This is a genomic window from Natrialba taiwanensis DSM 12281 (assembly GCF_000337595.1).
GTDB classification, from domain to species: Archaea; Halobacteriota; Halobacteria; order Halobacteriales; family Natrialbaceae; genus Natrialba; species Natrialba taiwanensis.
This window is the reverse complement of the sequence record NZ_AOIL01000030.1, coordinates 1-52,855: the sequence shown is the minus strand read 5'-3', so window position 1 is coordinate 52,855 and position 52,855 is coordinate 1. Positions and strand designations below refer to the sequence as shown.

The 52,855-nt window shown below is 63.0% G+C and carries 50 protein-coding genes, 1 tRNA gene and 1 pseudogene; 21 read left to right on the top strand and 31 right to left on the bottom strand.

The annotated features are described in order from the left end of the window. Together C484_RS22225 and C484_RS22925 are read left to right on the top strand one after the other, a co-directional pair. Positions 1-179, top strand: a pseudogene (locus tag C484_RS22225) (transposase); the annotation flags it as partial. Between the two features lie 614 nt (positions 180-793). Continuing rightward, positions 794-1,276 (top strand): hypothetical protein, encoded by a 483-nt coding sequence (locus C484_RS22925; protein WP_152422676.1) that lies wholly within the window; start codon positions 794-796, stop codon positions 1,274-1,276. A gap of 853 nt (positions 1,277-2,129) precedes the next feature. On the opposite strand, the gene C484_RS08895 is transcribed toward C484_RS22925, so the two are convergent. From C484_RS08895 to C484_RS08880, 4 genes are read right to left on the bottom strand one after another with little or no spacing between them, the layout of a single operon-like run. Next, positions 2,130-2,558 carry a VOC family protein gene (locus tag C484_RS08895; protein ID WP_006825601.1) on the bottom strand — a complete coding sequence of 143 codons (429 nt, stop codon included), beginning with the start codon at positions 2,556-2,558 and terminating at the stop codon, positions 2,130-2,132. 8 nt (positions 2,559-2,566) lie between these two features. Continuing rightward, positions 2,567-3,568 (bottom strand): ABC transporter substrate-binding protein, encoded by a 1,002-nt coding sequence (locus C484_RS08890; protein WP_006825600.1) that lies wholly within the window; start codon positions 3,566-3,568, stop codon positions 2,567-2,569. After that, complete coding sequence (locus C484_RS08885) at positions 3,565-4,587, bottom strand: ABC transporter substrate-binding protein (RefSeq protein WP_006825599.1); 1,023 nt, start codon at positions 4,585-4,587, stop codon at positions 3,565-3,567. Before C484_RS08885 ends, C484_RS08890 begins: the two co-directional genes overlap by 4 nt. Continuing rightward, a complete protein-coding gene (locus tag C484_RS08880) occupies positions 4,584-5,492 on the bottom strand; it encodes an ABC transporter substrate-binding protein (protein WP_049915193.1) in 909 nt (302 codons plus the stop codon). Before C484_RS08880 ends, C484_RS08885 begins: the two co-directional genes overlap by 4 nt. A 142-nt stretch (positions 5,493-5,634) precedes the next feature. Here C484_RS08880 and C484_RS08875 point away from each other — a divergent pair, with 142 nt between their 5' ends. Beyond that, a complete protein-coding gene (locus tag C484_RS08875; RefSeq protein WP_006825597.1) occupies positions 5,635-5,982 on the top strand; it encodes a cupin domain-containing protein in 348 nt (115 codons plus the stop codon). 156 nt (positions 5,983-6,138) lie between these two features. Here the strand turns inward: C484_RS08875 and C484_RS08870 are convergent, their stop codons facing one another. Both C484_RS08870 and C484_RS08865 read right to left on the bottom strand, forming a co-directional pair. Beyond that, entirely contained in the window at positions 6,139-6,333 is a 195-nt protein-coding gene (locus C484_RS08870; RefSeq protein ID WP_006825596.1) for a hypothetical protein, read from the bottom strand. A 150-nt stretch (positions 6,334-6,483) separates the two neighbouring features. After that, on the bottom strand, positions 6,484-7,350 hold the full coding sequence (locus C484_RS08865; protein ID WP_006825595.1) for a hypothetical protein: 867 nt from the start codon (positions 7,348-7,350) through the stop codon (positions 6,484-6,486). A 174-nt stretch (positions 7,351-7,524) separates the two neighbouring features. Between C484_RS08865 and C484_RS08860 the strand changes: the two genes are divergently transcribed. From C484_RS08860 to C484_RS08850, 3 genes are read left to right on the top strand one after another with little or no spacing between them, the layout of a single operon-like run. Beyond that, positions 7,525-8,442, top strand: a complete 918-nt coding sequence (locus C484_RS08860; RefSeq protein WP_006825594.1) for a hypothetical protein — start codon at positions 7,525-7,527, stop codon at positions 8,440-8,442. A gap of 6 nt (positions 8,443-8,448) precedes the next feature. Continuing rightward, positions 8,449-10,158, top strand: coding sequence for a pyrroloquinoline quinone-dependent dehydrogenase (locus tag C484_RS08855; RefSeq protein ID WP_006825593.1), 1,710 nt, complete (start codon positions 8,449-8,451; stop codon positions 10,156-10,158). Positions 10,159-10,211: 53 nt separating this feature from the next. Then, positions 10,212-11,333: a cupredoxin domain-containing protein gene (locus C484_RS08850; RefSeq protein WP_006825592.1), complete on the top strand. Its 1,122-nt coding sequence runs from the start codon at positions 10,212-10,214 to the stop codon at positions 11,331-11,333. A gap of 55 nt (positions 11,334-11,388) precedes the next feature. On the opposite strand, the gene C484_RS08845 is transcribed toward C484_RS08850, so the two are convergent. Next, the gene (locus tag C484_RS08845) at positions 11,389-12,297 is read right to left on the bottom strand and encodes a DMT family transporter (protein WP_006825591.1); all 909 of its coding nucleotides are present in this window, start codon (positions 12,295-12,297) and stop codon (positions 11,389-11,391) included. Positions 12,298-12,402: 105 nt separating this feature from the next. Next, complete coding sequence (locus C484_RS08840; RefSeq protein ID WP_049915189.1) at positions 12,403-13,014, bottom strand: nitrous oxide reductase accessory protein NosL; 612 nt, start codon at positions 13,012-13,014, stop codon at positions 12,403-12,405. Positions 13,015-13,206: 192 nt separating this feature from the next. On the opposite strand from C484_RS08840, the gene C484_RS08835 reads away from it, so the two are divergent. After that, positions 13,207-13,425, top strand: a complete 219-nt coding sequence (locus C484_RS08835; protein ID WP_006825589.1) for a hypothetical protein — start codon at positions 13,207-13,209, stop codon at positions 13,423-13,425. Positions 13,426-13,674: 249 nt separating this feature from the next. On the opposite strand, the gene lrpA1 is transcribed toward C484_RS08835, so the two are convergent. Further along, positions 13,675-14,103 carry an HTH-type transcriptional regulator LrpA1 gene (gene lrpA1 / locus C484_RS08830; protein WP_006825588.1) on the bottom strand — a complete coding sequence of 143 codons (429 nt, stop codon included), beginning with the start codon at positions 14,101-14,103 and terminating at the stop codon, positions 13,675-13,677. Positions 14,104-14,276: 173 nt separating this feature from the next. Here lrpA1 and C484_RS08825 point away from each other — a divergent pair, with 173 nt between their 5' ends. After that, a complete protein-coding gene (locus C484_RS08825; protein ID WP_006825587.1) occupies positions 14,277-15,674 on the top strand; it encodes a LolA family protein in 1,398 nt (465 codons plus the stop codon). A gap of 135 nt (positions 15,675-15,809) precedes the next feature. On the opposite strand, the gene C484_RS08820 is transcribed toward C484_RS08825, so the two are convergent. From C484_RS08820 to C484_RS08810, 3 genes are all read right to left on the bottom strand, one after another. After that, positions 15,810-16,745: a thiamine pyrophosphate-dependent enzyme gene (locus C484_RS08820; RefSeq protein ID WP_006825586.1), complete on the bottom strand. Its 936-nt coding sequence runs from the start codon at positions 16,743-16,745 to the stop codon at positions 15,810-15,812. A 3-nt stretch (positions 16,746-16,748) separates the two neighbouring features. Continuing rightward, positions 16,749-18,653 (bottom strand): 2-oxoacid:acceptor oxidoreductase subunit alpha, encoded by a 1,905-nt coding sequence (locus tag C484_RS08815; protein ID WP_006825585.1) that lies wholly within the window; start codon positions 18,651-18,653, stop codon positions 16,749-16,751. 383 nt (positions 18,654-19,036) lie between these two features. After that, a complete protein-coding gene (locus C484_RS08810; protein ID WP_049915186.1) occupies positions 19,037-19,816 on the bottom strand; it encodes a PHP domain-containing protein in 780 nt (259 codons plus the stop codon). Positions 19,817-19,977: 161 nt separating this feature from the next. On the opposite strand from C484_RS08810, the gene C484_RS08805 reads away from it, so the two are divergent. Further along, a complete protein-coding gene (locus C484_RS08805) occupies positions 19,978-20,553 on the top strand; it encodes a hypothetical protein (RefSeq protein ID WP_006825583.1) in 576 nt (191 codons plus the stop codon). 41 nt (positions 20,554-20,594) lie between these two features. On the opposite strand, the gene aroC is transcribed toward C484_RS08805, so the two are convergent. From aroC to C484_RS08790, 3 genes are all read right to left on the bottom strand, one after another. Next, positions 20,595-21,746: a chorismate synthase gene (aroC, locus tag C484_RS08800; protein WP_006825582.1), complete on the bottom strand. Its 1,152-nt coding sequence runs from the start codon at positions 21,744-21,746 to the stop codon at positions 20,595-20,597. A 228-nt stretch (positions 21,747-21,974) separates the two neighbouring features. Next, a complete protein-coding gene (gene aroA, locus C484_RS08795; protein WP_006825581.1) occupies positions 21,975-23,264 on the bottom strand; it encodes a 3-phosphoshikimate 1-carboxyvinyltransferase in 1,290 nt (429 codons plus the stop codon). 90 nt (positions 23,265-23,354) lie between these two features. Beyond that, the gene (locus C484_RS08790) at positions 23,355-24,584 is read right to left on the bottom strand and encodes a LolA family protein (protein WP_006825580.1); all 1,230 of its coding nucleotides are present in this window, start codon (positions 24,582-24,584) and stop codon (positions 23,355-23,357) included. Between the two features lie 199 nt (positions 24,585-24,783). On the opposite strand from C484_RS08790, the gene C484_RS08785 reads away from it, so the two are divergent. From C484_RS08785 to C484_RS24610, 10 genes are all read left to right on the top strand, one after another. Then, positions 24,784-25,971, top strand: a complete 1,188-nt coding sequence (locus C484_RS08785; RefSeq protein WP_006825579.1) for a M24 family metallopeptidase — start codon at positions 24,784-24,786, stop codon at positions 25,969-25,971. A gap of 121 nt (positions 25,972-26,092) precedes the next feature. Beyond that, complete coding sequence (locus C484_RS08780) at positions 26,093-26,968, top strand: prephenate dehydrogenase/arogenate dehydrogenase family protein (RefSeq protein ID WP_006825578.1); 876 nt, start codon at positions 26,093-26,095, stop codon at positions 26,966-26,968. Further along, a complete protein-coding gene (locus C484_RS08775; protein WP_006825577.1) occupies positions 26,965-28,545 on the top strand; it encodes a small ribosomal subunit Rsm22 family protein in 1,581 nt (526 codons plus the stop codon). Before C484_RS08780 ends, C484_RS08775 begins: the two co-directional genes overlap by 4 nt. 88 nt (positions 28,546-28,633) lie before the next feature. Then, positions 28,634-29,452: a 5'/3'-nucleotidase SurE gene (gene surE, locus C484_RS08770; RefSeq protein WP_049915198.1), complete on the top strand. Its 819-nt coding sequence runs from the start codon at positions 28,634-28,636 to the stop codon at positions 29,450-29,452. A 253-nt stretch (positions 29,453-29,705) separates the two neighbouring features. Next, positions 29,706-30,104, top strand: a complete 399-nt coding sequence (locus C484_RS08765) for a helix-turn-helix transcriptional regulator (RefSeq protein WP_006825575.1) — start codon at positions 29,706-29,708, stop codon at positions 30,102-30,104. Positions 30,105-30,347: 243 nt separating this feature from the next. Then, positions 30,348-30,494: a DUF1328 domain-containing protein gene (locus tag C484_RS22220; RefSeq protein ID WP_006825574.1), complete on the top strand. Its 147-nt coding sequence runs from the start codon at positions 30,348-30,350 to the stop codon at positions 30,492-30,494. Between the two features lie 235 nt (positions 30,495-30,729). Further along, positions 30,730-33,081 carry a hypothetical protein gene (locus tag C484_RS08760; RefSeq protein WP_006825573.1) on the top strand — a complete coding sequence of 784 codons (2,352 nt, stop codon included), beginning with the start codon at positions 30,730-30,732 and terminating at the stop codon, positions 33,079-33,081. Next, entirely contained in the window at positions 33,074-34,141 is a 1,068-nt protein-coding gene (locus C484_RS08755; RefSeq protein WP_006825572.1) for a hypothetical protein, read from the top strand. The genes C484_RS08760 and C484_RS08755 overlap by 8 nt, the downstream gene beginning before the upstream one ends. After that, positions 34,141-37,659, top strand: coding sequence for an ATP-dependent helicase (locus C484_RS08750; RefSeq protein ID WP_006825571.1), 3,519 nt, complete (start codon positions 34,141-34,143; stop codon positions 37,657-37,659). Before C484_RS08755 ends, C484_RS08750 begins: the two co-directional genes overlap by 1 nt. A gap of 351 nt (positions 37,660-38,010) precedes the next feature. After that, the gene (locus C484_RS24610) at positions 38,011-38,142 is read left to right on the top strand and encodes a hypothetical protein (RefSeq protein WP_275040120.1); all 132 of its coding nucleotides are present in this window, start codon (positions 38,011-38,013) and stop codon (positions 38,140-38,142) included. 168 nt (positions 38,143-38,310) lie between these two features. Here the strand turns inward: C484_RS24610 and C484_RS08745 are convergent, their stop codons facing one another. The 11 genes from C484_RS08745 to C484_RS08695 form a co-directional block, all read right to left on the bottom strand. Next, positions 38,311-38,637 carry a DUF5789 family protein gene (locus C484_RS08745; RefSeq protein ID WP_049915196.1) on the bottom strand — a complete coding sequence of 109 codons (327 nt, stop codon included), beginning with the start codon at positions 38,635-38,637 and terminating at the stop codon, positions 38,311-38,313. A 303-nt stretch (positions 38,638-38,940) separates the two neighbouring features. After that, positions 38,941-39,012: transfer RNA gene (locus C484_RS08740), tRNA-Ala, on the bottom strand. Positions 39,013-39,106: 94 nt separating this feature from the next. After that, positions 39,107-39,835, bottom strand: a complete 729-nt coding sequence (locus C484_RS08735) for a rhomboid family intramembrane serine protease (RefSeq protein WP_049915184.1) — start codon at positions 39,833-39,835, stop codon at positions 39,107-39,109. A gap of 279 nt (positions 39,836-40,114) precedes the next feature. After that, positions 40,115-40,423: a 30S ribosomal protein S10 gene (rpsJ, locus tag C484_RS08730; RefSeq protein WP_004215311.1), complete on the bottom strand. Its 309-nt coding sequence runs from the start codon at positions 40,421-40,423 to the stop codon at positions 40,115-40,117. Next, positions 40,424-41,779, bottom strand: coding sequence for a translation elongation factor EF-1 subunit alpha (gene tuf / locus C484_RS08725; RefSeq protein WP_006825568.1), 1,356 nt, complete (start codon positions 41,777-41,779; stop codon positions 40,424-40,426). It abuts the gene before it with no gap. A 171-nt stretch (positions 41,780-41,950) separates the two neighbouring features. After that, positions 41,951-42,904: a homoserine dehydrogenase gene (locus C484_RS08720; RefSeq protein ID WP_006825567.1), complete on the bottom strand. Its 954-nt coding sequence runs from the start codon at positions 42,902-42,904 to the stop codon at positions 41,951-41,953. Next, positions 42,904-43,626, bottom strand: coding sequence for a hypothetical protein (locus tag C484_RS08715; protein ID WP_006825566.1), 723 nt, complete (start codon positions 43,624-43,626; stop codon positions 42,904-42,906). Before C484_RS08715 ends, C484_RS08720 begins: the two co-directional genes overlap by 1 nt. A 156-nt stretch (positions 43,627-43,782) precedes the next feature. Further along, positions 43,783-44,148, bottom strand: coding sequence for a NifU family protein (locus C484_RS08710; protein WP_006109826.1), 366 nt, complete (start codon positions 44,146-44,148; stop codon positions 43,783-43,785). 74 nt (positions 44,149-44,222) lie between these two features. After that, positions 44,223-45,650, bottom strand: a complete 1,428-nt coding sequence (locus tag C484_RS08705) for an LVIVD repeat-containing protein (protein WP_006825565.1) — start codon at positions 45,648-45,650, stop codon at positions 44,223-44,225. 58 nt (positions 45,651-45,708) lie between these two features. Then, complete coding sequence (locus tag C484_RS08700) at positions 45,709-46,686, bottom strand: ROK family protein (RefSeq protein WP_006664349.1); 978 nt, start codon at positions 46,684-46,686, stop codon at positions 45,709-45,711. Between the two features lie 124 nt (positions 46,687-46,810). Continuing rightward, positions 46,811-47,269 (bottom strand): universal stress protein, encoded by a 459-nt coding sequence (locus C484_RS08695; protein WP_006825564.1) that lies wholly within the window; start codon positions 47,267-47,269, stop codon positions 46,811-46,813. A 139-nt stretch (positions 47,270-47,408) separates the two neighbouring features. Between C484_RS08695 and C484_RS08690 the strand changes: the two genes are divergently transcribed. Continuing rightward, entirely contained in the window at positions 47,409-48,167 is a 759-nt protein-coding gene (locus tag C484_RS08690; RefSeq protein ID WP_006825563.1) for an SDR family NAD(P)-dependent oxidoreductase, read from the top strand. A gap of 36 nt (positions 48,168-48,203) precedes the next feature. Here the strand turns inward: C484_RS08690 and C484_RS08685 are convergent, their stop codons facing one another. Continuing rightward, complete coding sequence (locus tag C484_RS08685; RefSeq protein ID WP_006825562.1) at positions 48,204-49,436, bottom strand: digeranylgeranylglycerophospholipid reductase; 1,233 nt, start codon at positions 49,434-49,436, stop codon at positions 48,204-48,206. Positions 49,437-49,680: 244 nt separating this feature from the next. Here C484_RS08685 and C484_RS08680 point away from each other — a divergent pair, with 244 nt between their 5' ends. Beyond that, positions 49,681-50,460, top strand: coding sequence for a DUF7839 domain-containing protein (locus C484_RS08680; protein ID WP_006825561.1), 780 nt, complete (start codon positions 49,681-49,683; stop codon positions 50,458-50,460). Between the two features lie 29 nt (positions 50,461-50,489). Here C484_RS08680 and C484_RS08675 read toward each other — a convergent pair whose 3' ends face one another. The 4 genes from C484_RS08675 to C484_RS08665 all read right to left on the bottom strand — a co-directional run bounded on the left by C484_RS08675 (position 50,490) and on the right by C484_RS08665 (position 52,819). After that, positions 50,490-50,735: a hypothetical protein gene (locus C484_RS08675; RefSeq protein WP_006825560.1), complete on the bottom strand. Its 246-nt coding sequence runs from the start codon at positions 50,733-50,735 to the stop codon at positions 50,490-50,492. A gap of 213 nt (positions 50,736-50,948) precedes the next feature. Further along, a complete protein-coding gene (locus C484_RS08670) occupies positions 50,949-51,716 on the bottom strand; it encodes a proteasome assembly chaperone family protein (protein WP_006825559.1) in 768 nt (255 codons plus the stop codon). 6 nt (positions 51,717-51,722) lie between these two features. After that, positions 51,723-51,902, bottom strand: a complete 180-nt coding sequence (locus C484_RS22215; protein ID WP_006825558.1) for an RNA-protein complex protein Nop10 — start codon at positions 51,900-51,902, stop codon at positions 51,723-51,725. A gap of 116 nt (positions 51,903-52,018) precedes the next feature. Beyond that, the gene (locus C484_RS08665) at positions 52,019-52,819 is read right to left on the bottom strand and encodes a translation initiation factor IF-2 subunit alpha (protein WP_049915195.1); all 801 of its coding nucleotides are present in this window, start codon (positions 52,817-52,819) and stop codon (positions 52,019-52,021) included. Positions 52,820-52,855: the final 36 nt, after the last annotated feature.

Below are 52,855 nucleotides of genomic sequence, written 5' to 3'. Positions count from 1 at the left end.
CACCCTACGATCACGCGCACAACGTGCGGATCGACGACGATCTCTACAACCAGCGGTCGATCTGTGAGACCGTGAACTCGGTGATCAAGCACTCGTACGGCTCCGCCGTCCGAGCGCGAGCATGGTACCGTCAGTTTCGTGAAATCGCTCTCACTGCTGCCGTTTACAACGTCGAACAAGGCCATCAAACAGTGAAACCCGCTGCCCTCTGCGGATTCAATGAAGCCGCCTGTAGGGAAACAACCACCGTATTATGGGTGGCTCATTATAGATCGCTACCATGGTGCCGTCTGGACTTGAACGATTGGCTGCCTGATTGCCAAGCCAGACCCCGCCGACGGCGATTGATCTCAACAGTTAGTGGCGGTAGCTGTACGCCGCAATCGATATCGGCTATAGTAGCCACTGAAAGTCAACGCACACCTGATCGTACGAGAGTTATGTGATCAGCATGTAAATCATTTCAGACACGGTCTCTCTAAACTCGTTTTTCTCGTTAACGGCTTTGACTACCTAACTGTCCTTTCTCTCCTTTAGATATCGGTAGTCGATTCGATCAAAACTCCTGAATCCCATCAAAAGTAGTTTCAGACGCTGAAGATGCGAACCAATTGCTTCCATATGTGTGGCAGACGTGCTAACTCCAGACGTTAGAGCGATTAATTCGTTCACATTCAATCCGGTATCAATCAAATAAGAAATTGGAATATATAAAATTACAGACGAGTGATTAATTATATTATATATGAATAGTAAACAAAAGTTTTAATATTCACTAGTAATAGTTGGAATTATGAACCGTAGAAAGGTTCTACAGGCGATTGGTATTGGCGCATCAGGAGTTGGTGTGACTAGCTCTGTGACGGCTAACGAGCAATCTAATCCATATGGTGAAAATATTGACCGTATTTCAGTCACAAAATTAGAACGTAGTAAAAGAAATGAGGTAATAGAACAAATAAACACAGATAGAGATTCAAGATTTGTGCGTGAGAAAATACGAGAAAAGGGGTGGAAGATAGACTGGGATGATGTGGTAGTTCGTCGAGCGGTGGATAGAGCGGAAGATTACGTTTATGACTATGTGATAGCTAACGCCTCAAAGAAAGGTGATGGAGAATTGGACGAGGAGGAGATGGTATTCTGGTGGTTCGGCAATGCAAATACCGATCTTGGTTTAGAACAACATACCTTCGCACAGCACGTATGGAAGCAAGATAGTCTTAGTTCTAAATCAAATACAGCCTTGCTAAGAAAAATAGAGGTAAAGCTCTAATACCTATAGAAGGTGATGTTGTCGAAAGGCAGCTTGAATTGGAATCAAGCGATGAAATAGGCAGTAATGAATATCTTCCTGCCCCTGGCGGCGGCAGTGGTAGTGAAGGATGCGAAGTTGATATTGAGTTAGTTCCGGGGATAGATTGGAGTTGTTTTGCGCAGGTAATCGGCGGTTTGGTTACTACTGTTATTTCTTGTGGCTCATGTTACATAACTTTAAATCCAATTGCGTGCCTTACTTGTGCTATAGGTAGCGGTGCGACGTTGAGTACCTTCTTGGGGTGCAGGGATGATTGGAGTGATGGTGTACATATAACTGAGTGTATTGATGATAGTTTCTTTGACAAAGACGATTGGATAGTGAATTGCTCAGATTATTGACTATTAATGATGACAAGATGTTGATGACTTTTGACTTTTATGAAGAGGAAATAGAACCCATCTTGTGTTGACGGGATCCGATTTAGATCACAATGATTGTTCATGTCTACCCCCAATAGATTTAATATAATACCTGATAGTACATATACTATGCTGGAGATATCAGCCCCAAATTTTGGTACGCAGGAATTTTTAATCATAGGATTAGCCACAATTGTTATTTACAGCTATTGGAAGAATAGGACCGATTCGATTACAATGATGGTCCTTTGTATGGCTCTCTTCTGGATCATAATTAAGGTTATTGACTATTTGACACTATCAGATAATATTACAATTCTGCTATTTTTGTTCGCATTTATATGTGTGGTTGGTAATGTTTACTATGGATTAAGTCATATTGAACAACACCTTTCGAAATGATATAAACAACTATGTGTTTTATACATTATAATGCGTGAGAGTTCGCCTTACTCGACATCATCGTGCGTCAGCAGCGGTCGCTCGCGCTCGCCCGCCGGCGACTCGTAGGTGATCACCTCGAGCAGGTTCCCGTCCGGATCGAGGAAGTAGAACCCCTCGAACTCGTCCCAATCGTACGGCCCCTGCTTCGGAAACTGGCCGCCGAGTTCAGCCGTCAGCCGCTCGTACTCCTGCCGATCAGTCTCGAAGGCGACGTGGGCCTTGTCGAGCGGGTGATCGAGGCCGCGCTCGTCCCAGCCGTCGGCGCGGCCGGTTTCGGCCAGCGTGACGACGGTGTCGCCGATCTGGAACATGGCGTGTTCGCCTTTGAAATCGGACGGCTCGCGGCGGACGTTGAGCCCGAGTTCATCGCGGTAGAACTCGTAGCAGGCGGTGAGGTCGTCGACGTCGATGTTGATGTGGTCGACTGCGTGCATGGGTATCGTCAGGCCCGCGGTTCCGTTTCCGACTCGGCGACGCGCTCCGCGTAGTTCCCGATCACCTCGTCGTCCGCGTCGATGAACTCGTTCGTCCAGACCGCGTCGGGATCGATCTCACCCTCGAGCAGGTCCGTCTCGGCGAGCGTCCGGCCGAGCGTCCGCCAGCGCTCGCCCTCGTGCACGCCCCACCCCTCCGCTCGCGTCCGGTCGGTGAACTGGAGGTCGGTCGCCGCCGTCTCGAACTTGCGCTGCTCGACGGGTCGATTCCGCTCGAGCGTCGCGTTGCGTTCGACGAGCACGTCGATCGCCGCACCTGGGTCGGTCGTCGCGGCTGCCCAGCCACGGGCCGTCGCCCGGAGGAAGGAGCGGACCGTCTCCGGTTTCGCGCTTGCGAACTCGGGGTCGGTCACGATGGTCATCCCGTAGACGCCGAGGTGGTCCCCGATAGGGAGTTCGTCCGCCGTGCGGTCATGTTCGCGCTCGAGTTCGTAGCCGTTCGTGACGACGCCGACGGCGGCGTCGACCCGGCCGTCGAGGAGCTTATGCTGTACGCGATGGTGCGTGTGGTCGTCGACGCCGAGGAGGTCGACCGCTTCTGCGATTCCGGCGTCCGCGAGCAACTGGGCCGTCAAAATGCGCGTTTTGGTCGCCGACGGCGCGACAGTCCGGCCCGCGAGTTGCGCGGGTTCGGTCAGCGCCTCGCCGAACTCGTCCCGGAGGGTGTAGATCGCGGCGGGCGTCTTGCCGGTGACGGCGGCGACGGCGAGCGGGTCAAGCCCGCGACTCTGCACCGAGAGGACGGCGCTTGCGCCCGCCAGCGCGAACTCGGCCCGACCGCGGGCGGCTTGCTCGGCGGCGAAGGGCGAGCCGTGGCCCTCGACGAACCGCACGTCCAGCCCCTCGTCGTCGTAGAAGCCGCGATCGCGCGCGAGGAAGTAGGGGGCCTGAAAGCCGTTCGGCTCCCAGTTGAGTTGGAAGTCGACGGTCGTTGTCGTGTCCGGCGTCATTGCGACGGCACCTCCAGTCGGAACAGGTCGTCCGGAACGTGATCGACGCCGAGTGCCTCCGGGCCGGCGACTGCGAGCAGGTGATCGAACAACTGTTCCATCGCATCGACCGTCTCCGCGTTCCACTCGGTGACGACCATCTCCCGCCAGTGATCGCGAACGCCGCGAACGACGGCGGGATCGTTTTCGTACATGAGTTTCTCGCCCAACTCCTCCCAGAGTTCGTCGTCGGTTTGCAGGCGCTCGACGGCATCGGCGTATGCGCGCTTGAACCCCCGGATTGCTTCGGGTTGGTTTGCCAGGTAGTCCTCGCTCGTGAGGAACGTCGAGATGGGCAACGTTTGCTCGACGCCCGAAAGCCGCTGGACGAGTTCAGCCATCGGGATCGCTTCGCGGTAGGGGCCGGGTTCGACGAGTTCGGGGATGAGCTGCCAGAACTGGAGGGCGGCGTCGACCTCCCCCTCGCGCAGCAGTCGGGTGAGTTCGACTTTCGAGCCCGCCTCGACCGACGTGGCTTCGGTTTCGGGATCGAACTCGTGGAACTCGCGGCAGGCGGCCCGCGTGAGAATCCAGTTCTTGTCGAGGCGGCGGACGACGCCGATGCGGTGGCCGGGGAGGTCGGCCAGGCCGTCGATCGGCGAGTTCTCGGGGACGACGAGGCCGCCGACGGTTCGACCGTAGGGATGGACGGCGACGATGGGTGCGCCGCCGGCCCGCTCGCGCGCCGTCGAGATGTAGTCGATGTCGATCAGATCCGCGTCGCCCTGGTGCAGTTTGGCCTCGACCGTTTCGAGGCCGTCCTCGAGTTCGTCCGAGACGAGTTCGACGTCGAGGTGGAAGCCGTGGTCGTGGTCGAAGCCGTACCGCTTGATGGTGTACAGCATGTAGCGGGGGCTGCCGTTGTGTTCGAATCGGGCGCGCAGTTCCGGAAGCCTGGTCGCGTCGTCGCTCTCTGACCGAGCGGGAGCATCGTGGAGTTCGTCCAGTGCCGCTTGTTGGGTTTCGATGTCGCTAGTCATTGGCTCGAGGGGGAAACGATCGTCCTGATGTCGGCTCGGTCGTCGATCAGTTCTCGGTCTTTCATCCACTCGAGGTGGCCGTCGAGTTCGTCGGGATCGGCGAGTTCGGGGACCTCGTACTGGGGAACGGTCACCGATTCGCGAACGGTTTCGAGGTCAACGCCGTCGAAGAGAGCCGGTGCGATCTCGGCGTCCGACTCGAGCATCGCGAGGTACTGCTCGCGGAAGGCTTGCGGGTCGTCGTTGATCGCCTCGACGGCGCGGCCGTAGGCTCGCATGAAGGCGTCGAGTTCGTCGCCGGCGAGTGAGTCGGTGCCGACGATACCGATGTGGTTCTCGAAGGCGAGGACCTGCTCGAAGCCGAGGTGGTCGGCGAGGGTGCTGTGGGGATCGAGGAGCGTGACGGCGTCGGTGTCGCCGTCACGGAGCGCCTGCAGCCGCTCGGTCGGCATGCCGAAGTGTTCGAGTTCGATCTCGTCGGGGTCGACGTACTCCTCGAGCGCTTTGATGGCGGTGTACTCCTGGCCGGTCCGACGATTGACGCCGACGGGGACGCCGGCGAGGTCGGCGGGCGAGTTGATCGGCGTTTCCGGCCGCGTGTAGAGGCTATACGGGAGGTCTGCGAACGTTCCGTGGGCGACGATTTTGCCGTCATCGAGCGACCAGGTGCGCCGGAGGCTCTCCCACTTGCAGACCGGGTAGAGGTCGACGTTGTCGTCGCCGGTCAGCGTCCAGTCGGCCGGGACGTACTTCCAGTCGACCTGTTGCCGGTCTCGTTCGACCAGTTCGATGTCGAGTCCCTCGTCCTCGAAGTAGCCGCGCTCGGCTGCGACTCGTTGTGGCAGCATGAACGAGAACGGGAGGTGAAAGACGCGCAGTGCACTCTGCATGTCACTCGATGCCATACAATATGTGACGGCAACGGGCGGCATAAAACGTTTCTAGGGATCGTTTATATGCCTGTTAGCGGCGAATACAGTCATCGCTGGCTGAAGTAAGATTCACGTATCGCACCCGCTGAGCATACAGGTAACGGTAACTGATATCATGGACCACATACAGACGGCCGATGTCACCGCCGAGGAGGTTGCGGATGGCGTCTATCTCGGCGATCTCTCGATGGGCGACCGGGCGAGCATGAAATACTGGCGGATCGAACCGGGTGCAACGTTACCCGCCCACGAGCACGACAACGAGCAGATCGGCTACGTACTGTCGGGAACGCTGATAGCGATCGTCGAGGGGGACGAGGTCGTCCTCGAAGAAGGTGACGCCTACCGGTTTCCGAGCAACGAGTATCACGGGGCTGAAAATCGACACGACGAACCGGCGATCGGACTCGGCGTCCTCGCACCGCCGCGACAGCAGCCGGACTGGCGGACGAACGTCGACTGAGGACAGGGTCTCACGGCGGTCGGTTACCCCACGTTTGATCACGGCTCACCGATCCATCGAAGCGATCGACACACTGTTTTTACACCGTCCGACCGAGATGATGAACTCGTTCACGACCGCGAGCCGACACCGTAAGCGGGTGAGACAGCGGAGAACTCACTCGACTATCGCCAGTAACACGACATCCCCACCGATGGCCGAGAGACACCCGCTGAGTAGTTTCGTCAATGTGACGTTCCACTCAGCCGGTTCGACGGTTCCGGCCGACCGCGTACTCCCGATGGCGTCGAGTTGCTCTTGAAACCGAGTGATCCCGTAGGCGTGTCGTACGCCAAGGAAACCGAGTCCCACTAGAATAGTACAGCCACGATTCCGCCAATCGCGACGATAGCCTACGCTTATGTTGCTAGTTTAAAACCTCTCGTTCTCCAACCACTCTCTCCGCAGTTCCGAACCGAGGTCTCAGCCGCCCAAGCGCCACGAGTATCGCGTCAAAGGATATCAACGGTTCCCACTCCCCGGACCCGGAATCCACGCGAGAACTGAACTCGTCTCGGAGACCGCCGTAGAGACGAGCACCCGATCACAGTCCCGGCAAATCCGTTCGATACCGACTTGCGGCCGACGACAGCAGTGTTCGTCCCGCTCGACGCGCCGGGAGAGCGGCCCGCCACAGACGGGACACCGCTCCCGGAGTATCCGTAGGCCGGTGAGAATCGCTCGCCGACCCGCGGTGTCGACTGCGTCCCAGCCGTCGAGTCGCGATTCGAGTTCACGAGCGGCGGTGATGTCGGCGGCGAGGGCCGCGTCCGACGGCCACCGGGCCAGTTTCTCCCCGTCGAGTTCGACGGTTCCGACGCCGCGCCGGGTTGCGGTCTCGGCGTCGAACGCCGTCGCCACGGTCGCCGCGTCGACGGTGACGGACCCGTCGTGGTTCGTCCCGGGACCGCCAGCGATGGTCGACAATCGGTCGTCCCACTGCGTCGCAAATCCCGTCGCGAGTCGCGGTCCGTCCACCCGCTCCTCGATAACGCCGGCGGCCGAAAGCGCGCGAACCGCACCCTCGAACTCGGCGGTGTCGATCGAGGGCCGCCGATCGGCCGCCGTTTCGAACGCTGCGTGAACTCGATCGGGGAGGTATCGCCGCGTAAGGGTCGGCGTACCGGGGAGTAGGTAGCCCCGAAGCGCGATGATCCCGAGGAACGCGACGAACGCGACTGCGCCGACCGCTTCGGAGACGGCGACGCCGAGTCCAATCGCGCCGCCGAGTGCGATGGCGACGTTTCCGATCGTACACGGGAGACAGCGATTTGCGCCCGTATACTCGGGCCGCCTGAGCCGTAAAAACGCATCGGGTAGTCCGGCCATTGCCGATCACTCGGGTACCGCTTCGTGCCGAACGGGGAATATACTTGTAGTACGTTCGACATACTGTCGGGATACGATGGCATTATTTCGAACCTATCCGACTGTGACTTAGATAGCACGCCACCTGTTCGAAGTCTTTGATAATGATTATTCGTTGGCATGTGGGAGCAAACTATGTGTGGTGAGAACATGACACATGCAAATGCGAGGCGGGAGATATCAGGCGCGGAACAAACGAAACTGGCGACGCAACTCGGTGCGACCGAGGTACCCGATCGACCGGTAACGTGGAGCGGCCTGGCGGGACGGATCGAACCGGACCAATCGCCGACGCTCGAGGCCGCCGGCGCGACGATCCGAACTGAACTCGCGGAGCGACTCGACGGCGAGGTACTCGAACGCGAGCGAGACAGGCTTGCGGCCCGGATCGAGCGGCTTCCCGAGGTTCGGGAGACCGGCGTTCCGAACGAGCCCCACGGTTGTTACGAGGCGGTGGCCGACCCCGGCTGGCGGCTTTACGAGCACCTGGCGGAGGGCGAGTTCTTCGAGCGCCTCGACGAGACGCTGCCGCGGTTTACGCCCACACACATCGAGCGCACTGCGCGGGAACTGGTGCTGACGACGCCGCTTTCGGCGGCGCTCGACGACGTCGGGTTCGACGAGTCCGAGAAGACGGCGTTGCTGATCGCCGTCGCGAACGACGCCGATCGGCTCGCCCGGTGGGTGCCGTCGAACCAGATTCCGGACGGCGTCGAGTTCGATACCGAAACCGTGCCCCCTCTCCACCGGCGCGCGATGGGTGGGGCGCTGTTGTGGATTCGCGGACTCGACAGGCACCTCTGGCAAAACGAGGTGCTCGTCACCGAGGAGGTCCTTGACGCCGCCGTCGCGCACACGAAGACGATGCTGGGCGGCCTGTTCCTGTCGGCGACGGCCGCTTGCGATATCGCCACGACGGGGCGGCTCACGGACGAACAGGTGACCGCTGCGTTCGCGGCGGGGACGGCGGTACAGATCGTCGGGCAGGAGGAGCTGTTGCACGAGGTGTTCTACGTTACCGACGAGACACGCGCGCCGAGCAAACTGAGGTGAGTACGCATGGCACTTCGCAACGACAGGGCCGTTCAGGCCGCACGCGACATCGAACTGACCGAGATCGAAGACGGCTACACGCTCGTCGGTGGCCCCGACGACTCCGTCACCGAACAACACGACACCGACCGGATTCCGGAGGTCGATGTCGACCAAGAGATGCTGAGCGGGACCGGGGAGAACCCCGAGTCGTGGCTCATGTACGGCGGGAACTACGAACAGCACCGAGCGACGACCGCCGATGTCATTACGCCCGACAACGTCTCCGATCTCGAACTCGAGTACGAGCTGTCGGTCGGGACCGGTTCGAGCATGGAAGGGACACCGATCGTCGTCCCGGGCGATCCGCCGATCATGTACCAGACCAACGGACCGAACCACATGAAGGCGATCGATCCCCGCGAGGGGGAGGTCCTCTGGAGTTACACCTACGCGCCGCCGATCGGCGTCGAACTCTGCTGTGACGACAACAATCGCGGGGCGGCCGTCCTCGGCGACACGGTGTACATGACGACGCTCGACTCGGGGATCGTCGCGCTGAACCGGTACACCGGCGAGGAGGAGTGGTACACGAGCACGGCCGACCACGAAGAGGGGTACTCCGCGACGTGGGCACCGGTGATCCACGGCGGCACGATCTACACCGGCAGCGCCGGCGGCGAGTACGGCGTGCTCGGATTCATGGCCGCGCTCGATGCGGAGAGCGGCGAGATCCAGTGGCAGACCGAGACGCTCCCGGAGGACGAGTGGGTCGGCGCGAGCCGCGAGCACGGCTGCGGGACGACCTGGATGACGCCGACGATCGACGAGGACCGCGAGGTCCTCTACACGGCGGTCGCGAACCCCGGACCGGACTTCGACGGCACGGTGCGGCCGGGACCGAACTTCCCCACCTGCGGAACCATCTCGCTGGACCTCGAGAGCGGCGAGTGGGAATGGGGGTTCCAGAGTAGCCCGCACGACGTCTGGGACTACGACGCGGTCGCGCCGCGGGTGCTGATTCGCGATGTAGACGTCGATGACGGACCGTCGGAGATGGTCGTCGGTTCGGACAAGACCGGCTGGGTGTACATGATGGACGCCGAGTCCGGCCGGCTCCACGAGCGCAGCGAGGAAATCTGCCAGCACATCAATATGTGGGAGATGATCCCGCATATCAGCGAGGACGAGCGGGTTCCGTTCGTTCCCGGCGCGCCGGGCGGCAACGACTGGCAGCCCCCGTCGTACAATCCGGAGACGGGGCTGGTGTACGTTGTCCACCAGAACTATCCGCAAGACCTCTACTGGCGGTACGAAGAGTACGAGGCCGGCCACCCCTACTGGGGCGGGAACCTCGACGATCCGGCATCGGAGTTCCCCGACGACTGGAACGGTGCGATCACCGCCTTCGCCGCGGTCGATCCGGCGACAGGCGAACGCGTCTGGCGCGACTGGATCGAAAGCGAGGACGACCACTACATGTGGGGCGGCTCGTTATCGACCGCGACGGGACTCGTATTCAACGGCACTCAGAACGGTATTTTCGTCGCCTACGACGGCGAGAGCGGCGACCGGCTCTGGGAGTACGAGTTCGACGTGCCGATCAGCGCGTCGCCGATGAGCTGGTACGATCCCGGGGAGGAGAAACAGTACGTCGCCGTGCAAGTCGGCGGCAGCGGCTGGCTCCGCCAGGGGCCACGCGGCGACACGCTCGCCGTGTTCTCGATGGACGGCTGATCACGATTACGAGTACGAGTACGAATACGAATACGATTCAACAGACTCCAACCATGACGAACGACCAACGCTCACGCGACGACGTGTCCCGTCGTGGCGTACTGAGGGGAACAGCGGCGATCGCCGGAACCGCGGCGACGGCCGGGACCGCAGGCGCGTATCGCGACGAGATCGACTTCCGACTGCCGGCCACACAGAACGACGGCGAGGGGCGAACGCTCTCACTGCTCGGCATCGTCGGCGGCTGGGTCGGTGTCGCCCCGGCTGAACTCGACGGCAAATCGAACCCGCCGCTACGGCTAATCGAGGGCGAAGAACACGAAATCGTCTGGACGAACGGCGACGGCTCGAACCATAACTTCACCGTCGCTGACGAGGACGGTGAGGTGATCGACGCGACGGACTTCTTGAACGAACAGGGCGAATCGCTCTCGTTTACGATCACCGCCGACGAGGAGATGGCCGAGTACTACTGCATGCCGCACCCGGTTCAGATGCGCGGTCCGATCGAACTGGTCGACGCGGCCGAGGTCCACGAGCTACGGGTGCGAGTCGAGGATGAGAACGGCGAACCGCTCGGCGCGGAGGTGTTCGTCGGCGATCACCACTCCTTCTCCGATGTCGCCGCGCGGCCGGGACAGGAAGTAGAAGAGAGTCCGCCGTCGATCGCCCGCTTCGACATGCTCGAAGACGGCGAGTACGAACTCGAGGTCTGGACCTACGGTCACGAGCGGGTGACCGACACGGTGGCGATCGACGGCGACGATCAGGAAGTCACCGTAACGCTGCCCGCGATCGAACCCGGCGACCCGACCGAAACCTACGCGCTCCGACTCGAGGAGGGTCAGTGGGTCGGTGTCGGTCCCGACGAGATCGCCGACGAACCGAACCCGACGCTCGAGTTCGAGGCGGGCGAGACCTACGCGATCGAGTGGGAGAACGCGATCGGTCGCCACCAGCCCGAGGCGGAGAACAGGTCGACAGAACCGCTTCCAGGGCACAACCTCGCGATCGCATCCGGCGGCGAAACCAATGAGTGGAATACCCACGTCAGATCGGATTTCCTCGACGAGAGCGGCGAGACCCAGACCGTCGAGTTCGTCGCACAGGAGGAGATGGGGGCCTACCTCGACCAGTCACAACTCGATGCGATCGGCGAGGTTGTTGTCGAGTAGCCCGGAGCCTCGATCGTCATACGGCGGGTTCCCAGACCCGTCCCGCTTTGATAGGTCATCCCGGCGTCGGCTCGCGGCGTCGCTCGCGCTCGATCGTCGTCACGTAGATGCCGGCGAGAACGACGAGGCCGCCGACTACCGTGATCAGATCCGGGACCTCGGTCAGCAAGGCGAGCGCAAGCACCGTCGCGCCGACGGGTTCGCCGAGCCAGGCTACGCTGACGACGACCGATTCAATGTATTCTAATACCCAGTTGACCACCGTGTGTCCGAACACGCCGGGGCCGATCGCCATGCCGAGAAAGAGCAGCCACTCGCGGGCCGGGTACGCGACGAAGTCGTGGCCCTGCACGCCGACCAACGCGAACAGCGTCACCGCACAGGCCGTGTAGACGACGGTCACATAGGGAAACAGCGAGACGCGCTGGCGGATCGACCGCCCGGCGAGCACGTAGCCCGCGACGGTGACCGCACCGAGGACCGCAAGCGCGTTCCCGTACATCGTCGCGTCCGAGAGCGGTGCCTCGCCAGCATCACCGAACGACATCGCCGCTGCCCCGATGATCGCAATCGCGAGACCGACCACTGTCTCCCGGGAGACGCGCTCGCCAAGGACCAGCCCCGCGCCGAGCGCCACGAACAGCGGTTGGGTCTGGACGAGCGTCACGCTCGCGGCCACGCTCGTGTGATTCAAACTCTCGAACCAGGCTGCAAAATGCACCGCAAGCGCAATTCCAGCAATGACCGCGAATCCGATGTCGCGCCGAGCGAGACGACTGAACTCGTCGCGGTGCCGAGAGAGGGCGACCGGCGCGACCAGCGCCGTCGTGAACACCACCCGATAGAGAGCCGCAACTGAACTCGGGGCGGTACTCCAGCGAACCAGGATTGCACTGGTGCTCGCGGCGAAAATCGCGAACGCGAGCGCGGCGTACGGCGTCACATCGAGTTCGGACGAGCGCACGTCGTGTCGACAGTTTCGAACATCCAAACGTGTTCCGGATACGGTGCGGCGAGAGGTGGGAGGTGGGGGTGAGAGCGGTGGGCGGGAGGCGGTATGGTGGGTCGGTCAGGGCTCGTCGGGGACGCGTCTGCCGCGATAGATGCGGGCGATTTCGCGGTCGACGGCGGCGAGTTCGATGATGTCCTCCTCGGTTAGCGCTTCGGCGTCCCACTCGTCGAGATAGGCGACGGCGTCTTCGCGGGCGGCGAACGGGCGGGGGTTGAGTCCCATCGGCTCGTTATCGACGTCGTCCTCGTCGGTGACGAGCACGAAGTGGGCGTCGGTGGCGTCGATCAACTCGGTCGTTCCGAAATTGGTCGTCCAGGCGTCGCTGACCGGTGATTCGACGGGCGGGGCGGCGTAGTAGGCAAACAGGCAACCCGGCGTATCGAAGACTGCCCCCTCGCCGTTCTCGTGGGCGAGTTGGCTCTGCCACCGCGCGTAGCCCGTCGGTCGCATGTTACACACGGCGCAGTGCTGGTCGTCGGTGAACGGAATCGACTCTCCGCCCGGATGGTCGATCACCCTGTCTGCAAACGGATGCTCGTCATCGTCTTCCCCCTCCGCCCCGTCGTCACCGAATTCGCCGAGACAGCCGGCGATGCTGGTGGTAACGCCGATTCCCAGCGCGCCGAGCAATCGGCGTCTCGAGGGGCCTGTTGCCGAAGGCACAGTCATAGAACCGTCTACTCATCGCGTCCTCAAAACGGGCGTGGTTCACCTCTCGGAACCGCCCCTGCGGCGTAGCCGACCCCGTTCGAGTCGGGTGTGCTCACTGAGCGACGTGATGGTCGACAACCCAGTGTGGACGCGCTGTCGACGGGATATCGCGACGAACGTTCATCGTAGCGACCGGTTCTCTGTGAGCCGTTGTTCGACTACTGGACCGAGGAGGTTATCGGCAACTTCCGAACAATTCGCGAGGACTTCACCGGCATGGACAAAGACGACTCGACCGACTCAACCGACTCGACAGCACCCATCCACCTGCTCCTGAACTCGTCGACGGCTCGACCGGACCCGCCGCACCACTGCTCATTACCGGTGGCCTCGCCGTTTGCTCGCTCGTTGTCTCCCTACTCGGGATAAACACAGCGATCCTTCTGCGGGATCGGTTCGAACGCCGATAAGCGAACTTCGGCTCTGAGCAGTATCGCATACTGCTCGCCACAATCGATCAATACGACGACCGTTCAGCAGGAAGACACCGGATAGACTCACTGCAAACGATTTCGCTCGTGTCCACCCCACGACGCCACCCGGCTGCCCCCACCGCCGAACGCAGGCTGCGGTCCCGAGGCCGAGACACAGCGATACAATCAGTGCAGTCCGATCGTCCTACTTGAGTCGCTCCTGCAGAAACGAGGGATGGGCCGCGGTCACGCCCTCGATCTCGAGCAGCGTCGACGAGATGAACTCGCCGAGCGCGTCGCCGTCTTCGGCGCGGACCTCGGCCATCAGCATGTGGTCGCCACTCGAACTGTACAGCGCCTCGATCTCCGCCAGACTCTTGAGTTCTTTCGTCACTTCGACGTAGCGTTCGCTCGCAACGTCCAGTCCGACCAGTGCGATCGTCTTGCTTGAGAGCTTTTTCGGATCGATCTCGGCGGAGTAGCCGACGATTACGCCCTCCTCTTCGAGTTGATTGATATACTTGCGAACCGTCGGCTTCGAGACATCCGCCCGTTTGGCGATTTCGGCGTACGACGCCTGGGCGTCCTCCTCGAGGGCCTCGAGAATACGATCTTCCGTCGCCTGCGTACTCATAGTAGACAGTTTTGCTCCGATGGGAAAATATCTTTTGTATACGAAAACGTCGGATTGCCTAGCGGAACGTCCCGGCTCGCGGCCCGATGCGGCGTTTCACGGCGCAGATGCACTCGATCGATTTAGAGACGACTCATCGGTGAAATAATAGGGGAGGCCGATTAATTCCCGCTATGTCCCCTCGTGACGGCGATCGTGCGCACGTCGGTCCACGACTCGTACTCGCGCTCGGTCTCATCCCTCTTTTACTCCTTACAGCGGGCTGTACCAGCCCCTTTACCGACGATCTCTCCGACGACGACATCGAAACTGAACTCGACGAGGCGACGCCGCCCGACGAGTTCAGTGCGACGGTCGAGGTTCGCGAGGTGATCGACGGGGAGACGAGTACAGAGACCGAGACCGTCTGGTTGCGTGCGGACGGAGCGAGTCGTGTCGAAACGGAACCGGAAACAGAATCGGAAACAGGGTCGGCGGCAAACGATACCAGTGTCCTTGTCGTTACCGACGGTGAAACGCGCTGGCATTACGACCGCGAGACCGAGACGGTGACACAACTGGAACGTGATTCCAATACGTCGTCCTGGCTTGACGGCCTCTATGCCCAGCAAGATCGCTACATCGAGGCCTACGATATCGCCGACGTGACGGAAGCCAGCGTCGACGGCCGCGACAGCTATCGTGTCACGTTTGAACCGCCGGCAAACGAGACGGTCGAACAATCGCTCGACATCCTCGTCGGGCAGACGGAGTACGCCGTTCCGCTGTCGACCAGCGAACAGCCGGAAGAACGCGGTGTCGACCGCGTCGAGGTCTGGTTCGACCAGGAGACGATGTTTCCCCTGAAACACCTCGTCGAGGGCGAGGAGGGCGATCTTGTCCTCGAGACGACCTATCGCAACGTCTCTGTCGATCCTGAACCGCCGCTCGACGACGACTTATTCGAGTTCAGTCCGCCGGCGGATGCGGCTATCGAGGACGGCGAGACGGGATCGGAGTCCGGACCGGGAGCGGAAACGGCGACGAACACGAATTCGAGCGATAATGCAACGCCGTCGGAGTCGACTGGGGATGGAACCGGTGACGGTACCGGTGAGAGCGATACTACCGGTAGCGGAGATGGTGACGGTGATAGCGGTGACGGTGACAGTGGTAGCGGTGGTACAATCGCCCTCCCGTCGATCGATCACTACGACTCCATCACGGCTGCCGATGAAACGGTCTCGTTCCCCGTCGCTGAGCCACCGTCGGACGCCCTTCCGGCAGCAGTCGAACGCGAGCGCATCAGCAGATACGAGTTCCCGGACGAGGACCGCCGACAGGTGACACTGTTATACGCCGCCGACGATACCGGCGGCACGATCTCGGTGACGACCAGCGACGGGCCTCGGACGTTTGCAATGGACGGCTCCAAACTCCCGATCGGCGATGTGACGGGATCGATCGCCCACACCGACGAGGGAACCGAACTCCAGTGGGCCTGCGGCGAGCACTACCGCTCCGTGTTCGTCAGCCACGAGTTCGAGAACGGGACGGCGATCGAACTCGCGCGGGCGATCGGCTGTCAGTAGGAGGACAGCGATTGCCGGCGCTCTTGTCTGGTGGCTGGTATCGAAGTGAACTCGGCTCTCGGCTGGACGAATCCGCAACTGAGCAGCTGTGAGTCGCGCGCAAAAATCGGAATGCGTCGAATCGCGATCCTCGCGTTACGTGTGACGCTCGAGGAGGTCGTAGCTGCGCTCCCACTCGGCGTCGTCGTCGAAGTAGCGCTCTGCGAGCGGCTGGTCGGGCATCTCGCCGACTGCCTTCTTCTCCTGTGAGTACGACGGTCGGTCCTCGTCGACGTAGTACCGGCCCGTCAGAACCGTCCCCTCGTTGAGGACGTTCTCCGTTTCGCGCATCATCTCGGCGGCTTCCTCACGGTTCGTGGTGTCGAACTCGTAGTCGTCGGACTCCTGGACGTCGATGTAGGGGACGTACTGGCGCGCGTCCTTGTTCCAGGTCGGACACTGGGTGAGGAAGTCGATGTGGGCGAAGCCGTCGTGTTCGATGGCTTCCTTGATGATCTCTTTGGCCTGGTTCGGGTTGACCGCGGCGGTGCGGGCGACGTAGCTCGCACCGGCGTTCAGCGACATCGACAGCGGGCGAAGCGGCGTCTTCGCGCTGCCGGACGGCTGGGTCTTGGACTTGTGGCCCTTGGGGCTGGTCGGGGAGGTCTGGCCCTTCGTCAGCCCGAAGATCTCGTTGTTGAACACGATGTAGGTCATGTCGTGGTTCTCCCGGGCCGAGTGGATGAAGTGGTTGCCGCCGATCCCGTAGCCGTCGCCGTCGCCGCCGGCGGCGATGACTTCGAGTTCGGGATTGGCGAGTTTGGCGGCCCGGGCGACGGGCAGCGCACGGCCGTGGATCGTGTGGAAACCGTACGTATCGAGGTAGCTGTTCAGTTTGCCGGAACAGCCGATCCCGGTGACGGTTAGCACTTCCTCGGGCGTCTTGCCGGCTTCCGGGAGGGCTTGCTTCAGCGCTTTGAGGACGCCGAAGTCGCCACAGCCCGGACACCAGGTCGGCTGCGGTTCGATACCGGGCGTGTACTCGTCCCGGTCGATCTCTCGTTCGTCTCCGATTGCGTTGAAAGCACTCATTGGTTAGTCACCTGCAGCGGGTTCGATTCGTACCTGTGCAGTCGGTTCGCGGTCCTCGTCGGCGAGGTTGACCTCGTATCCCTCGACGATCTCCGCTGGTTCGAACGGGTTGCCGTTGTACTTGAGCAGGCTCGTGAGTTTCTCGCCGAAGCGGCCGAGTTCCTTCTGGAGCAGGCCGCGGAACTGGGCGGTGGCGTTCATCTCGACGACCATCGCCTCGTCGACGCTCTCGACGAACTCGGTCACTTCCCGCTCCGGGAACGGCACCATGTCGGAGACGCTGAGGCCCTTGACGGAGTGGCCGTTCTCGTTCAGCCGCTCGATGGCTTCCTCGACGGCACCCTGGCTCGAGCCCCACGTGATGATGCCGTACTCGGCGTCGTCCTCGCCGAAGTAGGTCTGGGTGGACTCGCGTTCCTCGTCGAGTTCCTCACGGATGGACTCGAGTTTCTCGAGGCGGCGGTCCATCTGGTGGACGCGGTTGTCGGGGTCCTCACTGATGTGCCCGACCGGGTTGTGCTCGTTCCCGGTCGCGAGGTAGCGTCCGTCCTTCTGGCCGGGCAGCGAGCGCGGCGCGACGCCGTTCTCGGCGTCCTCGTGGTTGAACCGCTTGAACTTCCCGGAGTTGTCGTGTGCGGCCTCCCGAAGTTCCTCCTCGGTCAGCGTCGAGCCCAGATCCGGCGACGGTTCGCGGTCGAAGAACTCGACGTCGACGTTGGTGTTCTCGCCGGAGAGCTTCTGGTCGTAGATGATGATCGTCGGGATCTGGTAGTCCCAGGCGATGTCGAAGGCCAGTCGCGTCTGCTCGTAGGCCTCCTCGATGTTCCCGGGCGCGAAGACGACGCGCTGAGAGTCGCCCTGGCTGGTGTAGAGGACGTGCTCTAAGTCGCCCTGTTCGGGCTTGGTCGGCATCCCGGTCGACGGACCGGCGCGCATCGCCTCGATCAGGACGAGCGGCGTCTCGGTCATCTCGGCGAGACCGAGCGGTTCGCTCATCAGCGCGAAGCCGCCGCCGGAAGACCCGGACATGGCCTTCACGCCGGCATGGCTCGCGCCGACCGCGAGGGCCGCGGCGGCGATTTCGTCTTCGACCTGCTCGGAGACGCCGCCCATGTCGGGGAAGTTCTGGCTGAGGATGGTGAACACGTCCGTCCACGGCGTCATCGGGTAGCCGCTGATGAACCGACAGCCGGCGTCGATGGCACCGTAGGCGATCGCGTTCGAGCCCGACAGCAGCGCCTGCTCGGCGTCGTGTTCGCCCGTGGGTGCTCGAAGATCGTGGTTGAACTCGTACTCCTCGTTGACGCTGTCGTAGGCCTCGTGGAGGATCTCGATGTTCGCTTCGAGCACGTCGCCGCCCATGGCGTCTTCCATGAGGTCCTCGATGTGCTCGAGTTCCATGTCGAGCAGTGCGGCGGTCGCGCCGACGCCGGCGGTGTTGCGCATGACCTCGCGGCCATGTTCCTTGGCGAGTCCGCGCAGGTCGAGCGGGTAGACGTGCCAGTCGTTCTCTTCGGCGCGCGCTTCGAGGTCGAGGGCCTCGATGTCGTCCTCGCCGATGAGCCCCTCGTCGTAGATGATGACCCCGCCTTCGCGGAGGTCATCCAGGTTCTCCGAGAGCGGCTTGATCTCCTCATTGCCGTAGTAGGCTTCTTCCTGCGGATTACGGGCGAACGAGTCCCCCAGTGCGAGCAGGAAGTTGTAGCCGTCCCCGCGTGACTGTACCTCGTGTGCTGCGGCCCGGATCTCGACGTAGGTGTGGCCGCCACGGATTCGCGATGGGTAGTGGCGGTGTGTGAATACGTTGAGCCCCGAGCGCATCAGCGCTTTCGCGAAGTTCTGGCTCGTCGAGTCGATCCCGTCGCCGGAACCCCCTGCGATTCGCCAGATAAGTTCGTCGTCGCTCATAGCTAAATCAGTGGCCGGTGGGCCAACCGTAGCGGAGATTTGCCCCACTTACCCTAAAGCCTTTGCTATAGATTAACAAGGATCTATCGTTAAGAATGTGTGCTCGCCAGCCGATCTCTTACTAACAATAATTATTATGGTGGCGGAAATGTACAGAAATGTCCATCTTTTCGACTACACCGACCACCCAAACGTGTGTGAAATCCGATAGTCACTCGTACCGAAACGAACACGTTCGGGTCTATCTACTCGGGTGTTTTTTGCATCTCAAGTAACGGATATCGAGTTCTTTTGTCGGCGTTTCCACTCCGGTCATACTGACTCATCTCGACCGACCTATCATCTACCGTATAGTTCGACGCGAGCATCGGCCTCCCGTTCCATCACTCTCGAAGGGCGGCCAGTTCGACGAGTTCGAGTTCAGACTCCGCGAGGAACTCCTCGAGAAACGCGGCCCGATCACCGATCTCGGCCGGGCGGTGGGAATCCGACCCGACCGTGATCGGAACGTCGAACTCGCGCAGCGTTCGGCTGAACTCGGGTGCGGGGTGGACGATTTCCGCGTCGGTCAGCGCGCGGCCGGCGTTCAGTTCCGGGACGGTTCGCGAGTTCGCAAACGCTCGTGCGACCTGCCGGTAGTGGTCCGTCGTTGCCCGGCCGCGCAACGGCAGCGTGCGTTCGATCAAGTCGACATGGGCGGCGATGTCGAACAGTTCCGACTTGATCAGCGAAACGAGCGTCTCGAAGTACTCGTCGACGACGGCGTTCAGTTCCTCGGCGGACAGGTCATCGAACAGCGACGGCACTTGGACGTTCTTGCCGGCGACGGCGTGGACGCTCCCGAGGCTGTAATCGAAGTCAGCCTCGGCGAGGAACGCTTCGATGGCGGCCTCGTCGCGCGGGTCGTAGTCCATCTCGACCGCGTCGTAGACCGGGATCGACGCCGTTTCGCGAACACGCTCGATCGCCTGCCGCCGTCGCTCGTAGGTCAGATCGAGGTTGAACCCGTGGAGGTTTCGCATCGCCGCCGCGGATTCTCGCTCGGCGACGTTGCAGTGATCGACGATGCCGATGCCCTCGAGCGGGGTCTCGTCGGCAGCGCGGACCATTCGCCTGAGAAAGCTTCCGTCCGAGTAATTCGAGTGGACGTGAAGGTCCTTCATACGTGATCCACGCAGGACGACGGGTTAGGTGTTGTGCCCAGTCCGATCGTGGTCGTCGGCCAACGCGCGGGCATTTCGCCGGTTTTTCTTCGCCTCGCCTGCTGCACTCGTCGCTGCGCCGGACGGGACATTTACGTTCCTGTCGTACGAACGATCGACGGATGGTGTCCCGTCACTGGCTGTACTTCGGCGGCTTCGCGATAACCGGGCTGCTACTGGTTGGTACCGGTTTGCTGGGCCTTCTGGACGCCCTGTCGGTGATAGCCGACGGCGCGTCCTACAGCGAGGAGTTCGTGGTGCTTGCGATGCTCGCGGAAGCCCGCGAGTGGGTCGTCGTAACGCTCGTCCTCGGCCTGCTCGCGGCGGCGTTTCTCGCGGCGACCGTCGTCTCCGTCCTCCGACACGCGTCACTTCCTCGCAGCGACCGACTGGTCGCTCTGGTCGAGCGACTCGAGTACCGGTATCCGATACTGCGGCAGTTCGACGCCTCGCAGCGAGTGGAACCGACGACCGACGACCGCAAACAACGGCTCAAAGAGCAGTACGTCGCGGGCGAAATCAGCGACGACGCGTTCGAACGCGAGATGGCGCAACTGATGGACGACGATTCTTCGGATGCGAACGCGGACGCAAACACGAACGTGAACGCGAACGCGAATGCAAATGTGAACGCGAACGCCGACGCCAAGATGAACTCGGGGTCGAAACCTGCGACGGCAATCGATCTCGAAGAGTGAGCACGAGAGACGAAACACCGCCCGACGCGTGCGAGTGACGACTATTCGTTTCGCGGATTGCTCGGGTGGTAATCCGTGTCGTACGTTCCGGGCTGGTCGTCGACGCGGTCGGGGTTCATCCGGCCCGACAGGAACATGAAGTCGACGAGCGTCAGCGCGAGCATCGCCTCAACGACGGGGACGCCACGCGGCGGCAGAACGGGATCGTGTCGGCCGATCACCTTCTCCTCTTTCAGTTCGCCCGTCTCCCAGTCCGCGGTCTGCTGGGACTTCGGAATCGAGGTCGGCGCGTGCAGCGTCACCTCGCCGTAGATCGGCTCTCCCGAACTGATGCCGCCCTGGATACCGCCGTGGTCGTTCTCCACGGGCGTCGGGTTGCCGTCCTCGTCGAACTCCCAGTCGTCGTTTCGCTCCTTGCCGGTCCACTCCCGAGCCTCGCGGCCCAGCCCGAACTCGAATGCCGTCGTCGCCGGCACCGCCATCATCGCCTGGCCGAGCCGCGCCGAGAGAGAGTCAAAGCGCGGCGCACCGAGGCCGACGGGGACGCCCTGGGCCTCGAAGTAGATGCTCCCGCCGATGGAGTCGCCTTCTTCCTGGTAGTCCGCGATCAACTCCTGCATCTCGTCGGCGGTCTCTGGGTGGGCACAGCGCACGTCGTTTTCCTCGCTGTGCGCTTTAATCTCCTCGAAGCTCACCTCGGGTGCCTCGATGTCTCCGATCTGGTTGACGTGGGCCTTGAGTTCGATGCCCTCGCGTGCGAGCAGTTTCTTCGCGATCGCGCCCGCGGCGACCCAGTTGACGGTTTCGCGGGCGGAGGAGCGGCCGCCGCCACCCCAGTTGCGGGTCCCGAACTTCGCCGAATAGGTGAAATCGCCGTGACTCGGCCGCGGCGCGGTGATAAAGGGCTCGTACTTCCCCGAGCGGGCGTCCTTGTTCTGGATGACCAGACCGATCGGCGTGCCGGTCGTGTAGCCGTCCTGAATCCCGGACTTGATCGACACGTCGTCCGGTTCGCCGCGACTGGTCGTGATCATCGACTGACCCGGCTTTCGCCGATCGAGATCCGCCTGAATGTCCTCCTCGGAGAGTTCGAGACCGGCGGGACAGCCGGAGATGGTACACCCCATCGCCTCGCCGTGGCTCTCGCCGAACGTGGTCACCTGAAAGAGCCGACCGAAACGGTTGCCGTTCATTGTCGGCCCCTCGGAGACGCGGATACTTAGCCCTGCAGGATCCCTGCGAATTTTCGCCGGTGACCGTTCGCCCGCTCGCTCGTCCCGCCCCCGATGCAGAGTGAATGGGGCGGTTGCGATTGGCGTTCGGGACACTCACGACGAGTTCGCATGCGACTCGCGGAGGGAATCGAGTCGCGCGGCCGCGAACGGAACCAGCATCTCCTAACGTGGCGGCGAGCGTCGCGGCTACCGTTCTCGGTCAATCGAAGCGCCCAGGTCCGACAGCATGTCGAAGAAGCCGGGGAAGGAGACATCGACATGGTCAGCGCCGACGACGGTTGTCTCGCCCTCGGCGACGAGTCCCGCCAGCGCGAGCGCCATGATCACTCGGTGGTCGTTCCGGCCGTCGACGGTTCCACCGGTGAGTTCGGAGTCGCCGCCGTGGATTGTCAGCGAGTCCTGTGTTTCGGTCGTTTCGACGCCGAGCGTGGCGAGTTCGTCGGCCATCGCGCTGACGCGGTCGGTTTCTTTGTATCGGACGTGTTCGGCGTTCGTAATCCGCGTTTCACCGTCGGCGACGGCTCCGAGCGTGGCGATCGTTGGGAGGAGGTCCGGCGTGTCCTCGACGGAGACCTCGATGCCCTCGAGCTCGCCGGCGGTGACGTCGATAGTGCCCGCGTCGCGGTCCCAGTCGACGGCCGCACCCATGCGGTCGACGATGTTGACGATGGCTGTGTCGCCCTGCGCGCTCGGGTGTGCACCGTCGATTCGGACGCCGTCCTCGCTCGCGATCGCGCCCGCGGCAAGCGGGTACGAGATCGACGAGAAGTCGCCGGGGACGGCGTATGTGCCACCGGCCGCGTCGTAGGTTTGGCCGCCGTCGACCGCGAACCCGAGTTCAGTCTTGCGGGCGTCGACGCCGAACGCTGCGAGTACCTCGAGCGTGATGTCGACGTAGGGGGCGGATTTGAGTTCGGTTTCGAGTTCGATTTCGAGTCCGTCCTCGGTGATCGCACCGGCGAGCAGCAAGGCCGTGATGTACTGGGAGGACACGTCGCCGGGGATCGACACGCGGCCACCGGAGATGGGGCCGGTGACGACGAGCGGTGCTTGGCCGTTGCCGCGGGTGCTCGTCGCCTCGCCGCCGAGGTCGGTGATGGCTTCGAGCAGCGGCCCCTGGGGCCGTGAGCGAAGCGATTCGTCGCCGGTGAGTACCGACGTACCATCGGCGAGGGCGGCCGTTGCGGTGACGAGGCGCATCGTGGTCCCGCTGTTGCCGCAGTCGATAACGTCCGCTGGAACGTGGGGGCGACCATCGAACCCCTCGATTTCGAGCGTCTCTCCGCGTCGGTTGACCGTCCCGCCGAAGCGTTCGACGGCACGCGCTGTCGCCTGGGTGTCAGCACTCCAGAGAGCGTCCCGAACGGTCGTCTGATCGGCGTAGCCCGCAACGAGGATCGCCCGGTGCGTGTAGCTCTTCGAGGGCGGTGCCCGCGCGAGGCCCCGAACGCGCGAGGGTGTGATCGTGACGTTCATGCTCGGGGTGTCGGCCGGCCACCCTATACCGGTATCGGTCGCGCCAGTATCTGTCTCGCTGTCGACTCGATCCCTCGTTGTCTCTCCCGGTCACGAACAGCCGATGGACGCAGCGACATCGACGAGCGGTTCCTCGACGGTCACGCTCGACACCTCGTAGCTCAGATCTGAACACGTCCAGAAGTAGCTATCAATCCTTCCACGCCGACGATAGGCTGTGTGGCCGTCGATCTCCGTCTCTTCGAGCAAATTCGGCTTGAACTGCTGATCCGTCTGTACGGCGACGTAGATCTCCCGATCGGGGCGATCCGAATCGACGTACCACAGCGTCGTCACCGGGCCGGACTGGCGCACGCTTTCGACGACGGTCACGCGATCGAGTTCGTACGCGTCCGGCACGTCAGGATCGGGAATCTCGTACGGGACGGTCGCCGCGGCCGCCTCTCGCGACTCGTAGATCCCCTCCGGTTCGTCGCCGAGCGTGCCGACCTCCGCGTCTTCGGGCGGCTCGTAGACGAACGTGTCCGGATCGAGTCCGTCGTTGATCGCGAGATCCTCGTAGGTCACCGTCAGTCGGTGAAGGAGCGTCCCGTCCGCGTCGCGAACGACATCCTGTTCTTTGATCGGATAGCTGAACTCGTCGTCGATCCAGACGGTTCGTGAGACGGCCAATTCCTCGCCGTCGAGTTCATCGTCGGTCGTCTCGGTTTCGTTCTCGCTTCCGTTTTCGCTTTCAGCAGTAGCATCGGTATCGGACGATCCCCCCAGTGGAATTCGATAGACCGTCTCGCCGACGAGGAGTTCGATCGCGCGACCGTCGGCGTCGTCGGATAGCCCGGTCCCCGTTGGTACCGCGTCGATGCGATGTGTTTCGCGGCCGTCGACGGTGTCGGTCCCCTCGTACGTGAGTTCGTAGTCCTCGAGCAGATCCCTGAGAACGAGTCGCGGGCCGTCGGCGACGACTTTGTTCGGATGGTAGCGTTTCCAGACGAAGTTCTCCTCGGGGTAGTAGTCCCAGGAGAGTTCGCGATTCGTGACCGAAACCGTCCCCGCCGGCGGGTCGCCGTCGTCGGAGCGCAGGACGGTTCGGCGTTTTTCGGCCGGCGGCCGTCGGGAGATGGATTCGGTCTGTGTCGTCGTTTCCGCCGGCGTTTCGGCCGTCAGGTGCCGCCGAGCCTGGAGGTCGGTCAGCTCGAGACGGGTCTCGATCGCGGCTTCGACGAGTTCCGAGCCCGTTCGGCCCTCGTTCGGCTCCGCTGGCGTAAGACAGCCAGCAAGCGCGGCGAGCGTCCCCGTGGTGAGGAGTCGGCGGCGGCGCATACACGTGGCTTGGAATCGTCAGTGATAAGTCTATGGTTTCAACTGATCGCGTAATGAATAGATCGCAATAATTGCCGTTCCGAGTCGCGGTGGCATCGTCCGCTGCGGGCGATTTCGACCCGGTCGGTTCGGCCGCCGAGCACCGGACACCGACGCCGCGACCCTCGCCATTATGTGACCGCCGGTCACACGTCGGGGCATGGACGATCCCGTCGATCTCACACCGCTTCGTGCGATGATCGAACAGCGCGACCTGGACGGCTATCTCATCGACGCCGACGGATCGAACTCGGACCAGCGGTACGTCTCCGGGTTCACCGCACCGGACCCCTATCAGACGCTCGTCACCCAGGATGGAGTTCATCTGCTCGTCTCCGGGCTCGAGTTCGGTCGCGCGCAATCGGATTCGGCGGCGGACTCGGTTTCCCGGCTGTCGGCGTACGATTACCACGACCGCCGGGCCGAACACGGCCGGTACGAGGGAATGATCCGCACCCTCGAGGCCTTCCTGGCGGACCACACCGTCGACACGGTCGCCGTTCCACAGGAGTTCCCGACGGGAACCGCCGACGGGCTCCGCGAGCAGGGCGTGACCGTGACGGCCGAAACGGAGGGTGTCGTGCAGAAGATTCGGGCGACGAAGACGCCGTGGGAGGTAAACCAGATCCGAGCCACCCAGCGAGCGAACGAGGCGGCCATGGCGGCCGCCGAAACCCTGATCGCGAGCGCGGACGTGGAGGACGGGGTTCTCGTCCACGACGGCACACCCCTCACCAGCGAGCGCGTCACAGAGGAGATCGAGATCACGCTGCTTCGTCACGGCTGCGGGCTCGACGAGACGATCGTCGCCTGCGGTGTCGACGCGGCGGACCCGCACAATCGCGGCAGCGGTGAACTCGCGGCCGACGAGTGCATCGTGATCGACATCTTCCCGCAGGACAAGGAGACGGGCTACGCCGGCGATATGACGCGCACCTTCGCGCGCGGCGACCCAGGCGAGGAGGCAAGACGGCGATACGACGTTACCAAGGAAGCCTACGAGGCCGGCCTCGAGGCCGTCGAGGCAGGCGTTACCGGTGCCGCCGTCCACGACACCGTCTGTGACGTGATCGAAGACGCCGGCTACGAAACCCTCCGCAGCGATCCCGACACCGACACCGGATTCATCCACAGCACCGGCCACGGCGTCGGGCTCGACGTCCACGAGGAACCCCGCGTGTCGCCAAGCGGCGGTGAACTCGAACCCGGCCACGTCGTCTCGATCGAACCGGGCATCTACGACCCTGCGGTCGGCGGCGTCCGCATCGAAGACCTCATCGTCGTCACCGAGGACGGCTACGAGAACCTCACCGACTACCGCGTCGGGCTCGAACCGACCGCCGAGTAGCGCCGCCGGGCCGAGCGATACCGCGCCGAGTTCAGCGGCGGCCGATCAGTTCGAAACGGTGACCGTCTGGCGTGCTAATCGATCGAACGTCTTTTGCAACGGCGGCAGGTAGACCCCACCGATGGACGTACTGATCGTCGGCGCGGGTGCGATGGGGACCTGGTTCGGCAGCGCCATCGACGCCGACGTGACCTTCGCCGACCTCGATCACGACGCCGCAGTCGCGGCGGCCGCGGCCACCGGCGGTAGCGCTACCGTTCTCGAAGACGGGACTGACACCGCCGTCCAGGGCACCCACAACGCAGACGATGCCGACGCCGGTGACGAGAAAGATACCGGCAACGACGACGCCTACGACGCCGTCTGTCTCGCCGTCCCGATGACACACACCACCGAAGCGATCGCCGCCCACGCCTCGCAGGCCGAGCGAGCCGTCGTCGACGTATCCGGGGTGATGGCCACCCCGATCGAGGCCATGCAGCGCCACGCGCCCGACTGCGAACGCGTCAGCCTCCACCCGCTGTTCGCGCCGGCCCGCGCCCCCGGTTCGATCGCCGTCGTGCGCGATGCCGACGGCCCGGCGACGACCGCACTCCTCGACGCGCTCGCGGCCCGCGGCAACGAACTCGTCGAGACGACCGCGAGCGAGCACGACGACGCGATGGAGACCGTGCAAGCGATGACCCATGCGACCGTCCTCTCTTTCGCCCTCGCGGCCGAATCCGTTCCGGACGGCTTTGAGACGCCGATATACGAGCAGTTACGAACGCTCGCCGAGCACGTGACCGCCGGCACGCCCCGCGTCTACGCCGATATCCAGGCCACGTTCGAGGGAGCCGAGCAGGTCGCAGCGGCCGCCGACGCAATCGCCGACGCCGACGCTACTGAACTCGAATCGCTCTACCGGGACGCCGCGGCGCAGTGGCACGAGGACACGACCGAATCGAGCGACGGACAACCCGTCGCCGACAGCAAAGCGGAGGAGACCGACCGATGACCGACCAACGCGAGGCGATCCGCTCGAACGCGAAGTACCTGCGAAACGTCCGGCCGATCGATCCCGACGAGATCTGTGAGTACGTCGAGGGAAACCCCCATCCGGCGGTCGTTCGCCAGCACCTCCGCGAGGACGCACCCGTCCTCGGCCTGATCGAACGCGAAGACGGAACCTTCGTCCCCGTCTCGGACGACCCGGTCCGGCCGAACCGGGAGCCGGTTCGCGAGTTCCCCGAGCGCTACGCGCAGGCGCTCGAAAATTTCCTCGTCGATCGCTACGGCGTGAACTGGCACGCAGGCGCCGCGGGCGACCTGCTGCGCTCGACGATCCGGCGATTCAAAGCACACTATCTCGAGCGCCGGTCCGTCACCTACGACGACGACGTGGCGGCGGGCTACGCGATCTACCACCTGCCGGGGTACTACGCCGCGATCCAGTACGCGCTGGACGACCTGGCCGAACGGGGTCTCCTCGGCCGGAACCTCCGCGTGCTCGACGTCGGAGCCGGCGTCGGCGGCCCCGCGCTCGGCCTCTGTGAGTACCTTCCCGAGGACGCGCTCGTCGAATACCACGCCGTCGAACCCAGCGCCGCCGCGGATGTCCTCGAAACGCTGCTCACGGAGACGGGGCAAAACGTTCACGCGACCGTTCACCGGTCGCCGATCGAGGATATCGATCCCGCGACACTCGGGTCGACCGACGGCACAGCCGAGTTCGATCTCGTCCTCGCGTGCAACGTCCTCAACGAACTCACAGCACCGACGACCGTCGCTCGCTCGCTCCTCGACGCCCTCGTACCCGACGGCACGCTCCTCGCGATGGCTCCCGCCGACAAGAACACGAGCATCTCCCTTCGAGAGATCGAACGCGAACTCGAGGACGAGCGGGTTCGAGAGCCGAGCGAGTTCAGCGCGCTCGAATCCGGTGGGGACGATACGGCCGACGAGGCAGCCGACGAGGCGGACGGCGACGGCGAGACCGCCGACCGCCGTGGCCGTGGCCGCGGTCGCGTCACCGTCTACGGACCGACCGTCCGCCTCTGGCCGGGCGAGCGCCCGTCCGATCGCGGCTGGTCGTTCGACGTGCGCCCCGATCTCGCCGTCCCCGCGTTCCAGCGCCGACTGGACGAGGCGACGCCCGAGGATGACGCCGAGCACGCCCCCGGCGAGTTCGTCAACGTCGACGTGCAGTTTTCGCACTCGCTGTTGCGCCTGGACGGCACGCGCCGCATCGATATCGCACTCGAGACGGACGACTGGGCGAAGATGGCCGAGATGGAACGCCACGTCACGAACCGGGTCGACCTCGTCGCGGCGAAGGTGAGCCGCTCGCTGAGCGGGGCCGCCGAGTCCGAGTACGGCGAGAAACCGAACCCGCTGTTCAAGATCAGCGACGGCAGCGAGGCCGTCGACCACTACGCCGTCCTCACGTCCGAAACCTCGCTCAACCGGCCGTTGCTCGAGGCCGAGTACGGAGAAGTGTGCTCGTTCGAGCAGATTCTCGCGCTCTGGAACGACGACGAGGAGGCGTACAATCTGGTCGTCGATGAGGACACGATCGTCGATCGGATCGGCTAACGTCGCGCTAGCGACGCCACAGGCGACCGAGACGAGCAACCTCTCCGAAACCAGAGTCCTTTTCGCTCCAGCCTCCGACAAAACCGCTATGAGCGACACCCTCGAGATCCTGCTCACCAACGACGACGGGATCGACAGCGTCGGCATTCGCGCGATCCACGACGCCCTCGTCGAGCACACCGACGCGAACGTCACCGTCGTCGCGCCCGCAAGCGACCAGAGCGCCTGCGGCCGGTCGATCTCTCACGGCGGCGAAATCGGCCTCGTCGACCACGAACTCGGCTACGCCGTCGAGGGAACTCCCGCCGACTGCGTCGTCGCCGGCCTCGCCGAACTCGGTCCCGACCCGGATCTCGTCGTCGCGGGCTGTAACAGAGGGGCCAACCTCGGCGAGTACGTCCTCGGCCGCTCGGGCACCATCAGCGCCGCCGTCGAAGCCGCCTTCTTCGACGTTCCCGCGATCGCCACGTCGATGTACGTCCCCGTCGACGACACGCCGCTTCGCGAGATCGACCTCTCGACCGACGACTTCCGCGAGGCGCGTCGCGTCACGACCTACCTCGCCGAGTACGCCCTCGACGCCGGCGTCTTCGACCACGCGGCCTACCTCAACGTCAACGTCCCAACCCCCGGGAAGCGGCCGGCACCAATCGAAATCACGCGCCCTTCGAAACGCTACGAAATGGACGCCGAAGCCACCGACGGGTCCGTCACGCTCCACGACCGCGTCTGGGAATCGATGGATCCCGACACGATCCCCGACCCCGACGGAACCGACCGCCGCACCGTCGCCGAGGGCCGCGTCAGTATCTCCCCGCTCACCGCCCCCCACTCGACCAACCACCACGAAACACTCACTGAACTCGCGGAGACGTATCACGACCGCGTCGCGACTGCAGACGACTGAGAACAGTGTTGTTCGTTCACTCGCCCAGCGTTGTTCTGTCTTCTCGACCAGCTATCACAGTCGGCCCGCTATCCTGTCTGGTACTCGAAGTGAACGATGAACGACAGCGATCAGGTGGCGGGGAACCGATCACGCCAGTCGTGAACGACACACATTCCCATTGCTCGGGCAGAGCACAGATATATAACCGATAGGACAGAAGAGTATGTTACTGACGGATTTCCGCGACACACTGCCGTGAGGGTGATCGACAATGGTATTCAGCACACTCTGGGCTCGCCTCTCGTCGCTCTGGCAGGGGGACTCGGACGACGAGCGTTCGGCGAGCGAGTCCACGACGGGAACAACTGACGCATCGACAGACGAACGCGAGGACGAGACGTTGAGTTATGCGGAGGAGATCGAGTACGGCGTCGATGAACGCGACCTCCCCGACGAAGACAAGGTTCTCAGATTGCTGGTCAAGCGCGGTGGCCGCGTCGACGAATCGACTGTTCGCGAGGAAACCGGCTGGTCAGCGGACCGGCTCGAAGCGGTGATCGACAGTATGGAAGACGACAACCAGATCAGCGCGATCACGGTCGGCCGGAAACGCGTCATCTGTCGGCGCGGGTTCGAGCCGAAGGGGTATCGGTCGCACCTCGGCGAATAACTCGAACCGGTTTTGGCTGTGGCCGTTTCTGCGTTCCAGTTTCACCACCACTCGAGTTCAGGCTGCGGGGTGATCGCGCTGCTGTGCCAACGCTTGCGTTGATCGATCAGCGCGCGAGAGAATCCACAATCGAGACCACTCAGAACCGTGGATCGAATCAACGAACGCGGTCGCGGTTGGACGGGCCACACGTCGGCGTATGCATGCCAAATTCATATTCACTGAACGGTCATCTATTCGACCATGCTAGAACTTGCACTCATGTTTTTCGTGATTGCAGTCATCGCAGGCGCGCTCGGCGCAACCGGTATCGCCGGGCTCACGATGACGATCGCGAAGTGGCTCGTGATCGTGTTTCTCGTCCTCGCAGTCGTGTCGCTGCTGCTGTGACGAGCACAACACCCGCCACGTAGCTTCAGTTTCTGGCGGAACCCGTTCGTAACGCCGCATAGTCGAACTGGCCAACGAAGCGTCTCGTGTGCGATTCCAGCAGTAACAGGGAGCCCGCCACAGTGTTCTGCGCCGCGGGCTCTCTGGTCGGCAACAGACTGCTTCCCACGATAGTCTTCCGAATCGATAAGTATTCGCCAGCCGAGATTCAGGACGAACGTACGTTCGTCCGGATATGTCTCACACACCTGCCCTCGACGGCACACTCCACGTCCTTCCGTTCGATAGCGACTCGCTCGCGACCCGCGTCGCCGATATCTACACGACCGCACTCGAGTCCGCGGACGGCGACCCGCGAAACGTCCTGGTCCTCAAACGCCTGCCGACCGGCATCGACGAGTTCACCGCGGCGCTTCGCGACGCCGCCGAACTCGAGGGGCGACCGAACGTCAAGTCGCTCCCGCGACACGCCGGGATGGTACTCGAGGAGGCCGAGCCGGAAATAACGCGGCTCGGCTACGAGGAGCGGATCGAGTTCCTCGCGCGGGTGCTCGATGGCTTCGATTGGTCGCCGTACTTCGAGCGGGCGAGCGAGCACGACTCGTTCGGCCGCGACGTGGGACAGGTGTTGCTCGATGCGACCTGGAACGGCGGGTTCGACGTCACTCCGGACGCGGAAGCGGCTGTGGCCGGCACAGACGGCAAGCGGGAGCAGTACGACGCGTATCTCCGGGAACTCGCCGCCGTCAACGACGCGTTCCACGAGCGCCTCGCCGAGCGCGACCTGCTCGAACAGGCCCAGACGATCGAGCGGGCCATCGACGCGCTCGACCGCACGGCGATTCGAGCGCAGATCGAACGCGAGTTCGACGTCGTCCTCGCCGTCGAGTTCGAGGAGTGCGGTGAACTCGATCGGGAGTACCTGGCGACGCTGACGCGGAACGTCGACTTGCTCTGCGTCGGGGAGGAGCACGCGAGTATCGAGCGCACGAAGACGGAATCTGGTTCCGTTCGCGAACTCGCACCCGCGTTGACCGTCGTCGACCACACCGACGAGTCGAACGCGGAGACGACGCCCTCGGTTCCCGAGATCGAGACCGAGACCGGGACTGAGACCGAGATGGCCGGTCGGGCGTTCGGATCGTTTCTCGCAACCGGCGGCGATGGCGACCGGAACGGCACGGTTGCTGGTGACGGGGCCGACGACGGCGACGGTACCGATAACACTGTGAAATCGGACCCCGCTACCGGAGCCAACGAGAACGAGGCGCACGCACGCCTGATCAGCGAACCAACCCTCGACCAGCAGGTCGAGGCGGTCGCCAACGAAATCGAGTTCTTGCGAGCGGAACACGGCTGGGAGTACGACGAGTTCGCTGTCCTGTTGCGCCGCGTCGGCAATCCGATGCCCCGCGTTCGGCGCGTGCTCCAACACGCCGGCGTTCCGACCGCCTCGGCCGGCGTCAACGGCCTCGAACAGGATCTCGCCGTTCGAGAACTCCACGCGCTCGCGCAGTACCACATCGACGACAGCGAGCGGGCCTACGACCTGCTCGATGCACGAGTACCTGAACTCGACGAGAATCTCATTCAGGAGTGTGTCGTCCGGAACTCGGTCGCCGAGAGCCTGAAGCGCTGGATCGTCACAACCGACCTCAAACGGCGTATCGCGGCGGATACAGAGCCCATCGACGCCAGAGAGCAGTTCCGGAACGTCTCCAGGCTCCTCTCGATCGCCGAGTTCGTCGACGGACAGGACATCCTCGCCGGCGACTGGATCCAGTTCGTCACGATGCTAGAACGCGCGATCACCTACGACGCGCCCTACGCCCACACCGCCGCGGTCTCCGTTCCCGAGGGCGGCGTCACCGTCGGCGACGTGGGACTGCTCAAGAACGACAGCCGAACGGCCGTCTTCCTGCTCAACGTCGTCGATGGCGAGTACCCGGGTGAGGAAACCCTCTCACCGCTGTTTCCGACCGCCTGGATCAAACAGATGGACGGCTATCCGGCGGTCACGAACCCCAGTGCGGCCGACGTGGCGGCGACGTACGCGACGGTCGAGGCCGCCGACATCGCCGGCAACGCGTTCGAACGCTACCACGACGAACGCGCACGCCGACAGCTCGCCATCGGCGCACGAGCCGCCGAGGAGCAGCTGTACTTCTGTACGTACCGCCAGACGGACGGCTCGACCGGCCGGTTACAACACCGCTCGCGGTACCTGCACGCGATCGAGGACTGCCCACACCTCCACGTCGAGGAAGTCGCCGGCGTCGGCACCGATCGGGACATCCACACCCTCGGCAGCGCGTCGACCGAAATCCTGGCCCAGCCCTGGGCCGAACTCGAGCGCATTCAGGCCGAGGCCAGCACAGGCGGCGACGTCGAACTCGAGTCGACAGAAGAAACGCTGGCTGCAATCCAGCGCGTTCTCGAAACGCGTGAGACGGTCGACTCCCGGTTCGAACGCGCCGTCGAGACGCAGTTCGATCTCGCACGCGGCGCGGTTCGCCCGGCCGCGGGGCAACGAGAGCCCCAAACAGAGACAGAGACTGGAACTGAGACGGTGACGAACGATGACTGACCCCAACTCCGACGCGCCGACGAACGCCGAACCCGCCACCGAGACGACCGCCATCACCGCAACTGAACTCGCGACGCACCTCGTCTGTCCGCGCCGGTACGAGTTCACGTTCGAGCGCCCGCTGTCGGCGCGGGAGGGGAGTCGTGATCGAGTTAGAGCGCGTCGTCGGGAACTCCTCCGGCGGCCGATCATTGCCGGGTTGCGCGCGGATGGTGACGCAGCGGCCGACCGCGTCGATGCCGCACTCGAGCGGTTCGAGCGCCACTGGCACTCCTCGCGGGAGTCGTACCTGGCCGACGAACAAGAACGGTACGACGAAGGGGCGGTCAGGGCTGCGATCGAGGCCTATTTTTCGAACGGTGGCCACGACCATGCCGAGCGACTGGTCGACGCGGATACCACGCTCGGCTACGAACGCGACGGGGTTCGATACGAGGCTGCCGTCGACGCCGTCGTCAAGCGTGACCGGGGGTATCTCGCGATCAGGTACGTGCCGGATCTAACCGGTATCTTACACGTGAGTTGGTCCGACAGCCACGTCCGGGACTTTCTCGACGGCCGGAAGTACTACCCGCGCCAGATCGGCAGCTTCGTCAGAGCGGGCGTCGCGATTCGCGGGCTCAAAGCCGATTTCGGAATCGATCTGCCCTGTGACTTCGCTTACGTCGCACCGCTTGCGGAGAGTCGACCGGCCTACGAGTTCGCATCCGAATCCGAATCAGCGTCCGAACCTGGCGTCCACGTCGATATCGCACACCGTCACTTCGAGGACGCATACGAGGAAGAGCGGTGGGATCTCGTCGAACTGATTGCAGACCGGGCCGCAGCGATCCGCGCCAGTGAGATCGATCCGCGGGAGCGGCGCTTCGATGAGATAACGGCCACCGCCTGCGAGTACTGCGCCTATCGCGACGCCTGTCCCGACCACCTGGCAGCCGAGGTTTCGTTCGGCGACCGGCCGCGTTCGCGCTCGCAGTCGCGGGTTTCGGGGAACACTGACGACACGACGGAACACGGACAGAAACAGGATTCCATGGACGCACCGACGGGTGACGACTAATGTCGGACGACAACGCAACCGACGGTGACGCTACCGCGGAAACGGAGTTCGAATCCCGATCACGATCCGCGGAGCCGACCACCGTCGAACCCAAGGGTAACCAATCGGCTGTTATCGCCGCCACCGGCGGCGCGCACACGGTCGAGGCCGTCGCCGGCTCCGGCAAGACGACGACGATGGTCAAGCGGCTCCGGGCCGAAATCGAAGACCGCGACGTTGCACCCAACCGCTTACTGGTGCTCACCTTCGCGAACGAGGCCGCACACACGATCCAAGCGAAGCTCCGTGACGAACTCGGGCCACAGGACGCCTTCGACATCGACGTCTATACCTACCACTCGTTTAGCTCACAGCTCCTGACGGAGTACGCCTACCACGTCGGCGTCTCTCCCGAGTTCGAACTCGTCACTGAAGCAGATCGTCCGCAACTGATCGAATCCGTTTACGACGAGATCGACTTTTCTTTCGTCGCGCCGGGCGCGCCCTCGGCGGGCGGCACGAACGAGGGGACGCTCTCCGAACTCACGTCGTTCATCGAGTCGATGCGCCGCGAGGCGATACAACCGGCAGCCATCCGCTCGTACCTCCCCGACGACGACGCGCTACGAGACCTGCTCGGCCTCGTCGGCGACCTGACGCAAATGGCACACGATGTCATCAACGTCGACGCGAACGATATCATGTGGGCCGACGACGAACTCGCCGAGCGGTGTGACCGGCTGTCGGTCGTCTACCGCGCCAAGGCTCGCGAGTTCAACGGCGACGGTCCCGTACAGACCGCCGTCGGAACCCACCTCGAGGCGATGGCCGAGACGGCAACCCGCGCCGCCGACCACCTCCGGACGGCAACTGAACTCGAGTGGCAGGACTACCGGCTGCCCGAGGCGATGTTCGAGGGGGAGACCGGCCCGCTCACGTCAATCACGCAGACGCCGATGGGGCGGCTCGAACACTTCGTCCACATGCTGCGGCGGGTGCGAGCGTTCGTCGGTGCCTACGAGGCATACCTCGACGCGCTCGAGGAGCGCAATGCGTTCGACTACGATGAACTGATCCATCGAACCGTCTCGCTCCTGCAGGACGAGACCGTTCGCGGGGACATCCTCGCGGAATGGGATGCCGTCTACTGCGACGAGTTCCAGGATACGGACGAGTCACAGCTCGAACTGGTCGAGGAGTTGCGCGACGGCCTCGACATCATGGTCGTCGGCGACAGCGACCAGGCCATCCACGAGTGGCGCGGCCAGGACCCCGAGAACATGTCGAACCTCCCGGCGAGCTTCGAGGAGATCGGACTCGAACTCAACTTCCGATCGCGGCAGCCGATCCTCGATCTGGCGACGAATCTCGATCCCGAAAAGGACGCTATCGAGGCGTACAAGGAGCCGAATCCGCCGAACGTCTTCAAAATCGATAGCGAGGGCGAGCGCACACCCGCCCAGGTAAGCACGACGATTTCCCACCTCCTTACGGGTCGGTTCGAGGACGTTCCCGGCCGCGATCTCTCGGATATCGCCGTTCTCGTCCGGCGCAACCAGAACGCCCGAGATGTCGCCGCGCAACTCGACCGGGACAGCATCCCCTATACGCTCTCGAGCGACGCCGCCGGTGATCTCGGGCACGGTGTTCGGACCGTCCTCTCGTACTTCCGGATTCTCGTCTCGCCGGACGACGACGTGAGTTGGCAGCGCGTCCTCCTGCACCTCTATCGGATTCCGGAGGCGGACATCGATACGCTGTTGACCGCGGGCGAAACCGTTCCGGAGGGATACGAGGCGCTCACGAATACGGACACCGCGCTCGCTCGCCCCGACCGCGTTCACGAAGCGCTTGCGGACTACGAGCGATTGCGGTCGGTTTCGACGACGCACTCCATCTCCGAACTCTACCGTCACTTCAAGCGCGAGACGCGGATCGACTGGTTCCTCCGCGAGAGCGACCGGGACGCGCTCTCGAACGTCGAGCGCCTGATCGGCGCGTTCAACGATAGCCCGGTTCAGTCCGGGCTCACACCGGCGTTCGTCGACTACCTGGAACGTCAGGCACACCTGCTCTCGGCCGACGACGAGACGGCGACGAGCCCCGGCTCGCAGTCCGACGACGCCGTCGACATCATGACCGTCCACCAGGCCAAGGGCCTCGACTTCGACACCGTCTTGCTGCCCTTCCTCACCGAATCCGAGTTCGGCCACATCACGCTCGAGAACTACCAGCGAGACCTCTACCGCTACGACGTACTCGTCGACGACATCCAAGGCGAGTTGGACGATCCGCTTCGAGCCGACTGCAGCGACGACCAGATCGCAGAGGAGTGGCGCGTCCTCCACGTCGCGCTCACACGGGCCAAAGAGCGTCTCTTCCTGTTCGGAAACGATGTCGAAGACGCCGGTCCAGGCGCCGATCTGTTGGATACCCACCTTCCCGACGAGACGAGTAACACTCCGGTTCACTGGTCGGCCGAGGGGCCGCGACTGCCCGTCTGGGACGCACTGATGGACAGCTACGACGACCTCGCGGATCGAACCCCTGCGGCCGTTCGGGACTCCACCGACGCCGTGAACCGCGGCGTGGACGAGGACCCCGGGACGATCACATACTACCAGTCCAAAGTAACGACCGAACAGGCGCTCGAAACCGTCCTCGAGTTCGCCGACGCGGTCGTCGCCGGAACGCTTGCGGACGACGACCCCGAGACGGACGCCGCAAACTCGCGTTTCGCCGACGCGCCACTCGGTGGGACCGTCGACGCCGAACTGGCGCGCCAGCACAGCCACACCGCACTCGAGGCCGTTCGTAACTGCGAGCGAAAACACGTCCTCGATCACGTGGTCGACGCATTTCCCGATCCAATCACCGGCACAGCAACGGAATCCACCCGCACCCACACCCAGGCCGACGTCGGATCGCTCTTCCATGCCGTCGCCGAACTCGCCTACTGGCGCGACTACGACGACCGCGACGACTGGCGAACGGCGTGTACCCGCCTCGCCCAGAGCCGTGATCTACGGCCCGCACTCGAGCCAGCGCTCGACTGTATCGACCGGTACTTCGAAACCGACGGTTCCCGCTGGCCCGCCGTCGGCTCCGAAGTCCCCATCACCGTCACAGACATCCCGGACGTGGCGGGCGATGTCACCGGATACGTCGACACCGTTCGCCGACACCCAGACGGTGGCCTCGCCGTCCTCGACTACAAGACGAGCCGAACGCGAAACGAACTCGAAGAAAGCCACCAACTGCAACTCTACGTCCGAGCCTGTCGAAACCGCTTCGACGATCCCATCACCCACGCCGGCTACGTGTACGTCGGCGAGGCCGGTCCGGCGACAGAACTCTTTGCGGTTTCAGAGTTGGAGCCACTGTGGCCGGACGTTCTCGACGATTTGCAGGCTGCGGACGACTCTACGTTCGAGAATGCAACCCCCGGTTCGCACTGCCGGTTCTGCGAGCACCGCTCGCTCGGCTGTCCACAAGCCGAGTTCAGCTACGAGGACGAGTTCCGCGTCGATCGCCGGTGAGCCGTTCGTGCCGGTAGCGAGTTCGTCGTCGAGCACAAGGCGTGTGAGCCGACGCCCGCCCGATATCGAGTATCGGACCGCGTCACCGTCAGCTTCGGGGGACTCGTGATCCGTCTCGACAGTTGCAGTGTTCCCCGCACCGGTACAACGTCCACCCAGCCGGTTTCTCGACCGCCGGCAGTGAACTCGATTCGCCGATCCGCGGCCCGTCGGCGGCGCTTCCAGCGTCGGTGCCGAATCCACCGACGTTGAACTCGGCCAGCGCCCGACTGAACCGTGCCGCCGGTCAGCGACGGGAGACGATATCCTCTCTATAGTGCACTTTTTAGCCGCCGAACGCGTAGCTCCAGTATGGCCGCGTTTTTATCACTCAGTTCGAAGTACGTTCTCACGCACATCGACGATGCGACGTTTGGAATCGCAGTGGCCGAGGCCGGATACATCCTGCTCTGGATCTTCCATGCGATATACCGCGGCAAGTAACCCCAATCTCTTTCGAACCGTTGCACCACCGTGCTGAACTCGTCGGGAGTGAGCAATCCAACGCGTTTGCACAGTCGACGAGTTCGAAATCGCAAACTCACGCCTTCTCGTCTTCGTTGCTACTTTTGCCGTCGGAGACCGTACTGCGAGTACAGAGGCCGACGCCTATCAGAAGGAGAGTTGTTGACCTTCCCGTCGTTCCCCAATTGCAGGTGGCGTCCGATCGGAGTAGTACTTCCGGCCGATAGCTCGGCTGTCAACCATGTTGAACACCGCTTGCCGCGCCTCGCTCGGAGATTCGTACGTCTCGTTCGCGAACGAACCGAGGATCTCGCGGACCGATTCCGTCCCGTTCGGGAATTCGATGACGTGCTGACCGTACTCCTCGACGAGTTCCTCGTTCGTAATCGGATACGAATGCCCCTCAATCTGGCCGGCTAACTCACCGAATTCAACACCAAGCTCTCGGTGTGGGATGCTGTTGTAGTCTGTCATCGTCGATCCGGGATTCGTACACCACTGATTCATAAACGTCTATGGGTACGTCAATTGGAGTGACTACCTCGCTACTCGTATGTACCGCGCGTTTTACTAGTGATCTGCAGAACTGAATGACGGATCGCTACTGATCAGTCTCACCGATGATCGCGGTCTCGGACTCAAACCTCACTGCCCTCGGTAATAGCGTCTCGGTGAGAGTGTTAGCTCTCCCTGAGTGAACTCGTCGAGACCGAGCAAACCGAAGCGGTTGCGGTATTGGGAAGTTCACGACTGAACGAGTAATAGGACGTGAAGGAGTGGACTCGCCGGGATTTGAACCCGGGGCCTCTTCCTTGCGAAGGAAGCGATCTGCCACTGATCTACGAGCCCTCGCTCGTTTCTAACCCCGGTTTGTATTTGTAGCTTGTGTTTTGTCGAGAGAAGCTGCCCGCTAATGTGGGTACGATACTGACACACAATGAGGTCAGACAACCGATCGGCTGGCACCCGACTCAGAGTTCACGTGTAGAACGCGGGTGCGGCCGGCGAGCAGGCCGAGCAAGAAGCCGGTGAAGTGAGCGATCAGGGCGACACCCGGCGCGGCGGTGACGAGCGTGACGGTGAGTGCGAGGCCGACGAAGACGAGTATCGTCACCCACTGTGGTACGTCGATGATTGAGGCAAAGCTGGCCGAAAGTCTGTTTGACGTGAGCAGATAGCCTAACAGCGCAAAGACGGCTCCACTCGCGCCGAGGACGGCCACCGGAGTGCTAGCGAGAAACGGAGCAGCCGCGGCGAAATCGGTGAGCAGCACCTGTGAGATGCCGGCGATCGAGCCGGTAACGAGGACGAATGCGTGAAACCGACCTCGTGTCGTTGCGCGGGCAACAGGCCAGCCAAAGACGAGCAGTGCGAGGCTGTTCGAGAGGAGATGCCAGATGCCATCGTGCGCGTAAACGCTCGTCACGATCGTCCACGGGTTCTCCGCAAGCGGCGGTGCGAGAATAAACAGCCCGGCCATCGCTCCGACGACAGCTGTGAGTCCCTGAATGATAAAGACAAGCCCGAAGATAACGAGCACTTCGAAGATCGGACTGCTCGAGCCGGCAGTCGAATCTGACGGCGGGCTAGAACCAGTGTCGATACCCTCGGATTGTGAACTCGACCGTGCACTGGACCGTGGTCCAGGTCGCGACCGCGATCGGTTCGCCATACTGATTCTAGGACGGAGAGCGATAAAAGTCTGCACGCTGAGTGAACGCGACCGTCTGTATGAATCGATGGGTGCCGTATGAAATCGTAGCATAACTGAATATATTCACACACTGATCGTACCGCCGCCGTGCGATCAGGTGTGCACTGTTCAGTGGCTACGAGAGGAGGCGGCGACGTGTCTACGACCTGCCTCGAGATGAGTGCAGCAGCTATCGGATGAGAGGACAGTAAGATGGTGAAAACGCAGCGCGGCGCTGTCGTTGTAAGTTGACCGAGTTCAGTCTTCGAGGACGATCTCGATCGAGACGTCGTTTGGCACCTGAATGCGCATGAGCTGTCGGAGTGCGCGTTCGTCGGCGTCCAGATCGATCAGGCGCTTGTGGACGCGCATCTCCCAGTGCTCCCACGTGGCGGTACCCTCGCCGTCAGGCGACTTCCGGGTCGGCACCTCGAGGGTCTTGGTCGGCAGCGGAATCGGACCGCTCAGGTTGACGCCGGTGTTGTTCGCAATCTCGCGGACGTCGTCGCAGATGTCGTCTAAGTCGTCTGGACTCGTGCCCGCGAGTCGAACGCGTGCCTGCTGCATTTATTTCTCGTTGACGTCGAGGACCTTGCCGGCCGCGATGGTCTGGCCCATGTCGCGGATGGCGAAGCTCCCGAGTTCAGGGATTTCGCTGGACGGTTCGATGCTGAGGGGCTTCTGCGGTCGGATGGTGACCACAGCAGCGTCACCCGACTGGATGAAGTCGGGGTCTTCCTCGGCGACTTCGCCGCTCGAGGAGTCGATCTTCTTGTCGATGGATTCGANGACCACAGCAGCGTCACCCGACTGGATGAAGTCGGGGTCTTCCTCGGCGACTTCGCCGCTCGAGGAGTCGATCTTCTTGTCGATGGATTCGATCGTACAGGCGACCTGTGCCGTGTGAGCGTGGAAGACCGGCGTGTAGCCGGCCGTGATCACGGACGGGTGCTGCATGACGACGACCTGGGCCTGGAAGGTCTCGGCGACCTTTGGCGGGTTGTCGGCTGGGCCACAGACGTCACCGCGGCGGATGTCGTCCTTGCCGATGCCGCGGACGTTGAATCCGACGTTGTCACCGGGTTCGGCCTTTGGCACTTCCTCGTGGTGCATCTCGATCGTCTTGACCTCGCCACCGACGTCCGATGGCTGGAAGACGACGTCGTCGCCGGTGTTCATGATACCGGTTTCGATGCGGCCGACCGGGACGGTCCCGATACCCGAAATCGTGTAGACGTCCTGAATCGGCAGGCGGAGCGAGGCGTCCGTCGGCGGCTCTGGCTCCGGCAGGTCGTTCAGGGACTCGAGCAGAATTTCGCCGTCGTACCAGTCCGTGTTCTCGGAGGATTCGGCGATGTTGTCGCCCTCGAACGCCGAGATCGGGATGAACGAGGCGTCTGCGGTGTTGAACTGCACCTGCTTGAGGAGCTGGGTAACCTCCTCGACGACCTCGTCGTAGGTGGATTCCTTGTAGTCGACGACGTCCATCTTGTTGACGCCGATGATGAGTTCGTCGATACCAAGGGTGCGAGCCAGGAAGACGTGCTCCTGGGTCTGGGGCGCGACACCGTCGTCAGCGGCGACGACGAGGACGGCGTTGTCCGCCTGGGATGCGCCCGTGATCATGTTCTTGACGAAGTCGCGGTGGCCAGGACAGTCGACGATGGTAAAGTCGTACTCGTCGGTGGAGAACTCCTGGTGGGCGATGTCGATGGTGACACCACGCTCTCGCTCCTCGGCGAGGTTGTCCATGACGTAGGCGAACTCGAAGCCGCCCTTGCCCTTCTCTTCGGCTTCTTCGCGGTGCTGTTCGATGACGTGCTCTGGTACGCTCCCCGTCTCGTAGAGGAGTCGTCCCACGAGCGTACTCTTCCCGTGGTCAACGTGGCCGATGATGGCCAGGTTCTGGTGTTGGTCGCTCATTGTTGTAGCTCACGCGCAGAGGCGCTTATATCGGTCCCTTTTGCTCGTTGCGGTTAAAACCATTTCGAAAGCGTATTCGTCAGAACCCGACGCCCGCTTGCGGTTTGTGTCATGTCCACACGGATCGGTCCGAAACGAACACTGACAGCTGAACTCGACTGTCGTGCTCAGTTACAGTGGTGGGAGACGACCCACGTCGGAGAGGACTGCCGTCGCCGTTTCGGGACCGCCAGCGCCCCGACCGCTCGAATGAAGCGAGCCGGCGTTTCGGGTTTTGATCTGGACGATATTTCGCGTTCCGGTCACAGCGAGGGCCCCGTTTTCGGGGACAAGTCGTGGACTCACACGGACCCCGTCACGAGTTGCCTCGCCAATGAGTCGAATCGTGCGCCCGTCTTCGGCGGCGAGTTCAAGTGCGCTGCCGGGGACGTTCTGAATACCCTCGACGGTTGCATCGTCGAGCGAGAAGCCGCCGTCTGCCAAGACGTTTGCGAGGATGACGAACTTCAGGGCGGCATCGGTGCCGTCGACGTCGAACGTGGGGTCGGCTTCGGCGACGCCTAAGTCCTGGGCTTCCGCGAGGACGTGTTCGTAGTCGAGTCCCTCGGCAGCCATGCGGGTGAGGATGAAGTTCGCGGTGCCGTTGAGGACGCCGCGGACGGCGGTGACTGCCTGTGGCGTCGAGTCTTCGATCGTCGAAAGGACGGGGATCGCGCCGCCGACGGTGGCCTCGAATCTGATCGCGCCTGCACTGCTGGCTTCCAGTTCACGGAGTTCTTCGTAGCGTTCGGCGACGGGGCCTTTGTTCGCGAGAACGACGTGGTGGTCGGTCTGTAGCGCGCGTTTTGCGTGTGTAAAGCCGGGGTCAGCGTTGCCGAGTGTCGTTGGGGTGGCCTCGACGAGTACGTCGTAGTCGGTTTCGAAGACAGCTTCGGGAGCAGTCTCGCCCAGGTCGTCGCCGCTTCGTTTGCGCTCGACTACGTCCGTCACGTCGAGGCCCTCGGAGTCGACGGCGGCGCTCGTCGAGTCGGCGAGGGCGACGACCTCGTGTTCGTACTCGCCGGCGAGTTCAGCAACGGAGCGGCCGACGTTTCCAGCGCCGAGGATCGCGAGGCGCTGTCCCATCAGGCGTCACCTCCGAGGAGCGGCTCGACGACGGTGAGGTCCTTGGCCGAGCCGATCGAGCGGATGGCGTCGAGTGCGGCGTCCGTTCGGCCGGAGTCGACGGCAAGTCGCAGTCGGGCGCTGGAGGTGGCCTCGGTGCCGTCGGGGGCGGCGAGCGAGAGGTCGATGACGGCGGCGTCCGCTTCGGTTTCGATCTGCGAGAGCGTCTCCGAGAGGTCGTTTTCGACGAGGTGGCCGACGAGGACGACGCTGATCTCCTCGCCGTAGCGTTCGGCACCGGCCTGGATGACGTTGACGCCGGCACCGCGGAGTCCCTCGACGACGTCGTCGAACCGATCGGGTGGGCATTCGAGATCGACCTCGACGGGGATGTGGCCGCGGGGTGTGATGTTGCCCCGCTCGTGGTGTATGCTCAGGAGATTGCCGCCGTTGTCCGCGATCGGGGAGAGCGCGCGGAGGAGTTCGCCGGGTTCGTCGACGAGTTCGAGGCGGACGGTGTAGGCGTGGACGCCGCCGTCGGTTTCGGTTTCCGTTTCTGTTTCCGGTTCCGTTTCTGTTTCCGCGTCTGTTGTGGTTTCGGCGTCCTCGCTGTCCGTATTGGGGTTGCCGTCGGCATCGTCGGATGTGGCCGTGGGATCGACAGCGGTTGTGTCTGGGTCTGCATCTTCGGCTGCGTCCGCGTCGTCGGCCGCCTGGCCGTCCACGGCGGGTTCGTTACCCATTACCCTCACCTCCTGCGGTCAGACATCCACACGTCGTCATGGTGACTTACTCCGTAACTCGAGCGTAAAAGGATATAGGAACTCTCAAAACTGACCGATCATGCCAACGACAAGCACACAGCGATGGGATATCCGCTATCGGTCGAAACCGGCAGTTCAGAGGTGGTCTTTTCCAGGGTTCGACGATCCCCAGTCGCCGCGACCGCCTTCGGTCCGGTCGACCCCCATAATCGACTCGGCCTGATCCGGCCCGCCGAGGCTTTCGCGGGCGTCCGGCACGCGAACCGTCACCTCGTCGATTTCGGGCCACTTGAGGAGTTCAGCCTCGATATTGCCCGTCGTCACATTGCTGACCGAACAGCCCTTGCACCCACCGCCGAGTTCGATGATGACTTCGCCGGTCTCCGGGTCGGCCTCGCGGACCGCGCTGGTTCCGCCGTGCATCTGGATGATCGGCATCTCGCGGGCGAGCCACGTCTCGACGCGTTCCCGAAGCGGCCCGTCGGCGTCGGAATCACTCATTGCCCGCCCTACGAACTCGAAGGGTGAATAGGTTTGGTCCTCGGGCGGTGGCCCGTGAACTGCGACCGAACTGGTCAGGAACGCAGTCGGCGACGCAGCCATGCCGCGCCGACCATACCGCCTGCAAGTCCCAGTGCGCCGGTAGCGCCGGTGAATCCGGGGATCGACTCGCCGATAGCGCCGCTGTCACTGCCGGACTCGGTAGTGCCGTTGTCCGGGTCCGTCGGGAACGTAACGAGTTCACCCGTCGTCCCCGCCTTGGGAATCACGTCGGTGCTGCTCGCGACGAACGCCGTCTCCGGGTCGAGGATGCGGGCGGTCCAGAAACCGGTCGTTTCGGCGTCGCGCCAGGCGGCGAGTTCGGTTGGATCGGCGGGGTCGGAGACGTCGTGAATTTTGACGCCGCCTTGGTACCAAGCGGAGTAGAGCCGGCCGTTCCGGAGTTCAAAGTTGTGGGCGGTCGTCCACGTCCCGCCGCGGTAGGACTCGTCGTCGGCGGCGGGGGCGTCGATGCTGGCTTGGTGGGTGGGCGTTGTGGGATCGCTGATGTCATAAAGATCGATCCCGCCGGCTCCGTCCGGGTCGTCGCTGCCGGTGGCCCAGGCCTCGCGCCCGACGGCCATGAGGTCGCCGGTGTCGTCGACGGCGGCGTAGTGGTCGTTGCCGGGGAGGCTGAACTGGGCCGTCTCGTCGTCGAGCGTGCGCTGTTCGTCGCGGTCCAGCTCGGGGTCGACGACGTGTGACACGTACGTCGGCTCGTCCGAGTCGCTCACGTCGACCAGGTAGGTGCCGGCGTTCCAGAACGGGAGATACGCGATGTCGTCCTGGACGTAGACGTCGTGGACGTAGCGGGCGAGCCAGTAGAGGTCTTCCCACTCGGAATTATAATCGAGCAGCGCCCAGCGCCCGCGTTCGGTGACTGTGTCATCACCGAGATCGAAGATGACGAGTTCGTTTGCCGCGGGCGGCGGGCCGTTGGAGACGACGAACAGGTGGTCACCCTCGAGATAGCAGTTGTGGATGTGAAAGCCGGTTTCGTAGGGTTCGATAGCAGGAGTCGGATCGGCGGGGTCGCTCACGTCGTAACAGCAAAAGCCGTGAAAGACCTCCTCAGAGGTCGGATTGGCGGGGCCGGGGACGACGAGTCGGTCGCCGTCTACTTCCACGTCGAGGATTTCGATGAGCGGGGTCCCGTCGACCGTGATCCCGCCCTCGCGAGCGAGCACCGTCGGGTCCGCGGGGTCGGAGACGTCGACGGTCGCAAAGCCCGTCGTGGTTGCGACGTACGCGATGTCGCCGTCGTCACCGACGACAGTTTCGGCCGCGCGGTCGATCTCCACGCGCCCGAGCGGTTCGTACGACGATGGCGTCGCATCCTGGGGCGTCGAACTGACGTTCGACGTGCTATCCTGCGTGGCGGTGGAAGAGCTGGCGGCGGTCGCGGACACCGAGAGAGCGATCCCCGCCGTCAGCCCGGTTCGGAGGAACGATCGGCGGCGCATACAGGCATCTCGACCTGTTGATTCAAATACTATTGGTTCTCCCGCGAGTTCGTCAGTGTCAGTTTTGGAGGCGAGTCCGATCGCCGGTCCCCTGCGTCAGTGCGCTCGCGATCGCGCCTTCGAGAACGACGTCGTCGCCGTGATCGGTCACTCGAATTTCGGGGACGTTCGTCATCACCATGTCGGAGACGCGGTCGCGAATCGGGTCGACGACCAACGCTTCGTTGTGGAGGGCGACGGCCCCGCCGAAGGAGATCATGATCGGCGCGAACGAGTGGATCACGTTCGTTATCCCCATGGCGTTCCAGTGGGCCAGTTGGTCGATGACGTAATCGGCGAGTTCGTCTTCGCCGGCGAACTCGAAGACGTCCTTGGCGGTGAAGTCGGGGCTCTCGAGCGGCAGGTCGGTCGAGATCGTGGGGTCGTCCTCGGCGAGCAGGCGTGCGTAGTCGGGAATGGCGTTGCCCGAGCAGTAGGCTTCCCAGTGGCCGTTGCGGCCGCAGCCGCAGGTCAGGCGACCGCGCGGGTCGACGACGCAGTGGCCGACCTCACCGGCGTTGCCGTCCCAGCCACCGAGGATTTCGCCGTCGCAGCAGATGCCGGCTCCGACGCCCGAGGAGATGGTGATGTAGACCATGTCGTCGGGGTTGCGGTCGGCGTGGAAGCGCTCGCCGATGACGCCGGCGGTCGTGTCGTTGTGGAGGTAGACTTCGTCGGTATCGAGCAACTTTTCGATCGGTCCCGTGAGCGGAATGCGGTCGATCGAGTCCGGGAGGTTCGCCGGATCGATCACGGCACCCTCCGCGAGGTCGAACGGGCCGATCGAGCCGATACCGGCGGCGACGACCTCGCCCGGCGTGACGCCGGCGTCGCCGCAGGCTTCTCGGAGCGTTCGAAGAACGCCTTCCGTAATGTCGATTCCCGTCGGTCCACGTGGTGTGGCGTTCCGACTGACGCCGATCGTCGTCCCGTCGTCCGCGGCGACGGCCGCCCGGACGTTCGTCGCGCCGAGATCGACGCCCGCATAGTAGACCATCCTATTCGAATGAGCGCCGCGGCGTTACTTAACTACACATATTGTACTCGACAACGAGTAGTGACTGCGACAGATTTCATCCCGTGTTATCGGCCGACTACCGACGATCGGCGATCGGCGATACTCACTCGTCCTCGCTCCGGACGAACGTCACCGGACAGGGGGCCGAGAGGAGTACTTCCTGTGCGGTCGAGCCGAAGACTGCCTTCCCCGTCGGCGACCGCCGCCGTCCGCCGACGACGACCCGATCGGCGTCGACTGCCGTTGCCATGTCGACGATCGCTGGCCCGTGGTCGCCGACGGCCCCTCGCGTCTCGTAGTCGATCTCGTACTCGTCGAGCGTCTCCTGTAATTCCCTGATCGTCGAGTGGCGCATCGCGACTTCGTCCGGATCGTCCTCTGCCACCTCAGTATCGAAATCCAGGCGCGTCAGTACCTCATCGTACTCGGAACTGGTAAAGACGTGGCCGAGAACGACCGTCGCATCCGCTGGCGCTGCGATTTCGACGACGGTTTCTGCCAGTTTCTCGCTTCGATCAGCATCACCCGGTCCAACCGCGAGAAGGACGGTTTGTAGCGTCATGTCTCGACTATATTCGCCATCCCACTTAAGTGTCAGACCTGGTGTCCAAACTGGCGCTGCGGAGCCAGGGATAGCACCGATAGCGCTTCCCGAAGCCCGCTGGCGAGCCATTTTTCCACTCACCCGATGAGAACTCCGTATGAACAACCTCTCACTCGATGGCCGTACGGTCCTCGTAACGGGAAGCGCCCGCGGCATCGGACGCGAACTCCTGCTTTCGATGGCTGACCACGGCGCACGAACCGCCGTTCACTACCACACGAGCGCCGAGGCTGCCCGTGAAGTCGCCGCGGAAGCGCGCAGTCGCGGTGCCGAAGACACGATGACTGTCCAGGGCGACGTTACCGATCCCGACAGCGTCGACGGCCTCTTCGCCGCGGTCGAATCCGAACTCGGCCCCGTCGATGTCCTTGTCAACAACGTCGGCGACTTCGCACCACGCCGCTGGGATGAACTCGAGTTCGAAACGTGGAACCACGTTCTCGAAACCAATCTCAACGGGACCTATCTCTGCTCGAAGCGGGCGCTCCCGGCGATGCGCGAGAGTGACAGTGACAGCGACGGCGAGTACGGCCGTATCGTCAACATCGGCTACGCCTCGAGCGAGAAAGGGCTCGTCAGCCCGGTGAACTTCCCGTATTTCGTCGCAAAAGCGGGTGTATTGATGTTCACCCGGATGCTCGCTGCGGAGACGCAAGACGACGGCATCACCGTCAACGCGATTTCGCCCTACGTCGTCGAGAACTCCGAGGAGTTCCCCGAGGAACTGCCGCGCAATCGTCCCGCGAGTTTCGACGATCTAATCCAGCCGCTGCTGTTTTTCCTCGACCCGGATTCGGGATACATCAGCGGCGAGAACGTCGAAGTCGACGGCGGGTGGCTCCCGGAACACGTCTAAGGGCGACTGCCGATGATTCGTCTCTTTTCTCCTCCCTCAGAAACCGAACTCCTGTTTCGCGAACTGGGCGAGCAGCGGCACGTCCTCGAGACCGAGGAGGTTAGAGATAGCACGGACGCTCCCCCGGTTTGCCTTCGCCAGCGTGTCGTCGCCGAGTCGATTCAGATCTCGCATCAGCCGGTCGTAGCGGTCGTTATCCGCGAGATACAGGAGTTTCGTCATCCACAGTCGGTTTTGCATGTTCGGGGCGACCTCGCGGTGCCAGAGCGTCTCGTAGACTTCGAGATTCTCCGCGGTGGGCTCGATATTGCCGTGCTTGAGGCAGCTATCGGCCGCGGCTGCGGCCATCCGGCCGGACTGCATACACTTGTTGATCCCCTCCCCCCAGAGCGGATCGACCGTCGGCACGGTGTCTCCGATCGCCATGAAGCGGTCGGCGTGTAACTTGTTCGGCATCTGGATGTGTGCCGACCCGCGGTGTTGTTTCTCGTCGAACCGGGTTGCGTCCTGAAAGCGCGGGTCGGTCTCGACCCAGTGATCGAGGTAGTCGTCGATGCTGAACCCGTCGCGGGCGTACTGGTCGTGACTCCCGTTTTGAATGTAACAGAGGCCAACCTTGGCCGTATCCTCGCCGGTGTGGAAAATCCACGAATACCCACCGGGCGCGATCTCGTGATCCAATCGCAGCATCATCGCATCGTGGAGATCCGCGAAACCGGGCCGGTCGATGTCGATCCCCTCGAACTCGTACTCGATGCCAATCGCGTGGTTCTCCCGCTTGAGGTCCGTCACGCCCAGTTTCTTCGCAAGCGGCGCTGCCGGCCCCGTCGCATCAACGATGATTTCGCCGTAGACCTCCTCGTCGCCGTTGTACGTCACACCGACGATCTCACCACCCTCCGTAATCGGGGCCGTAACCCGCGAATCGAAGCGATACTCCGCTCCCGCGGTCTGGCCCTCCTCGACGAGGAACCGCTTGAAGTCGGCGAACTCGAGAACCGCCCCGGACTGTTCTTTGACGAAGTAATCCGTCGGCGATTCGAGGACGACGCTATCGGTATACTGCATCACCACCTCGTCCGGAATGCCGAACGCGGACATCATCGACGGGAACGTCCCCGCCGTCGACTTGTTGCTCTGGCGCGGGAACTCCTCTTCGACCTCAGTTTCGAGGACGACGACATCGTAGCCTCTCGTCGCGAGGTCACGGGCACACTGGGCACCGGCCGGTCCGGCACCGGCGATCACCACGTCGTGGCGGTCGTTCATACTTTCCAGACTCTGTCGAACCCTAATGAGTTTGTTCAGTCGTCCCTGCGACCTGACTGCACTCGAGCCACCGGCACGTGGCTCGGTATCTTCCCTGTAGGCTACGCGCTCCGATGACTTACTACCGTTACTACCGGATCGAGTCGCTTGTAGCTTTCACTACCCGCGCACCGAGTGCAGCGCCCGTCGTCAGTTCGGCGTATCGACCGCGTACCTTTTTGCCACCCCTCGAAAAATGCACCGTATGGTCGACGTCCTCGACAACAAACGGGCCGCGACGCGATTCCGGATCCTCGTCCAGATCGCCGAGCGCCAGCCCGCCGTCAGCCAGGGGGAGATCGCCGAGGAAGTCGGCGTCACGAGCCAGGCCGTCAGCGAGTACATTCGCGAACTCGTCGACGACGGGCTCGTCGAGAAGGAAGGCCGCTCGCGCTATCGCGTCACTCGTGAAGGTGTCGACTGGCTCTTCCACGCCGCCGACAACGTTCGTCGCTTCGCAGACCACGTCACCGGCGACGTGCTCGCCGCGATGAGCGAAGACGCCTACATCGCCACCGACGACATCGAAGAGGGCGACACCGTCTCGCTCTCGCTCGAAAACGGCCTCCTTCACGCCACACCCGGCGGCGACGGACCCGCAACCGGCATCGCCACCACCGACGCCGAAGCCGGCACCGACGTCGGCGTCACGAGCTTCGAGGGCGTCATGGAACTCGAACCCGGCTCCGTGACGGTGTTCCAGGTCCCCTCCGTGCGAACCGGCGGTAGCCGAGCGATCGATGCGGCCACCGTGACCGACGCCTGCGACGACGCCGAACTCGTCGTCGCAACCGGCGTCGAAGCCGTCGTCGCCTGCCGGCGGGCCGCCGTCGAACCCGCAGTTACGTTCGCCGTCGGCGAGGTCGCCGCCGACGCCGCCGAACACGGACTCGACGTTACCGCAATCGCGACCACCGATGCCGTCGGCCGTGTTACCGATGCGCTCCGTGACGCCGACGTCGCCTACGAAGTGCTCGAAGGCTAGGGGCCGGCGAGACACCGCGGCTCGTTCCGTCACTGGGCCGGCAGTTGGTCGACGATTCCCTCGAAAACCGTTTTTGGAATGTGATAGAGCTGTTCGCCGCCCATCGAGTGGGTTTCTTTGACGAGAATGATTTCGTTTTCGATATATTGCTTCTCGACGTTCGCGATGAATTTCGCCTCGTACTTGGAAACCGAGTTCGCCGACTTCTCGTTCTCGAAATCGCGGATCGTAGTCCATTCGTCGCTATTAAGAAGTGTTTGGGCGCTCTTTTGCATTACAAGCACATGATTCTGGAGTTGAGTGGATAACTCTTCCCATAATAGGAACTAAGATCTATAGAGTCCCTAGAACAGCCTCTCCTATGGGAACAATCTGCCATCCCACGCACCTCTCCTGCATACTATTCACAAAATATCCACGAGAAATACACAGACAGCCACGCTAGTTTGCGGCCCGAGGCTCCCACCGTATCGCTCTCGCAACCGAGTTCAACCGATGTAGCGCAAATCGTCGTCCGTCGGCACGTCCATCTGCTGTTGTTGCTCCATCTCCTGAATCTTGCCGATCACGCCCTCCATCTCGTCGGCCCGCTCGTCGAGCGTTTCGTAATCCAGTTCGATGTCGAGTACGTCCTCGAGCACTTCGAGGACGGCACGCGCACTCTTCGGGTCGACGAGATATCCACTCGTCTCACCCATCAGACACGCGGCCTCGAATCCGCGGCGCTCGCCGAGTCCCAAGAGCAGCCCCGAGACACCGACGATGCCACCCGCCGGCTCGTCTTCCCTGAACTCGACACCCGCTTCCTCGAGTTCACCGAGCATCGACTCGTCGCTGACCGCGCCGACGACGGCGTACTCGTCGATGAGTTCACCCGTCGGCACGCCGCCGAGTGCGAACACTTCGCTCGCGCCGAACGCTTCGGCGATATCGAGGAAAGCACTCGTCAGCACGTAGTGACCTTCGTTGGTCTGGGCCTGGTGATCGCCGGTCAACAGAAGCAGATCACGGCCCTCTGCCGGCGAGATTGCGTAAATCTCGACGCAGGTGAGTTCCGAGACGCCACCCTCGATGCTCACCTGCGGCGGGAACTCGTGTGAGTACACCCGTCTGACGAGCGTGCTCTCACCGTCGAGTTCTTCGAGCAGGTGGTCGACGGCGAGTTTGCCGACGTGTCCGACGCCCGGCAGCCCCTCGACGAGTACGGGGTCGTCCAGTGCAGCCTCGGCGACCGCGTCGATGTCGAGTTCGTCCATACCCTATCAGCGGGTGCGACGTTTAAGAGCGCGTCGGTACTCGCCGTAGGGGTCTTCCGGATTGAAGGGTGCGGGGGCGCTGTTCTCGGTGGGTGCGCCACAGTCGGGACACGTTTCTGACAGGCTGTATCGCGGTCGGTCGTGTCGGTCGCGCCACGCCGAACAGACACGGATGTCGGATTTCATTGGATCTATAGTGGTGTGAGGCTGGATACGATGGATCGATTCGATGCTGTCGATCCGAATGCCCGGGGGTCAAAGACCGCGTCTGACCCCGCTATCGTTGTCTCGGCCGCGTTCGACTACTCCTCGTCCGTTCGGGGGTCGCGGTGATACTCGCCGTCGCCGCCGTGGCCCTCGATAGCAGTGATTGCACGCTGGGCGCTCTCCTCGAGTTGGGATTCGGCTGTCTTGTAGTTGGGTGCCTGCACGCGGATGCGGTACTCGGGTGCGCCGACGTAGGTGACGTCGAGGTCGACCTCTTCCGGAACCTCGCCGTTTCCTTCGGCTGCGGTCAGTGCCTCGCGAATCCCGTCGACGCCGCTTGCAGACGGGTTCTCGAGGTCAACGTAGCCGGTAACGTTGACGTACGGCACCGAGACGTTTTCGCGGGCGGTTTCGACGAGCGCGTCGATCTCGTCGTCCGTGAGTTCGGTGTCTTCGAGCGCTTCGTGGCCGTGGATCGCGGCCTGTTTGAAGCCCTCGTAGAGGCTGCCGTGAGCACCGATCAGTTCGTTCGCGATCGCGGTGTATTCCTCGTCTTCGATCTCCTCGCCCGTGGCCAGATCCATCCAGTTGTCGGCCTTCTGCTCGTTTTTCCACTGCTGGATCTTCTCGGAGCGCTGGTGATCGTTGACGTCCTTGAGCGAGAGATCGATCTGCTGGGACCCCTCGTCGACGTCTAGGACCTTACAGACAACGATCTGGCCCTCGCGGACGTGGTCGCGGACGTTCTTGATCCATCCGCTTGCGACCTCGGAGATGTGAATCAGGCCGCGCTTGTCCTCGTACTCCTCGAGATCGACGAAGACACCGAAGTCTTCGATCTCGTCGATCTTGCCGACGACGAGTTCGCCGGGGTCGGGCCAGCCGCTGTACTTCATCGTGACTCGACTGTGTCCGTGATCTCGTGTTCGATC

Bases quoted from the DNA above. Each gene is read 5' to 3' on its own strand.
- C484_RS08820 (WP_006825586.1), bottom strand. From the start codon at position 16,745: ATGAGTGCTTTCAACGCAATCGGAGACGAACGAGAGATCGACCGGGAC.
- C484_RS08710 (WP_006109826.1), bottom strand. From the start codon at position 44,148: ATGAGTGATTCCGACGCCGACGGGCCGCTTCGGGAACGCGTCGAGACG.
- C484_RS08885 (WP_006825599.1), bottom strand. From the start codon at position 4,587: ATGACTAGCGACATCGAAACCCAACAAGCGGCACTGGACGAACTCCAC.
- C484_RS22215 (WP_006825558.1), bottom strand. From the start codon at position 51,902: ATGAAATCCGACATCCGTGTCTGTTCGGCGTGGCGCGACCGACACGAC.
- C484_RS22925 (WP_152422676.1), top strand. From the start codon at position 794: ATGAACCGTAGAAAGGTTCTACAGGCGATTGGTATTGGCGCATCAGGA.
- C484_RS08685 (WP_006825562.1), bottom strand. From the start codon at position 49,436: ATGAACGACCGCCACGACGTGGTGATCGCCGGTGCCGGACCGGCCGGT.
- lrpA1 (WP_006825588.1), bottom strand. From the start codon at position 14,103: ATGAGTACGCAGGCGACGGAAGATCGTATTCTCGAGGCCCTCGAGGAG.
- C484_RS08705 (WP_006825565.1), bottom strand. From the start codon at position 45,650: ATGCGCCGCCGATCGTTCCTCCGAACCGGGCTGACGGCGGGGATCGCT.
- C484_RS08735 (WP_049915184.1), bottom strand. From the start codon at position 39,835: ATGGCGAACCGATCGCGGTCGCGACCTGGACCACGGTCCAGTGCACGG.
- C484_RS08760 (WP_006825573.1), top strand. From the start codon at position 30,730: ATGTCTCACACACCTGCCCTCGACGGCACACTCCACGTCCTTCCGTTC.
- C484_RS08875 (WP_006825597.1), top strand. From the start codon at position 5,635: ATGGACCACATACAGACGGCCGATGTCACCGCCGAGGAGGTTGCGGAT.
- C484_RS08890 (WP_006825600.1), bottom strand. From the start codon at position 3,568: ATGACGCCGGACACGACAACGACCGTCGACTTCCAACTCAACTGGGAG.
- C484_RS08775 (WP_006825577.1), top strand. From the start codon at position 26,965: ATGACCGACCAACGCGAGGCGATCCGCTCGAACGCGAAGTACCTGCGA.
- C484_RS08765 (WP_006825575.1), top strand. From the start codon at position 29,706: ATGGTATTCAGCACACTCTGGGCTCGCCTCTCGTCGCTCTGGCAGGGG.
- C484_RS08880 (WP_049915193.1), bottom strand. From the start codon at position 5,492: ATGGCATCGAGTGACATGCAGAGTGCACTGCGCGTCTTTCACCTCCCG.
- aroA (WP_006825581.1), bottom strand. From the start codon at position 23,264: ATGAACGTCACGATCACACCCTCGCGCGTTCGGGGCCTCGCGCGGGCA.
- C484_RS08750 (WP_006825571.1), top strand. From the start codon at position 34,141: ATGTCGGACGACAACGCAACCGACGGTGACGCTACCGCGGAAACGGAG.
- C484_RS08715 (WP_006825566.1), bottom strand. From the start codon at position 43,626: ATGGGTAACGAACCCGCCGTGGACGGCCAGGCGGCCGACGACGCGGAC.
- C484_RS08675 (WP_006825560.1), bottom strand. From the start codon at position 50,735: ATGCAAAAGAGCGCCCAAACACTTCTTAATAGCGACGAATGGACTACG.
- C484_RS08690 (WP_006825563.1), top strand. From the start codon at position 47,409: ATGAACAACCTCTCACTCGATGGCCGTACGGTCCTCGTAACGGGAAGC.
- C484_RS08785 (WP_006825579.1), top strand. From the start codon at position 24,784: ATGGACGATCCCGTCGATCTCACACCGCTTCGTGCGATGATCGAACAG.
- C484_RS08700 (WP_006664349.1), bottom strand. From the start codon at position 46,686: ATGGTCTACTATGCGGGCGTCGATCTCGGCGCGACGAACGTCCGGGCG.
- C484_RS08855 (WP_006825593.1), top strand. From the start codon at position 8,449: ATGGCACTTCGCAACGACAGGGCCGTTCAGGCCGCACGCGACATCGAA.
- C484_RS08695 (WP_006825564.1), bottom strand. From the start codon at position 47,269: ATGACGCTACAAACCGTCCTTCTCGCGGTTGGACCGGGTGATGCTGAT.
- C484_RS08840 (WP_049915189.1), bottom strand. From the start codon at position 13,014: ATGACTGTGCCTTCGGCAACAGGCCCCTCGAGACGCCGATTGCTCGGC.
- C484_RS08895 (WP_006825601.1), bottom strand. From the start codon at position 2,558: ATGCACGCAGTCGACCACATCAACATCGACGTCGACGACCTCACCGCC.
- surE (WP_049915198.1), top strand. From the start codon at position 28,634: ATGAGCGACACCCTCGAGATCCTGCTCACCAACGACGACGGGATCGAC.
- C484_RS22220 (WP_006825574.1), top strand. From the start codon at position 30,348: ATGCTAGAACTTGCACTCATGTTTTTCGTGATTGCAGTCATCGCAGGC.
- C484_RS08810 (WP_049915186.1), bottom strand. From the start codon at position 19,816: ATGAAGGACCTTCACGTCCACTCGAATTACTCGGACGGAAGCTTTCTC.
- C484_RS08680 (WP_006825561.1), top strand. From the start codon at position 49,681: ATGGTCGACGTCCTCGACAACAAACGGGCCGCGACGCGATTCCGGATC.
- rpsJ (WP_004215311.1), bottom strand. From the start codon at position 40,423: ATGCAGCAGGCACGCGTTCGACTCGCGGGCACGAGTCCAGACGACTTA.
- C484_RS08720 (WP_006825567.1), bottom strand. From the start codon at position 42,904: ATGGGACAGCGCCTCGCGATCCTCGGCGCTGGAAACGTCGGCCGCTCC.
- C484_RS24610 (WP_275040120.1), top strand. From the start codon at position 38,011: ATGGCCGCGTTTTTATCACTCAGTTCGAAGTACGTTCTCACGCACATC.
- aroC (WP_006825582.1), bottom strand. From the start codon at position 21,746: ATGAACGGCAACCGTTTCGGTCGGCTCTTTCAGGTGACCACGTTCGGC.
- C484_RS08745 (WP_049915196.1), bottom strand. From the start codon at position 38,637: ATGACAGACTACAACAGCATCCCACACCGAGAGCTTGGTGTTGAATTC.
- C484_RS08665 (WP_049915195.1), bottom strand. From the start codon at position 52,819: ATGAAGTACAGCGGCTGGCCCGACCCCGGCGAACTCGTCGTCGGCAAG.
- C484_RS08815 (WP_006825585.1), bottom strand. From the start codon at position 18,653: ATGAGCGACGACGAACTTATCTGGCGAATCGCAGGGGGTTCCGGCGAC.
- C484_RS08755 (WP_006825572.1), top strand. From the start codon at position 33,074: ATGACTGACCCCAACTCCGACGCGCCGACGAACGCCGAACCCGCCACC.
- C484_RS08860 (WP_006825594.1), top strand. From the start codon at position 7,525: ATGTGTGGTGAGAACATGACACATGCAAATGCGAGGCGGGAGATATCA.
- C484_RS08865 (WP_006825595.1), bottom strand. From the start codon at position 7,350: ATGGCCGGACTACCCGATGCGTTTTTACGGCTCAGGCGGCCCGAGTAT.
- C484_RS08780 (WP_006825578.1), top strand. From the start codon at position 26,093: ATGGACGTACTGATCGTCGGCGCGGGTGCGATGGGGACCTGGTTCGGC.
- C484_RS08850 (WP_006825592.1), top strand. From the start codon at position 10,212: ATGACGAACGACCAACGCTCACGCGACGACGTGTCCCGTCGTGGCGTA.
- C484_RS08825 (WP_006825587.1), top strand. From the start codon at position 14,277: ATGTCCCCTCGTGACGGCGATCGTGCGCACGTCGGTCCACGACTCGTA.
- C484_RS08790 (WP_006825580.1), bottom strand. From the start codon at position 24,584: ATGCGCCGCCGCCGACTCCTCACCACGGGGACGCTCGCCGCGCTTGCT.
- C484_RS08805 (WP_006825583.1), top strand. From the start codon at position 19,978: ATGGTGTCCCGTCACTGGCTGTACTTCGGCGGCTTCGCGATAACCGGG.
- C484_RS08670 (WP_006825559.1), bottom strand. From the start codon at position 51,716: ATGGACGAACTCGACATCGACGCGGTCGCCGAGGCTGCACTGGACGAC.